Here is a 57,671-nt window from a genome sequence, read left to right as displayed (position 1 = left end):
GGCACCTACCGCTATCCGGCGGGCGGACCCACCCTCTCCGGCGTCCTGGACTTCCTCGCCGACCGCAAGGAGGCCGACGAGCTGTACATGGTCGTCGACGAGGAACTCAAGATGATGAGCCGGGTCTGCCCGGACCAGGTGCGCGTCGTCGGCCCCTACCTCAAGGAGATGTCCCGGCTCGCGCACACCGAGTACTTCATCGAGGGGCGTACGACCCGCGCCCCCCAGGAGATCCTGCGCGAGACGCTGTTCGCCCCCACCGTCACCGGCAGCCCGCTGGAGAGCGCCTGCCGGGTGATCGCCCGGTACGAGCCCGGCGGCCGCGGCTACTACAGCGGCGTCGCCGCGCTGATCGGCCGGGACGCGCGGGGCGCCCGCACCCTGGACTCCGCGATCCTCATCCGCACCGCCGACATCGACCGCACCGGGCGGCTCGCGATCGGCGTCGGCGCCACCCTCGTACGCCACTCCGATCCGGCCTCCGAGGTGGCCGAGACCCGGGCCAAGGCGGCCGGTCTGGTCGCCGCGCTGCGGGACGCCGCACCGACGGGCTTCCGGGACCACCCGCAGGTCCGCTCGGCGCTGCTCCGGCGCAACGACCCGCTCGGCGGGTTCTGGCTGGCCGGCCGCGCGGAGCCGGCCGCCGAGGGCGCCCTGCTCGGCGGCCGGCGGGTGCTGGTGGTCGACGCCGAGGACACGTTCACCTCGATGATCGAGAAGCAGCTGCGGTCGCTGGGCCTGGAGGTGACCGTACGGCGCTTCGACCAGCCGTACGCCTTCGACGAGCACGACCTCGTCGTCATGGGACCCGGCCCCGGCGATCCACGCGCCACGGCCGATCCGAAGATCGCCCACCTGGACGGCGCCGTCCGTGAACTCCTCGGCACCGGCCGGCCGTTCCTCGCCGTCTGCCTCAGCCACCAGGTGCTCGGCCGGGCGCTCGGCCTCGACCTGATCCGCAGGGCGGTGCCCAACCAGGGCGTGCAGCGGGAGATCGACCTCTTCGGCCGCCGTGAACACGTCGGCTTCTACAACACCTTCGCGGCCCGCAGCACCCGCGATGTCATCGACGGGCCGTACGGCGCCCGGGTGGAGGTCAGCCGGGACCCGCGCACCGGCGAGGTGCACGCGCTGCGCGCGGAACGCTTCGCCTCGATGCAGTTCCACGCGGAGTCGGTGCTCACCCGGCACGGCCCGCGCATCATCGGCAGCTTCCTGGCAGGCCTCGTGCGGGACACCGCGCCCGCGTCCCGCCGGACCCCCGTATCCCTGGCCGTCGCAGCCGCCGACGGCGTACCGAGCAAGGACCGTTAAGGACATGAGCGGAATACTCCACGGCAAGAACATCCTGGTCACGGGGGTGCTCAGCGAGAAGTCGATCGCCTTCCACGCGGCACGGCTCGCCCAGCGGGAGGGCGCGCGGGTGGTCCTGACCGCCTTCGGGCGGCGCAGCCTCGTCGAGCTGACCGCCAAGCGGCTGCCCGAGCCCGCGCCCGTCGTCGACCTGGACGTGCAGAACCAGGAGCACCTGGACACCCTCGCCGACCGGGTCGCCGAGCACCTCGGCGAGGAACCGGCGCTGGACGGCGTGGTGCACTCCATCGCCTTCGCCCCGCAGGACGCCCTGGGCGGCAACTTCCTGAACACCGGCTGGAGTTCGGTCGCCACCTCGCTGGAGGTGTCGGCGTACTCGCTCAAGGCCCTGACCGTCGCGGTGCTGCCGCTGCTGGAGCGCCGCGGAGGAGCGGTCGTCGGCATGGACTTCGACGCCCGGCAGGCCTGGCCGCACTACGACTGGATGGGCGTCAGCAAGGCGGCGCTGGAGGCCGTCAACCGCTATCTGGCCCGCTATCTGGGCGGCCGGGGCATCCGCTGCAACCTCGTCTCGGCGGGCCCGATCCGCTCCATGGCCGCCAAGTCCATCCCCGGCTTCACGGAACTGGCCGAGGCGAGCACCTCGCGCGCGACGCTCGGCTGGGACCTGGAGGACCCCGAGCCGGCCGCCCGCGGGGTGGTCGCCCTGCTGTCGGACTGGTTCCCGCGGACCACCGGCGAGATCGTCCACGTCGACGGCGGCACCCACATGGCGGGGGCGTGAGCAGGGACTCCCCGCGCGCTCCGCGGCGGACCTTCCCCAGGCGCCCGACGACGAGCGATCTGATCGACCCGGCGGACCGGTCCACGGCCTTCCTCTTCGGGGACGGGGCGGGCGCGGTCGTGGTCGGCCCGGCCGCCGAGCCCGGTATCGGACCGACGGTGTGGGCGACGGCGCTGCTGGTGGGCTCCGGAGCCGGACTCTCCTTGGCCGCGCACGTGGTGGTCCTCCCCTGAGGAGGCGGCTCGATGTCCGTTATGCGGAAAACTACTTCCGAAGCAGCTTGCGCCGGGTGCAGGGGAACCCCTAGCGTCAACCGCCATGGCGTCTCCGAGTGGCAGTCCGTTCCCCTTCTTCGCCTTGGTGGTGACGGGCGTCGCGATCGCGGCACGGGCGCTCTCCCGCAGCCGGGGCCACGAGGAGCTGCCCGACCCGGCCGGCTGGGCCCTGGCCCGGCGCGGCCTGGGCCTCGTCGCCACGGCGGTACTCCTCGGCGGCACGGTCTACACGGCGTACACGGTCGTCGCGGTGCCCGGACTGACGTACGCCACCGGCGGGTTCGGGCTCTACGCCCTCACCTACACCCTGCTGCTCACCCCCGCCGCCCTCTTCGTGCTGCCGCGCCTGCACGCCATGGCGCGCCGGTACGACCTGCTCACCACCGCGGACTTCGCCCTCGCCCGGTACGGCTCGCACGCCCTGTCCCTCGCGGTGGTGCTGTCCGGGCTGCTGGCCACCATGCCGTATCTGGCGCTCCAAGTCGTGGGCCTGGCAGCCGCGTTGCGGGCGATGGGCGTCGACCTCGCCGACCCCCGGGTGGTGCTGGGGATCGTGCTCCTGTTCGCCCTGGTGACCGCCGCCCTGCTGCCGCGCGGCCTGCGGGTGTGCGTGCGCGTCGCCGGGTTCAAGGCGGTCCTCATGACGGTGCTGCTGGTCGTCTCGCTGGCGCTGGTGGTGCACGGCGGCGCGGGCGCCGGACGGGTCTTCGAGGAGGCCGGACGGCGCCTGGCCGGCCAGGGGATGAGCCTGGTGCCGCCCGTGGGAACCCGTGCCGCCTATGTCACGCTCGCCGTCGGCAGCGTGCTCGCCCAGCTGATGTACCCCCAGGTGCTCACCGTCGCCCTGGCCGCCCGCGGAGCGGACACCGTCCGGCGGGCGGTCCTCGCCCTGCCCCTGTGGACGTTCGCCCTCGGCCTCTTCGCCTACCTGGGCTTCGCCGCGCTCGCCTTCGGCGTGACCACCCCGCCCGGCCACGCCGAACTCGCCGCGCCGGAGCTGCTGCGCCGGCTGGCCGAACCCTGGCTGGCCGGACTCCTCCTCGGCGGCCTCGCCGTCGCCGCCCTGCTGCCCGGCGCCGTGATGGCCGTCTCCCTGGCCATGCTGGTCACCCGCAACGTCTACACCGAGTACTTCAACCCGACGGCGACCCCCAAGCACGAGGTGCGCATCGCCCGCTTCGCCGCCACCGCCGTCGTCCTGGGCGCCCTCGTCTTCGCGCTGCTGCTGCCACCGCAGGACGCGGTCAACCTGCACCTGCTGGGCGGCGTCTGGATCATCCAGACGGTGCCCGCCGTCGGATGCGCGCCCTACACCCGATGGTTCCACCACCGGGCCCTGCTGGCCGGCTGGGCGGCCGGCATGGCGAGCGGAACCCTGCTGACCGTCGTGCACGGCTTCGACTCCGTGGTGACCCTCGGCTCCGGAACCGGACGGATCTCGCTCTACACCGCCCTGGTCGCACTCGCCCTCAACCTGGCCGTGGCCGTGCTCCTCACCCCGGTCCTGGACCGCCTGGGCGTGGTCCGCGGCCCCGACGCGCTCGCCCCCGGCGACCCCGTGGCGCGGCGCGGCTCCCGCTTCGCCTTTCGCATCGACTGACCCATCGAGCCGCAGTGAACAGGAGGAGTACCGGATGACCCCCACCCCACCACTCACCCGTGCCGGTCACCGCGGGGAAGCGGAGGAGACGACAGCGGTGGCCGAGCACACCGCCGCGGTCGCGCCGGACACCGACCCGGAGAACAACCCGGACCCTGACCCGGACACCGACCGGGACACCGCCGTCGCCGCCCTGTTCGAGACCCACCACGCCGGTCTGCTCCGCCTGGCCGTCCTGCTCGGCGCCGGGCCCGACGCGGAGGACGTGGTGGCCGAGGCCTTCTACCAACTCCAGCGCCGCTGGGGACGGATACGGGACAAGGACGCCGCCGTCGGCTATCTGCGCGGGGTGATCCTCAACCTGACCCGGATGCGTTTCCGCCATCTGCGCGTGGTGCGCCGGCACGCCCAGCAGAACGTGGAGTTCACCGAGGACTCGGCCGAACAGCACGCCTTACTCCGCGACGAACACCGGCACGTGGTCAGCGCGTTGCGCGCCCTGCCGGCCCGGCAGCACCAGGTGCTCGTGCTGCGATACTGGCTGGATCTGAGCGAAGCGGAGATCGCCCGGACCATGGGCATCTCCCAGGGCGCCGTGAAATCCCACGCATCCAGAGGCATGGCGAAGCTCAGCAGCATCCTGAAGGGAGCCGAGGCGTGAACGGAGGGACGGAGGAACGGTTGCGGTCGGCTCTCGCCGGGCTCGCGGACACCGTCCGGGAGTCACCCGACGCCTACCACCGGGCGCGCCGGCAGTGGCGCCGCCGGGACCTGCGGCGCCGCGCCCTCACCGTGGCGATCGTGCTGGTCATGGTCGTCATCGCGTGCGGAGTCGGCATCTGGGCCCTGTCCGGTGCCTCCCCGGCCCGGCACGTCATCTTCAACGGCGGCCGGCAGGACACCACACGGGACCGCAGCATCTTCCCGCCCGGGTCCCCCTGACGCACCCGCGCCCACCCGCGACGGCCGTCACCGGCCTGTTCACCCTCAGGGGCGCCCCTGAGCGATCGTCAGGGGCGCCCTCAGCCATCCGCCGTCGAACGCGCGGCCGAAAGTCGCTATGATCACCGCGGCAAGGCTGTAGCGCAGAGGTCGTCGCGCCCACGCATCGAGCTGGAGGACGTCGGTTCGAATCCGACCAGCCTTGCCGCCCTTGTCGTGGAGGAAAGTCGATTGGCGTCGGTTCGTCCTGGGCGGGCGGAGGGCGATGCCGCCCTCGGCGAGCCGGGCACCGGCGATGGACCGGTGGAGTGGTGATGACGCAGCCGACACCCGTACGCTGCCCCGCGATCGAGCACCCGGACATCCCGGTCAGCGACCCCGCCGCCCTGGAGCCGCTGCTCGACCGACTGCGGGCCGCGCCGGCGGTCGACACCGACGAGGCCTTCCCGCTCGGCACGGTCCGCGCGGACGGCCGGGTCGACCTGTGCAAGCAGGGCCTCGGACCCGGCGGCGCCGCCCGGCTGATGCCCGTCGCCGCCGCCTCCCCGCACGCCGTGCACCTCCTGCTCGGCACCAACGCCATCGGGGACGAGGGCGCCCGCACGGTCGCCGGCGCGCTGACCGACGGCCACGGTCTGCACACCCTCTACCTCGGCTGCAACCGCATCGGCCGCGCGGGCGTCGGCGCGCTCGCCGACGCGCTGACGACGGACGGCACCGTCCGCGCCCTGTGGCTCAAGCGCAACCCGCTGGGCGAGGACGGCGCCCGCACGCTCGCCGCGATGCTCCGCCGCAACACCGCCCTGCGCACCCTCGACCTGGTCAACACCGGCCTGACCCTCGACGGTCTGCGGGCCCTGTGCGACGCCCTCACCGGCCGGCCGAGCCCGGTGGAGCGCCTCTTCCTCGGCGGCAACGGCCTGACCGCGGCCGCCGCCCCGCTGCTGGCGGCACTCATCCGGGAGGCGGGGGTGCGCGAGTTGTACCTGCCCGCCAACCACCTCGGCGACGAGGGCGCCGCGATCCTCGCCGCCGCGGCCGACCCCGCCCGTCCGGTCCGCCTCGGCCTGGGCGGCAACGGGATCGGCCCCGCCGGCGCCCGCGCCCTCGCCGGCTCGCTGGACGGCATCGAGGCACTCGACCTCGGCCGGCCGCTGTCGGAGCGCAGCCTCGGCGCCCCCGCCAACACCACCGGCGACGACGGTGCCCACGCCCTGGCCGCCGCCCTGCCGGGCAGCCCGCTGCGCCGGCTGGAGCTGCGCCACACCGGCCTGACCGGCCGGGGCGCGAAGACCCTGCTGGCGGCGGTGGACGACAACTCGCCCCTGGAGTACGTCGGTCTGGGGCCCGGCCTGCCCCGCAAGGTCAAGCGGTCCTTCACCGAGCGGCTGCGGCCGGCCGGCGGGGCGCATCCCGACCTGCGCGCGATAGGAAGTGTCTACCGGTGAGCGCCCCGGGCGAGTTCCCCTCGCTCCCCGCGGGGGAGGCGGCGAGCCGGAGCCGGGTCCGCCGGTACGCGGTGCCCCGCTGGATGATCGAACACGCGACCGCCGCCCGGCTGGCCGGTGACTGGCGGGCCGCCTGCGCGGCGGCCCGGGTCGACGTGGCCGTCGACCTCCGCGCCGTCGCCGCCCGCTGCGGCGCCGAGGTCGCCGCGGCGCTCGAGGACGACCTTTGCCACCTCGCCCCCGACCTGCTGCGCTGGCACCTGCCCCGGCTGCTCGGCGGACGGAGCACACTCGACACCGGCGTCACGGTCGTCCTCGCGCGCTACCTCCCGAAGGCGCCGGACGAGGGCGCCCGGAGCACGCCGTACCTCTACGTCACCACGCCGCCGATGACCGAGGGGCCGCAGCGGATCGCCCTGCGGTTCGGCAGGGTCGCGACCGAGCAGACCGCCGGCGTCTTCGGGCGGCGCACCGAGGACTGGCGCCATGCACGGCACCTGTGGGACGCACGGCACGCCGCCGAACTGAGGGAACGGTGCGGCGGCAGCCCGCACCGGCCGCCGTTCTTCCACGCCGACGCCACCCCGCTCGGCCCCGGTGAACTGCCGGCGGCCGACCCCGGCGACACCGACCCGGCGGCCCGGACCGAATGGGCCGCTCTGCTCCAGCACCGGGGTGAGACGGCGGCCGCCTTCGCCGCCGCCGGCATCGAGCTGGACCTGACACCGCCGCCCAGCCGGCGCCGGTTCCAGGCGGACACGCAGCGCATCCTCGCCGGGCTCGCGATCAACCACACCCGACTGGCGCCCGAGGTGCACCGGCAGGCGGCCGCGGGGGTCGCCGACGCCTTCCTGATCGCCGTCAACTGGCGGGAGTACGCCCTGCTGGAGCCCGCGGACGCCGGCGGGCTGCGCGTGCGCATCGTCGACCGGGACCAGGTCAAGGACCTGCCTTTCCTCGCCGAGGCCCTGTGGCGCAGACTCCCCGACCTCGACCTGCTGTGTCTCGGCGGCGTCGCGCCGGAGCACCTGCATCCCCTCGTCCGCGAGGCGCTGTTCCCGGCCCTGAAGGTGGCGCCGGGCGAGGCCGGCCCGCCCGGGCCGACGGCCCCCGCACCCGTGCGGGTCCGCTGCCGCGGCGAGTGGCACGAGGTGGCGTTCCGGCCCGGTGGCCTGCTCCGGATGCCGCACACCGACGAGGAACAGCAGCGCGAACGAGCCCTGCGCGCCTTCGGCGGTGCCGTCGCCGGATGCTTCGCGGTCGAGCAGACCTGGACCTCCGGAGCGGGCCGCCTGCCGAAGGCGCTGCGGACGCAACGCCAGGAGCTGTTCCAGCGGGCCCAGCACGGTGACACCCCCGGCGTGCTGGAACTGCTGGACGCGGGTGTCGATCCCCGGGTCCGGGACGCCAACGGGCGCACCCTGCTGCACGTCCTGAACCTCCTCGACCACGAGGAGCTGCTGCCACGGCTGCTGGCGGCCGGAGTCGACCTGGAGGCCCGCGACCAGCGCGAGCGCACACCGCTGTTCACGGCGGTCAACGACCTCGGCTCGAAGGCGCTGGTGGAGGCGCTCGTCGCCGCCGGGGCGCGGCTCGACGTGATCGACCAGGACGAGCTGTCCCTCGCCCATCTCGTCCGCCGCTACAAGCGCCGAGACCTGGCCTTCCTGCGGGAACGCGTGGAGTCGGAACACCCCGGCCTCGGCGGCGACTGGTGGGACGAGTGGTGGGAGGACCAGGAGGAGTACGACGGGGACGACCCCGACGACGAGGAAGGGCTGTCCCTGTGACCACCGACCGCACCGCCACCGCCGCCGCGTCCCCGGGCCCGCTGGCGGCCGCGGACGACCTCAACCGCAGACTTCGGGTACGACGGACCGAGCCCGCCGCCAACCCCCAGCTGGAGGCGCTCGCCCTCGCCGTGACCGCCAATCAGCCCGTGCTGCTGTGGGGAGAGCCGGGCATCGGCAAGTCGGCCGCCCTGGAACAGCTCGCGGCCGGACTCGGCCTGCCGCTGGAGACGGTCATCGCCAGCGTGCACGAGCCGTCCGACTTCGCCGGACTGCCCGTCGTGGGCGACGACCCGGCCGTGACCGGCGTGCCGATGGCCCCGCCGGACTGGGCGGTCCGCCTCGCCCGGGCCGGACAGGGCCTGCTCTTCTTCGACGAACTGTCGTCCGCCCCGCCGGCCGTGCAGGCGGCACTGCTGCGGGTGGTGCTCGAACGCCGGGTCGGCAGCCTGGTGCTCCCGGAGGCGATACGGATCGTCGCCGCCGCCAACCCGCCGTCCAGCGCCGCGGACGGCTGGCATCTCAGCCCGCCGCTCGCCAACCGGTTCGTCCACCTCCAGTGGACCCACGACCCCCGGACGGTCGCCCGGGGCCTGGCCGGCACCTGGCCCGAGGTGGCCGTGCCCGTCGTCGACGCCGCCCGGGTGCCCGGTGCGGTCGCCCGGGCCCGCGGCGCCATCTCCGGCTTTCTCACGGCCCGGCCCGGCCTGGTCCACCACATCCCCGGGGACGCCGAGAGCCGTGGCCGCTCCTGGCCGTCCCCGCGCACGTGGGAGATGGCGCTCAAGCTGCTCGCCACCGGGTACGCGGCCGGCGCCGGCCGGGAGGCACTGGCCGCCGCGCTCACCGGCGCCGTCGGGGACGGGGCCGGCATCGAGCTGCTGTCCTACCTCGAACACCTCGATCTGCCCGACCCCGACCGGGTCCTCGCCGATCCGGACGCCTTCGCCCTGCCCGACCGCGGCGACCGGCAACTGGCCTTCCTCATCGCGGTGGTCGCCGCCATCCAGGGCGACCTCACCCGGCCCCGCTGGGAGGCCGGCTGGGCGGTGCTGGCGAAGGCCGTGGACGCGGGCGTACCCGACGTGGCCGCCCGCGCCGCCACCGACCTCGCGGCCATGCGCCACCTCGACTGGCCCGTACCGCCCGGCATCGACGCCTTCCTGAACCTCCTCCAGCTGTCCGGCGCGCTGCCCGGCACCGGCCGGTGAGGCGAAGAGGGATGACGGAGGATTGCGAGGGCGCTGGCGATACGCGGGGTGTGGCGGGGGATGGGGGTCGCGCCTCGGGTGTGGCGGGGGACGGGGGCTGTGCCCCGGGTGCGGCGGAGGACGCAGGTGGTACCCCGGGCATGGCGGAGGCTGCGCGCACTGCCCCGGCTGCCGCGAAGGAGGCCCGCCGCGCGCTGGACATGACCAAGCTTCTCGCCGCGCGGTACCGGGCGGCGAGCGACCGGCCGTATCTGGCCTCGGCGCTGTACGCCCTCACCGTCGTACCGAGCACCGAGGTCCCGACGATGGGGGTGGACCGGCACTGGCGCTGCTATGTGTCGCCCGCCTTCGTCGACGCGACACCGGTGCCCGAGCTGGCGGGCGTCTGGGTGCACGAGGCGGCGCACCTGCTGCGCGACCACCACGGCCGGGCTGACCGGCTCCCCGCCGCCGCCCAGCGCGACCGGCACCGGGTCAATGTCGCGCAGGACTGCGAGATCAACGACGACCTGCTCGCCGACGGGCTGCGGCTGCCCGACGGACGCATGGAACCCCGCCTCTTCGGCCTGCCCGAGGGCGAGCTGTTCGAGGCCTACCTGGACCGGCTGCCGCCGCAGGTGCGGACGCCGGACTGCGGTTCGGGCGCGCACGGCCGCCCCGCCCCCTGGGAACTGCCCGGTTCCGCCGCCCCCGCCCGGCTCGGCGAGGTCGAGGCGCAGGCCCTGCGCCGGCAGACCGCCGAGGCGATGCGCGCCCATCAGCGCACCCGCGGCACCCTGCCCGCGGGCTGGCAGCGCTGGGCCGAGGAGATCCTGGAACCCACGGTGGACTGGCGGCAGGCGCTGTCCGGCGCGGTCCGGGAGGCCGTCGCATGGGCGGGCGGGGCCGTCGACTACACCTACCGCCGCCCCTCGCGCCGTACCCCTGCGCTGCGCGGCGTGGTCCTGCCGAGCCTGCGCCGCCCGCTGCCGCGGGTGGCCGTCGTCATCGACACCTCCGGCTCCATGGGTGAGGCCGAACTGGCCGCCGCCCTCGCGGAGGTGACGGGTGTGCTGCGCGAGGTGGGGATACGGGGCAACCGGGTGACCGTGCTCGCGTGCGACGCCGATGTGCACGCCGTGTCCCGGGTGGTGGCCACCGAGCAGATCACCCTGGGCGGCGGTGGCGGCACGGACCTGCGGGTCGGCATCGAAGCGGCGGTCGGGATGCCGGACCGCCCCGGCATCGTCGTCGTCCTCACCGACGGATACACCCCCTGGCCCGACGAGCACCCGCCCTGCCGTGTCATCGCGGCCCTGCTCGGCCAGGCCCCACCCCAGCCGCCGAGCTGGGTGGAGACCGTACGCATCCCCACCTGACCCCGCTTCCCTCAGCCGGCCGTGGCGAGGTCGTCGAGGAGCCGGCCGAGCAGGGCCGGCGCCTGGATGTGGCCCAGGTGGCCCTGGCCGGCAAGCTCGTGCACCCCGGCGTGCGCGATGCGCTGCCGCACGTCGTCGAAGGAGGTGCCGTAGGGCTCCTTTCCGCGACTGTGCCCGCCGATGATCAGGTCGACGCGCTCCGCCCGTCGCGCCAGTGCGTCCGGGGGCGGAACCGTGTTGATGGCGGCGAGCTCGGCGTACAGCGGTTCGCTCAGGCGGCGCAGGGCGGCCCAACCGCGGGGATCGGCCCGGAGCTGCTCGACATGCGCGGCGGACAAGCCGGAGATCTGCCGATTGACGATCTCGACGCAGCGGTCCCAGTCCGCTGCCTCCTGTGCGGCCCGCAGGTCCGGCAGCGCATCGCGGCCGAACGGCCGCATCACCGGCTCGTAGGCGATCACATGGCGCATCGGACGCTCGTCGGCGCAGAGCAGGGCGATCAGACCGCCGTAACTCCAGCCGAAGAGCGCGCTCGTGCGGTCGAACTCGTCCAGGACCACGCCGAGGTCCTCGACCTCCGTGCGCAGCGTGTACGCGTCGGTCAACGGCCCCGAGGGAGCGCGGCCCCTGCGGTTCACCACCACCACCGAGGGCCAGGCGCCGACGGCGCCGGCGACATGGCGCCAGGTGTGCGCATCGCTCATCGCGCCCGGGACGAGGACGAGGCCCGGGGCATCCGGCTCGCCGTACACGTCGACGGTGACCCAACTGCCCCCGCCGACCGGTATCTTCTTCTGGATCGTTCGCTCCATAAAGTCATTATGGAGCGAACGCTCTAAGATGCAAGGGTGACCGAACGCACCCGTGGACGACCTCGCGCCTTCGACCGCGACCGCGTGATCCTCGAGGCCGCCCGCCTGTTCTGGCGCCGGGGCTACTCCGGCACCTCGACGCGCGCGCTGACCGCGGCCCTCGGGCTCTCCACCTCCAGCCTCTACGCCGCCTTCGGCAGCAAGGCCGGCCTGTTCGAGGAATCGGTGCGGACCTATGCCGGGCGGTACAGCGAGATCTACCGGCAGGCCGTGGCCGAGCCGGACATCAGGACCGTCGTCGACCGCGTCCTGACCGGCTCGGTCGACGAGTTCACGCAGCCCGGCGACACGCACCCCGGATGCCTCGTCACCAGTGCCGTGATGACCGACAGCACGAGCACGCTCGACATCAGCGCCTACGTCACCGAACTCCACCGCGCGAACGAGCAGGCGCTCCTGCGGCGCTTCGAACGAGCGCTCCAGGAAGGCGAACTGGCCGCCGGAACCGACCCGGCCGTACTGACCGACCTCGTCCAGACCCTCTGGCACGGCCTGTCCGTACGAGCCAACCTCGGCGCGTCCCGGGCGGATCTGATGGACACGGCACGGCTCGCACACACCCTGATCAGCCGGCACCTCACGGACAGGGCGTCCCGCTCCACGCCGTGACCGCGGTCGGCATGATCACCACCGCGTGGGCCTCGCCGATCTCCGCGCGCATACGGTCGAGCAGTGTGTCCACGTCACCGATGGTCTCCGCCGGTCCACCGGCCCGGGTGTTGCCGGGCAGCGCCGCCTGCGACAGTGCCCGGTAGGTCTGTACGACGAGCGGGAGGACCGTGTCGTCCTCGGCGCCGCCCATCGGTGTCGTCGCGGAGAGGCCGGGCGCGGCCAGGCCCGCCTGCCGGAACAGGGAGTACAGCCGCGCGCCCGCGCCCAGACTGTTTCCGTCCACCGTGAGCGCCGCGGCGACGGCGTCGAGGACCGCGCCGGTCAGCGGCGTCGGCGGTGCTCCGCGGAGCGGGAAGGTGTCGAAGCCCTGGAAGACGACGAGTCCTCCCGGGCGGACCAGCCCGGACAGCCGGCGCAGCGCCGTGACCGGGTCCGGCAGATGGCCCAGCACCAGCCGGCCGATCACGGCGTCCACCGGCCCGTCGGGATCGAGGTCGACCTCGGGCAGGCTCATCCGCCGGAACGAGATCGCGGCCTCCCCGTCCGGTGCCGGGCGCCGGGCCTCCGCCCGGGCCCGCGCCACGGTCAGGGCGCGGGAGGCCGCGTCGACTCCCGTGACCGAGCCGGTGGGTCCGACGATCCGCGCCGCCAGGAACGTCACGTCCCCGGCGCCGCAGCCGATATCGAGGACCCGCATGCCGGGGCGGAGTCCCGCGGTCCGCAGCGCCCGCTCGGTGATCGGGTCGTACAGCCGGGCCTGGAGCACCAGCCGGTCGGTCTCCACGGGCGCATGGCCCAGCAGGTACGCGGCGTCCGGCTGCCCGACCCGGGTCATCGCTCGCCTCGCGCCGAGAACACCGGGTCGGTGGTGTCGGACTGGCTGAAGAAGGTGTTCCATCCCCTGATGAGGGAGACCACGTCGCCGCAGTAGCTCCGCTCGGCCTTGACGTAAGTCCCGTTCCGCGGTCCGAAGGACCAGGCGACGGCGTTCATCTCCTCGGGGTCGTAGGAGGGAGCCGTCCCGAAGAAGGTGGTGAGGCGGGCGCCGATGGCCGGGCGCTGTCCGTCCGGGAGTTTCAGCGCGTAGAAGGCGACCCTCTCGATCGACCCGTCGGCGGGAGAGAGGGTCACCGAGAACGTGTAGGCACCCTGGGAGAGGAACCGGGCCATTGCGCCGCGGAGGCCGGTGCCCGGTGCGGCGGCGCCCGCCAGCCCCGTGAAAGTGCGGCACTGTGCCTCGGTGAGCGGCCCGCGGGCCCGGAAGTAGAGGTTGACGGTCCTGTGGCCGTAGTCCACGCAGACATGCCGTACGTGGTCGAGTCCCAGCCTGTGGAACAGTGGGCCGCGGTCCCGGACGGGCGACGGTACGGCAGTGATGGCGAGGACGTCGTCCAGGGGCCGGGTGCCGCCCAGATAGAGCCATGTCTTGGTGAGTCCGTGCTCGGCGTCGAAGTCGCACGACTGCTGTCGATGCGACGGCGTGCGTAGAAGCGGTAGTTGAGCCCGTCGCCGGGGCGGTCGGTGGCTCGCCACAGGACGGCGCCCTCGGCGAACGCCGGTCCGTAGGCGTCCATCACCGCGCGGGTGGCGGCTTCCGAGTAGGGTGCTGCAATGCTCTGCGCCGTGGCGCGGACGTCTTCCAGGAACCGCGAGGCGGAGAACTGCTGGGGCTGCACGGCGTGGTCTCCTTCCTGTCTGGCGCGGGTGTCCGGTGTGACAACTCGCCCGCTGAGGCGAGGACTTCCGTGATCGATGGGTGCCGGAGGCAGGGTACGTGCGGGGTCCGCGGGGCGCCCGGGCGGACCGGACGGCGGGGGAGGGAAGGCATGGTCGGCCGGCACGCCGACGGGGGCCGCCCCGCCGCGGGACACCGGCGCGTCAGACGAAGTGCCCGGCCGCCGGGCCGTGTCCGCACCGTGCCGCGGTCTCCGACCAGACCCAGAGCTGTGTGCCGGTCGGGCAGTCACGGCCGGCTGGGACGGGTGCCGGCCCGCCGGTCACGTGACCGGCGGACGGGTGGCCGCTGTGCCGGGCCGGGGCGGCGGGGAGATCGCGGGGCTGGGCCGTCGGCGGCATGTCCTCGTCCGTTCTGGTTCCGGGTGGGTGGGGGCCCGTGCCGAAGGGGGAGCGGCACGGAACCCGCACTCAGGAGGGTGCGGTCAGGCCGCGATGCCGGAGGCGCTGATGGTGATGGGGATGTTGTCCCGCGTGGCCTTGGAGTACGGACAGATCCGGTGGGCGGCGTCGGCGAGTTCCTCTGCGGTCGCCTGGTCCACGCCGCCGAGGACCGGGCTGAGGACCGCCGAGAGGGAGAACTCGCCGTCGTCGCCGTGGGTGAGGGTGATCTCGGCGGTGATCGCGGTGCTGGTGAGCCGGATCCTGCGGGTGGCGGCGGCGCGGCGCAGGGCGCCGAGGAAGCAGGCGGCCCAGCCGGCGGCCAGCAACTGCTCCGGGTTGGTCGCGTCGCCCGTGCCGCCGAACTCCTGGGGAACGGCGAGCCGGGTCTCCAGATGGCCGTCGCGGGAGCGGACGTGACCGCCGTTGCGGCCCTCTCCGTCGACGTCCACATGGGCGGTGTAGGTGGCTGCCATGGTTCCTGCTCCTTGTCGGGGGCGAAGTCTTCGACCGGCCTCGGATCCGGAACACCCTTTTAGGCGTCACCGGTTGAACCGGTGACGTCATTGTGGCGAGCGGCTGCGTCACCGGTCAAGGGGGTGGCGCCGTCCGGGCGTGCAAGCAGGCAGCACAAACGGCGAACACGGCACACGTGGCGCCGTGTTCGCCTGCGGGATCACCGGTTCGGGGAAGCGGTCACCCCGCCCGGTCGGAAGGTGGCGCCTCGGGGCAGGGGCCCGGGTAGACCGGGAAGCGCAGATACGTCGTCACATCGCCGCGCCGCCGCCCGGTCCGGTAGCTGACGAGTTCCTGAAGCCCGATGAACGAATCGAGTGCGCTCGGAGCGAGGGAATAGACAAGGGCCCGATAGGGCCCGACGGGCACGCCCTCCTCGGCCAGCACCGCCTGGACCCGGCTGACCACGTCCCGTTCGTCTCCGCACAGGTCCGGCATCCGCAGATAGGTGCTCGCCTCGTCCGCCCGGTCCACGCCGCCCCGGAAGGCCAGGCACGTCAACGCCGCCTCCCCGGCGTCCTTCCGGTCCGGGCCGGAGAGTATGCGGAACACCTTGGAGGCGTGCAGCGGATCGTGGGTCCGCGCCGTCGCGGCCAGGGCGTTGACCGTGTCCAGATCCACGATGTGATTGCGGTAGTAGATCTTGGCCCGTGCCGAGGGCCTGTCGGCCAGGTCCAGGGCGAAGAACTCCAGCTCCCTGTCGCCGGGGGCCGATCCGTGCGACCGCGTGGTGTTCTTCCACGCGGAGTCCATGTGCAGCCGTTCCATGGCCCGTCCGGTCACGGCCTCGCGCCTCGGATGGTCCCATCGGTAGAGGCCGAAGTACGCCTTGAAGGTCAGCCCCTCGCCGGGGCGCCAGGCGATCGCGTGCCAGAGGGGTGCCGGCTCGTGGCCGGCGTCACCGAGGAAGAGGTCCTCGACGCTCAGGTAGCGGTCGAGACTGCCCCCCGGCCGGCTCGCCAGTTTCCGCGAGACCTCCATGGCCGCTTCGCTGGGCCGGGACGAGCAGAAACCGGCGTCGAAGAGGATGCGGAGTTCCGGCTGGGCACCCGACCAGTTGACCGAGATCTCTGCCGGGAATCCGTCCGCTGCGACATAGGAGGGAATCGCACATTCGCGTCCGACGGGTGTCCGGAACCAGTCGCCCAGGACCTCGCGGAGAATTGACTCCGTCTCCCCGGCGCCGCCGAGGGGAAGGGAAAGCGCACGTGCCGCGGTTCTCCAGCGGTGACAGACGAATTCCCCGAAGGACTGATCGGCCGCATCGAATATCGCATACCGAGTTGCCATGAGTTGCCCAGCTTTCTGTGTGCTCACAGGTCGGTGGCCGCGGCGGTGATCACACGGAGTACGTCGTCCACATGTTCTTTGTGCGTGCGATGTGCGAGCACGCAGAGGCGGATCAGCTGCCGTTCCGCGACGGTCGTGCCGTGCACCACCGCACCGCCCTCGGAGTTGATCCTCTCCAGAAGCCGCCGGGTCGCGGCGTCGGCGGTGCGCTGTGCCGTCGCCCCCGGACCCTCGGGCCGTACCGCGAAGGCGACGGTGGTCAACTCGGGCCGCCAGGGGACGTCGAGACGGGGGAGGGTGCTCAGCGTGCCGTGGATGTGGTCCGCGAGGTCGAGCTTCTCGTCGAGTGCGTCACGGAAGGCGGAGAGTCCGTGGAGGTGCAGCGGGAGCCACACCCTCACCCCCCGGTTCTCCCGGCTCAGTTCGATGCCCCGCTGGGCGTAGTCGGGCAGGACGTCGGACTCGCCGACGTCCTGGAGGGCGGTGGCCGAGCCTTCGTGCGCGGCGTGCAGAAGGGCCGGCTCCCGCACGACGAGCGCGCCGGTGCCGAACGGCAGGAACAGGGCCTTGTGGGGATCCAGGGTCACGGAGTCCGCCGATTCGAGGCCCGCCGTGCGCTCGCGGCCGCGTGCGGTGAGCCGGAAGAAGCCCCCGTAGGCCGCGTCCACGTGGAACCAGAGACCCTCGCGCTCGGCCAGGGCGCCGGCGTCCGCCAGTGGATCGATGGCCCCGGTGTCCGTGGTTCCCGCTGTCGCGACCAGCAGGAAGGGCCGCAGTCCTGCCTCGCGATCGGTGCGTATGCGTTCCGCGGCCGCACGGAGGTCCATCGTCAGGTTCCCGGTGACCGGTATCACGCGAACGTTCTGCTGCCGGATGCCGGCGATCCGCGCGGCCTTCGCCACGGAGTAGTGCGCCTGCTCGCTGACGTAGAGGGTGCCCCGCCCGATGTCCTCTCCCAGCCGGTCATGGCGAGCGGTCACGAGGGCGGAGAGGTTGGCCATGGAGCCGCCGGTGGTGAGGACGCCGGAGCTGCCCTGCGGAAGCCCGCACACGTCCTGCGCCATCCAGCGCAGGACACTCTCCTCGAGGGCGGTCAGGGCGGGTGCCGCCGCGGCCAGGGTGCCGTAGCGGTTCAGCGCCCTGGTGAAGAACTCGGCAAGAGCGGACGAATATATTCCGCCGCCGGGCAACGCCGCCATCAATCGCGGTCCGGCGGTTTCGATGGCGCTTTCTGCGGCCGTGCCGAGCCGGTCCAAGAGCGCTTCCAGGGGCGTGCTGTTCTCCGGGGGACGTGCCAGGAAGGAGTCCGTCAGTTTTTCCCCGGCATCGGGAACGGTCCTGTCGTGCGCCGGCCGGAGGTGCGCCGTCGAGAGGAACGTGGCGACCTGTTGCGTCACCATGTTCGCCATATCGACCATCGTCGCCCGGTCGGGCTCCAATGGAGAGGGTCGATGGATATTCATGCCGACCAGGATGACGTGGCCATCAAGAATCTGATCATGACTCGGATCACGTTTTATGAAGCGTTCGGCGGTGCGGGCTGTGCGGGCGCGTGGTGCCGTCGGCGAGGCAGTGCCTTCGTCGCTCCTTGGGCAACTCCCTTGCGCCTCAGTACAGATGAGGTCGTCACCGGTTTGACAGGTGACGCACTCGGGTGCGAAGGTCGTGGTGTGCCAGGCCGGGTGTCCCCGCCTTCACGCAGGGCCGGGCCACCCGGCCGCGGGCCGGTCATCGGAATCACGTGACGGAGGGGCTTGTCATGATCAACAGGCGTACGTTCACCAAGACCGTCGGCTGGGGCACCGGTGCGGCCGCGGTCTCGCTGACCGGCCTGCAATCCAGTGCGTCCGCAGCGGCTTCACACGCACCGGCCGGAGCAGCCGCCCGCACCGTGCCTGCCGTCACCTCCGGCACCCACACCGCGTTCCAGACGCTGAAGCACGTCAAGGCGGGTGTCCTCGACATCGGTTACGCCGAGGCGGGGCCCGCCCACGGTCCGGTCGTCCTGTGCCTGCACGGCTGGCCCTACGACATCCACAGCTACGTCGACGTCGCCCCGCTCCTCGCCGGCCTCGGGTACCGCGTCATCGTTCCCTACCTGCGCGGCCACGGCAGCACGCGTTTCCTGTCCCGCCACACCCCCCGCACCGCCGAGCAGTCCGCCATCGCGCTCGACATCGTCGCGCTGATGGACGCCCTCGAGATCGACAAGGCGGTGCTCGCCGGGTTCGACTGGGGCTCGCGTACCGCCGACATCATCGCGGCGCTGTGGCCGGAACGTGTCAAGGCCCTTGTCTCGACCGGCGGTTACCTCATCACCGACCGCCGGGCGCAGCAGGTGCCCGCCGCCGCGGCCGTCGAGCACAACTGGTGGTACCAGTGGTACTTCGCCACCGAACGCGGCAAGAAGGCGCTGGAGAACGTCGACGAACGCATCGCCCTGTGCCGCTATGTGTGGACCCTCGTCTCGCCCGGCTGGGGCTTCGACGACGCCACCTTCCGGCGCACCGCCCAGGCCTTCGAGAATCCCGACTACGCGGCCATCGTCCTGTTCAACTACCGCTGGCGCATCGGCCTGGTCGAAGGGGACCGCCGCTACAGCCGCTACGAGGCGCAGCTCGCCACCCGGCCGCCCGTCCACGTCCCCACCATCACCCTCGACGCGGCCCTCGACCCCTTCACCCCCGCCGGTGCCGGCTCCTCGTACCGCGACCACTTCACGGGCCCCTACGAGCACCGCACCCTCGCGGACATCGGCCACAACCTGCCGCAGGAGGCACCGACCGCCTTCGCCCAGGCCGTCGTCGACGCCGACCGCCTGTGACGGTGCGCCGACCGACCGAAGGAGACCAACGCGTGATGGTGTACGACCGGCTGTTCATCGGGGGCTCCTGGACGGAGCCGAGCGACCCGGCGCTCCTCGCCCTCACCTCACCCCACGACCAGTCGCTGATCGGCCGGGCCGCCCAGGCGCAGCCGGCCGACGTGGACCTGGCGGTGGCGGCGGCACGGGCCTCGTTCGACACGGGCCTGTGGCGCACCACCCCGCCGGCACAGCGGATCGGCATCCTGCGCCGGTTCAACGCGCTGCGCGAGGAGAACGCGGAGAAGGCCGCGCGTCTGGTCTCGCGGGAGAACGGCTCGGCGCTCTGGTTCACCCGTGCCGGGCAGCCCGGCCTGACCCGGCAGGCGAACGCCTACCTCAAGGCGGCGGAGGACTTCGCCTGGGAGGAGACCCTGGAGCCCTCGGATCCGGCGTCACCGGTTCGCAGTGTGGTGCGCCGGGAGGCGATCGGCGTCGTGGCGGCCGTGATCCCGTGGAACTCGCCGTTCTCCTCCGCCACTTCGAAGATCATCCCGGCTCTGGCCGCCGGCAACTCGGTGGTGCTGAAGGTGTCCCCGGAGAACTCGCTGAGCATGGGCTTCCTGGCCGAGCTGCTGGAGCGCACGGGCCTGCCGGAGGGGGTCGTCAGCGTCCTGCCCGCGGACCGGTCGACCAGCGAGTACCTGGTGTCGCACCCGGATGTCGACAAGATCGCCTTCACCGGCTCGACGCGGGCCGGCCGCCGTATCGCCTCCATCGCGGGCGAGCAGCTCAAGCGGGTCAGCCTGGAGCTGGGCGGCAAGTCCGCCGCCGTCATCCTGCCGGACGCCGACATCGGCGAGGCCGTCGCGGGCCTGAAGTACGGCTCCCTGCTCAACAACGGCGAGTCGTGCATCGCGCAGACCAGGATCCTCGCGCCACGCGGCCGGTACCAGGAGGTCGTCACGGCCCTGAAGGAGCTGGTCGAGTCCTTGAAGGTGGGTGATCCGAGCGACCCCGGCACCTTCATCGGCCCGATGGTCCGCCCCGACCAGCAGCAGCGGGTGCTCGCCTACATCCAGCTCGGCATCGAGGAGGGCGCCCGACTGGTCACGGGCGGCCCCCGGATCCCCGAGGGCCTGGAAAGGGGCAACTACGTCACCCCCACCGTCTTCGCCGACGTCGACAACTCGATGCGTATCGCACAGGAGGAGATCTTCGGCCCGGTCCTGGTCGTCATCGCCTACGACGACGAGGACGAGGCCGTACGCATCGCCAACGACTCCCCGTACGGCCTGTCCGGCGGGGTCTGGTCCTCCGACGAACAGCACGCCCTGGAGGTCGCCCGGCGCATCCGCACCGGCACCGTCACGGTCAACGGCGCTACCGTCGCCTTCGACGGCCCGTTCGGCGGCTTCAAGGCCAGTGGGATCGGCCGTGAGTACGGCGCGGTGGGCCTCGGCACCTACACCGAGTACAAGACCGTCACCGTCTGACGACCGTCGAACGAGGAACGGAGTACGGGACATGAACAAGGAACTCGCGACGGACGCCGCCGCGGCGGCAACCCGGCGCGCACGGTACGGCGCGCTCCCCGACCGCGTCCGCTTCGAGGACATGGTCGAAGAGGTGAAGACCGCTCAGACCGGCGCCGACGCCTCGTACGCCCCCGAGGGCTCATGGACGTACTACTCCTGCCTCGCCCTCGACCTGGGGCTGTAGACGCTCCCCGAGGTGTCCGGACACCACGCCCGTCGGACGGGCGCGCCCCACGCCGCCGGATCAGCTTCCGGCGGCGACGGACGTCGTCCGCTTCCGCGCCCGGTAGGCCGCCGCCTTGATCTTGTTGCCGCAGGACTCCATGCCGCACCACTGCCGGCGCATGCCCCGGGAGCGATCGATGTAGACCCGCGTGCACTCGGGGTTGCCGCACTCCTTGAGCAGCGGGACGTCCGGCCCGCTGAGCAGTTCGACGGCCTGCCGGGCCACGGTGGCCAGTGCCTGCCCGGGGGTCGCGTCGGTGTGCCGGCCCGCCATGGTGAGCTGCGGCGTCGCCGGGGCCTGGCGCGCGGCGGCGTTGAGCACCGCGAGCGCCTGCCGGTCGAAGTCCTCGCCGAGGCGGCGGTCGGTGACGAGCCGGTAGACCGCCTCGCGCACCGCGACCGCCTCCCGGACGTCGTCCTCCCCGGCGGGCGTGATCGCGTCCACGAGCCCGGACTCCAGGTACCAGGCGGCGAGCCGGTCCGGCGTCGCGAACATCTCGAACCGGGCCGACCGCCGGGCGCGCAGCGTCGCCGCGAAGTCGAGCGCCGGGTGCCCGCACACGAAGACATGGTCAAGATTCACATCACCATTTTGACAGGTGACTGCGGCGAGGAGCAAGGCGCGGCATGGCGTCCACGGGCGATCCACATGGGCAGGATGTCCTTGGCGTCCGGCGGCAATGCCCTTGCTGTGCAGGCGAGTTGGGAGCCCTTGGGTCCCGAGACCGCGAGGGGGGAGCGGGGCACCACCGGCAACCTGGCGGCGGAGGGGGTCCTATGCTGATCGACTTCGTTCCGGACCGCAGTCTGTACCCTTTCGAGTCGCGTTGGTTCGACTCGTCCGCCGGCCGGGTGCACTACGTCGACGAGGGGACCGGGCCAACGATCCTGTTCTGCCACGGTGCTCCGGCGTGGAGCTTCGTCCACCGCCACATCGTGCAGAAGCTGCGCGACCGGTACCGGTGTGTCGCCGTCGACCACCTGGGTTTCGGACTGTCCGAACGCCCCGCCGGCTTCGGCTACACCGTCGCCGAGTACACCCCGGTCCTCGGCGAGCTGATCGACCACCTGCGACTCGACGGCTTCGTCCTGATGGGACACGACTGGGGCGGTCCCGTCGGTCTGGGCGCGGCCACCGCCCGCGCGGACCGAGTGAGAGGGCGCGTCCTGGGCAACACCGTGTTCTGGCCCATCGACGCGATGGCGAACCGGGCCTTCAGTGCGCGCATGGGAAGCCGCCGGATGCAGCGGCGCATCCTCGACGTAAGGCCGTGGTCTGCGTGTATTGGCCTGCGGTGTGATCGCGGGAGGCCCGAGCGGCGTGCCCTGTGCTAGCGTTGCCCGTTTGCGGCGTCGCTGTGCCGGTGCTCCGTTCGGAGTCACTCTGGCTGGTGGCCGCGTCCCTGCCGCGCCTTCCCCGGTACGGTCCCTTCGGAGGAAGGCTCTCTGTGAGCGAATCAGCACGCGCCGATGCCCGGCACCAGAACGATGTGTCCGAGGTGACGAGCGCCACTCCGGCAGCGCGTACGGCGGTGTCCTTCGCGGAGCTGGGATTGCCGGCCGAGATTCTGCGGGCGCTCGACGAACACGGTGTGACCGTGCCCTTCCCCATCCAGGCGGCGGCGCTGCCGAACGCGCTCGCGGGACGCGACGTCCTGGGCCGGGGCCGCACAGGATCCGGCAAGACGCTCGCCTTCGGCCTGGGGATGCTCGCCCGGACGGCCGGGCGGCGGGCGCAGCCGAAAGAGCCGCTGGCGCTCGTTCTGGTGCCCACCAGGGAACTGGCGCAGCAGGTCGGTGCGGCGCTCACCCCGTACGCCGAGGCGCTGCGGCTGCGGCTTGCGACCGTGGTGGGCGGTGTGTCCATCGGACGGCAGGCCGCCGCGCTGCGGGACGGCGCCGAGATCGTCGTCGCCACGCCCGGTCGGCTGCACGACCTCGTCGGGAGCAAGGGCTGCCGGCTGGGACGGGTGCGCATCACGGTCCTGGACGAGGCCGACCAGATGTGTGACATGGGGTTCCTGCCGCAGGTCACCGAGATCCTGGACCAGGTGCGTCCCGACGGGCAGCGGATGCTGTTCTCCGCCACCCTCGACCGCGACGTCGACCAGCTGGTGCAGCGCTACCTGCACGACCCCGCCGTCCACTCCGTGGACCCTTCGTCCAGCGCGGTCGCCGCGATCGAGCACCACGTCTTCGTCGTGCACGGCCCGGACCGGTACGCCGTGGCCACGGAGATCGCCGCTCGGGACGGCCGCGTCCTGCTGTTCCTGGACACCAAGCACGGCGTCGACCAGCTCACGCGGCACCTGCGGGCCAGCGGCGTGGCCGCCGCAGCCCTGCACAGCGGGAAGGCCCAGCCGCAGCGCACCCGGACCCTGGCGCAGTTCAAGGACGGGCAGGTCACCGCGCTGGTGGCGACGAACGTCGCCGCACGCGGCCTGCACGTCGACGACCTCGACCTCGTGGTCAACGTCGACCCGGCCACCGACCCGAAGGAATATCTGCACCGCGCCGGCCGCACGGCCCGTGCAGGCCGCTCCGGCACCGTCGTGACACTCGTCCTGTCGGGACAGCGCCGAGAGACGAGCCAGGTCATGGCGGACGCCGCCGTCGATCCCAAGGTCACGAAAGTGCGGTCCGGCGAGGCGGAACTGAGCCGGATCACCGGCGCCAGGGCCCCCTCCGGAATTCCTCTCGACGGCGGCCCGGCCGCACCGCGCCCCAAGAACCACAACGCCCCCTTCCGCGGACTGGGCAGCACCAAGGACACGAAGGGCGGCTCCGGCAGCAGGTCGTCCCGGAAGAGCGCCGAGGCCCGCAAGCTCGCGGAGGCCCGCAAGTCGGCCCGGGTGCGTCGCGGCGCCTGAGATTCAGCGGCACGACTACCCGCAGTCCTGGAAGCCATCCGGGCGCCCCGCCTCGGCCTGGGCCGGCCGCGCACCCGGCCGGAGAAGGCCTGCGCTACCGCAACCGTAAGAAGCGTGGCTCGCGCGGCGGTTGGAAGGTGACGTTCCCATCAAGCTGACGTGACATCACCGGTTGCGCTGGGCGTAATCCCTGGCCAGAGCTATGTAAAATTCAAGTAATCGGCGGAGCCGATCCGACGCGTCCGTCGTCGGGGTTGCCATGGCCTACCTCACCCTGAACTGGTATGGACCACGAGTGGTGGCGGGTTCTGATGTCACCTTGGGAATTGGAACCCGACCTGCGACAACGTGACGCGTGCCGACAGGCGGGGTGTGTTCGTTCCGGTTGCGCCCGTGGGGCGTTCGACGGGGGCGGGTGCCTGCGGCACGACGTAACCGGCCACCGGGCACCGTATTCACATCTTGGTCACACATCTTCCCTTCCCTCTGCACATTGATATGGTCACCTTCCGTTTCGGCGATGAGGGGATGCCGGAGCGCCGAGAGGGGGGCATCAAGTCGCTGGCATCCGGCCCGCGTTCAGCGCGGCTCGGCTGAGACGGCGTCCGCATCGATTCAGGCGATGTGGTCGGCTTCACTGAATTCTTTCTGACATTCCGGGTGCTGGGGAGCACCCATATCCGCGCGGCAGAGTCCGCACGCTCGACGACGCCATTTTCGGGTTGCCCGGAAACGGCATTCCGTCCTGCGGCGACGGGCTTATTCAGGCTGCCCGCAGACTCCGTTCTTCTATGCCTAGGGGGGCTTTCATGAAGGCGTTGTCCATTGTCATACCCGCACTCAACGAGGCGGCCAATCTGCCTGCGGTGATGGAGACCGTCCCGGTCGCCGAACTCGCCGCAGCCGGCTGGAGCACAGAGGTCGTCGTGGTCGACAACGCGTCGACCGACGGCACCGGCGACGTGGCACGCGAGCTGGGCGCCCGAGTGGTGCATCAGCCGGCCCGGGGCTATGGGAACGCGTACCACGCGGGGTTCCACGCGGCGGCCGGCGACGTCATCGCCACCGGAGACGCGGACCGCACGTACCCGTTCGACGCACTGCCGGAGCTGCTGGCGACGCTGGAGGAGCACGACATCGAGTTCATGACCACCAACCGGCTGGGCCGGGAGAACGCCGCGGCGATGAAGCGCTCGCACACCATCGCCAACCGCGCCCTCAGCGGGGTGAGCCGCATGCTGTTCCGCAACGGGCTGCGCGATTCGCAGTCGGGCATGTGGGTCTTCCGGCGTCACGTGTGGCAGGGCATCGACGTGCGGTCCACCGGTATGGCCTTCTCGCAGGAGATAAAGAACGCCGCCACGCTGGCCGGTTACCGCACCCTGGAGGTGCCGATCGAATACCGGAAGCGGGGCGGCGAGGTGAAGCTCAACGCACTGCCGGACGGCATGGCCAACCTGCGCCAGTTGTTCCACCACCGCTTCCGCAGATCCCTTGTCGTGCCGACCGTCTCCCTGCCCCCGCAGCCATCCGGCGTGGAGGGACTCGGGACCATCGCATGAGCCGACTGGTCGACGCGCCCGTCCGGCGGTCGGCGGTGCCCCCCGCGGGGCACCGCCGCCGTCGGCGGACGCGTGCCGCGCGAGGGCGCCGGAACCGCGCCGTCGCTGCCATAGCTGCCCTGCTCGTGCTGGTGACGGTCGCGTGCACCGTGCCGTGGGTGCGACATGAGCTGCGCGCCTCGTTCACCCGCCTGCCCAGCACCTACACGGAGTTGTACTTCGACGGCACCCCGGACGTCGTGCACGGCACGGCCGTGGTGCCGGTCACCGTGGTCGCGCACGGAGCCGCCCCGCGGACGTACCGGCTGCGCGTCTGGCTGGCCACGGCGTCCGGCCGTACCGAGACCTCCCGCACAGTCGGCCTCACCTCGCGCCCCGAGGTGCCGCTGCGGACGACAGTCCGGCTGCCGTACCCCCGCGCGGGGCACGGCGCGGCGGCGCGCACCGTGGTGCACGTCGCCCTCCTGGGGCAGCCTCAGACGCTTCACTACACCCTGGACGACACACCGGAGGGCACCTCGTGACGCAGCGCCAGATGGTGGTCACCACGAGCTGGGACGACGGACACCGGCTCGACCCGCGCCTGGCGGATCTGCTGGCCCGGTACGGAATACCGGGAACGTTCTACATCGCGCCCCGCAATATCGAATTCGCTCCCGCCGACCGGCTCCCCGCCGAAGGCATACGGGAGTTGGCCGCGCGCAACGGCGTCGAGATCGGCGGGCACACCCTCAGCCACCTGAGGCTGCCGCTGATCGAAGAGGCAGCGGCTCGCGAGGAGATCAGCGCAGGGAAGGCCGAGTTGGAGGGCATACTCGGGAGCCCCGTCGTCAGCTTCTGCTACCCGCGCGGCGAGTACCGTCCGGTGCACATACGGCACGTCGCCGATGCCGGCTTCCACCTCGCCCGCACCGTGCGGCGCAGTTCCCTGGCCACGGGTCCGCTGCTGGAGATGACCACGACGGTCAATGCCTACGCCCACCGGGTCGACGTCCCGCTCGCCCTGCGTCTCGCCGGCGGCAGACCCGGCCGCGCGGCCCAGTTGTACCTGCACTGGGACGAGTTGGCGATCCACTGGTTCGACCTGTGCCTGGAGCGAGGCGGTGTCTACCATCTGTGGGGGCACAGCTGGGAGGTCGAGGCGCGAGGCGACTGGGCCCGGCTCGAGCGGGTGCTGGACCACATCGGCGGCCGGTCGGACGTTCGCTATGTCACCAACGGAGCGCTGACCGGGGCAGGTGTCGCATGAGCACGGTGCTACAGATCACCCCCTACTACCCGCCTCACCTGGGTGGACTCGAACGGGTCGTGGAGAGCCTCGCCGCGGGCCTCGCCGAGCGGCACGACGTGCGCGTGATCACGACCACCATCGGCTCCGAGGGCGCCCCGCGCCTGAGCCGGGAGGGTGGGGTCGGCGTCGTACGCCATCGGTCGCTCGAGGTCGCCCACACGCCGATCGCTCCCGGCATGGCCCGGACTCTGCTGCGCAGCCCGCGCCGTTCGGTGCTGCACCTGCACTCCGCGCACGCACTGCTGCCGGAGATGGTCGCCCTGCTGGCCCGGCTGCGCGGACAGCGGTTCGTGCTCCACTTCCACCTGGACGTCGACGCCTCCGGTCGGCTGGGCTGGTTGCTGCCCGCCTACAAGCGGCACGTCTTCGGGCGGGTGCTGCGCGCCGCCGCCGCCGTGCTGGTGCTCACCCCGGCCCAGGCCGACTTCGTCACTGCCACCTACCGGGTGCCCGCCGAGCGCATATTCGTCGTTCCCAACGGGGTCGGCGCCCAGTACTTCATGCCCGTACGCGAGCCCGCCGAAGGCACCCTCGAATTGCTCTACGTCGGCCGGCTCAGCTCCCAGAAGCGCGTCGACCGGCTGCTGGAGTCCATGGCCCTGGTGACGCGGCCGGTGCGGCTGCGCATCGTGGGCGACGGTGAGGACCGTGCCGAACTCACGGCCCAAGCCGACCGGTTGGGTCTGAAGAACGTCCGCTTCGACGGGCCGGCCCTGGGCGCGGACCTGGTGCGTGCCTATGCCGATGCCGAGGCGTTCGTGCTGCCGTCCGACAAGGAGGGGATGCCGCTCGTCGCCCTGGAGGCCATGGCCGCCGCCCTGCCGGTGATCGCCACGCGCGTTCCCGGCACCATCGAACTCCTCGACGGCGTCGGCCTGTTGGCAGAGCCCGACCCGGCCCGGCTCGCCGAGGCCATCGACGCGATCGCCGCCGACCTCGGGCTCCGGGCGGACCTCGGGCGGCGCAGCGCAGAGGCCGCCCGGCGCCACCGGTGGGACGCGGTCGTCCGCCAGGTCGAGGACATCTACACCGAGGTGCTGTCGTGAACATACGCTCCTGGTCCGTCACCACGGCCTTGGTGGCGGCCCTGCTGGAATGCGTGCCGGGCACCCCGGTCGTGTTGCTGGTCCCTGCGGGGCTGTGGCTGCTGCTGGGAGCACCCACCCTGCTGTTCACCGCGCTCACCGAGCGGGCGCTGTCGACCCGGGACGGACGCGTGCTCGTCGGACTGGGTCTGAGCGTCGTCGGAGCCCTTGCGCTCCTGCTGGCGCTCAACACGCTGCTGCCCGTTCTCGGCGAGGACCGGCCCTTGGAACGGGTGCCGCTGGCCCTGGCGGCGGCGCTGTACGTGGTGACGCTCGCAGGGGTGTCGGCGTGGCGCGCCTCCGTCGGATGGCGCTCACTGCTGCCCGGGGCACCCCTGCGCGGCGCCCGCCCGCCGGTCTCCCGACCGGTGGGGCTGGCCCCTGTCGGCGGCCTGGGCGCGCTCGTCCTGGCGCTGTGCGTCGCCGGCCCCGTCCGCCTCAACAACGGCCTGGGTGGCGGCGTCGCCGTCACCGCGCTGGTCGTGGTCACCGCGCTGCTGGCGCTGCTCATCGCGCGGCGAGGCCGGTACACGGTCGGCGTTCTGGAGCTGGGCCTGTGGTGCGCGGCCGCCGGAATCCTGCTGCTGACCAGTCTGCGCGGCTGGTACATCACCGGGCACGACATCCAGCGCGAGTACGAGGTCTTCCGGCTGGCCGCCGACGCCGGGCGCTGGAACATCGGCACCTTCCGCGACCCGTACAACGCCTGCCTGAGCATCACCCTGCTGCCGGCCGCGCTCACCAGGCTGACCGGCGTAGAGGGCACCTACGTCTTCAAGGTGCTGCTGCCGCTGCTGTTCGCGCTGACACCCGTACTGGTGTACCGGTCCGTGCGGAACACGGCGCCGCAGATCGTCGCGCTGCTGTCCGCGGTGTACCTGATGATGTTCCCGACCTTCTTCACGGACATGACCTTCCTGGGCCGGCAGGAGGTCGCGTTCTTCCTCATGGGCTGCGCGACGGTCGTGGTCACCGACACCGCCCGGCCGTTCGCGCGACGTCGTGCCCTCTTCACGGTGCTGGTGGTCGGCATCGTGCTGTCGCACTACTCCACCACCTACGTCCTGGTCGCCGTCCTGGCCCTGGCGCTCGCCGCCGATCTGGCCTGGCGGCTCCTCGCCCGACTGCGCCGTCGGCGGCCGGCCGGGCGCGGATTCCTGACGTGGTGGATGGTGGCCGCCACCGCCGCGGCGGCGTTGGTGTGGTCAGGACCCGTCACGCATACGACCGGGCAGCTGCACAGCACCCTGTCGCTGACCGCGCGGGAGCTGACCGGACAGCGTACCGACACCGCGTCCTCGGACGTGTCCTACAGCCTGTTCAGCGGCGCGTCGGTCAGTGCCGAGCAGCGGCTCGTCGACTACCGGGCCGACGTCGTGCGGCAGACCGAGAGCGGTCGGGAGCAGGGCGTCTACCTGCCTCTGAAGACCATCGACCGGTATGCCGTCCCCGTCGTCTCCGAGCAGGCGAGGCTTCCCCTGACCGCTGTCGGACGTGCCCTGCGGGCCGCCGGCGTCGACGTGGCGGCGGCCAACGGTCTGCTGCGCGCCTGCGCCGCCGCCCTGCTCCAGGTACTGCTGCTGGTCGGTCTCGCCCTGGTCCTGTGGCCCCGGCGCACCGGACGCCTGCGTGCCCGGCCCGGCTTCCGGCCGAGCCGCGACCAGATCACGCTGTCCCTGGGCATGCTCGGCGTCATCGCCCTGCTGACGGCGCTGCCCCAGCTCTCCGTCGACTACGGGGTGCTGCGCGCCTTCCAGCAGGGTCTGTTCTTCTTCGCGCCGTTCGTCGCCGGCGCCTCGCTGTGGCTGTTCCGCTGGGCGCGTCGATGGGCGGTTCCGGCTGCCTGCGTACTGGCTCTCGGCCTGCTGCTGGACCTGACCGGGGTCGTACCCGAGGTGCTGGGCGGCTACCCGGCGCAACTGCACCTGGCCGACTCCGGGCAGTACTACGACATCTACTACGTCCACCCCGAGGAGCGCACCGCCATCCGCTGGGTGCAGTCCCGCGCCACCGAGGCACAGCGGGCCGACGTCCAGTCCGAGGTGCAGACCGACCGCTACACCTTCAGCCGTCTCCAGTCGCTGATCCGGGGCCGCGCGCAGAACGACATCTTCCCGGTGCTGGTGGGCTCGCGCACCTATGTCTTCCTCGGCACGACCACGGTGACCAAGGACCAGGCCACCACGTTCTACCGCGGGGACCTGGTGACGTACCGCTACCCGATCGGGCTGCTGGACGTCACCAAGAACAAGCTGTACAGCAACGGGGGAGCGGAGATCTACCGATGAAGCGCGTGCTGCTCGTCAGCCACTACTATCCGCCGCACATCGGCGGCATCGAGAACGTCGTCCGCAACGAGGCCGGTCACCTGCGCCGGGCCGGCGTCGAGGTGACGGTGCTGACCAGCGGTGCCAGGACCGTCACCGAGGACGACGACGGGGTGCGGGTGGTGCGCATCGCCGCCTGGAACCTCCTGGAGACGCGGGCCGGCGTGCCGTTCCCTCTGCTGTCGCCGCGGGTGTGGCCGACCGCCGTGCGCTGGGCCGGCTGGGCCGACGTCGTCCACGTGCACGACTGCCTGTACGTGACCTCGTGGGCGGCGGGCCTGGCGGCGGGGCTGACCCGCACTCCTCATGTGCTCACCCAGCATGTCGCGGTGGTCGAACACCCTTCCCGCGTCGTGCGCGCCGTGCAGCGCGGCGTGTACCGGCTGGCCGGACGGGGCCTGCTGCGGCGGGCGCGGCGGGTGCTGGTCGTCAACGACCGAGTCGCCGAATTCGTCACCGACCACGGCGCACGCCCCTCGACCGTTCGTCTCCTCGCCAACGGAGTCGACACCGACACGTTCCGGCCGCCCGCCTCGGACCAGGAACGCCGGGCCGCCCGCTTGCGCTTCGGCCTGCCCCAGGACCGTGTCCTGGTGCTGTTCGTCGGCCGGCTGGTGCCCAAGAAGGGCTACGACCTGCTGTTGGCCGCCGCCGACCCCGCCTACGACCTGGTCTTCGCCGGCGACGGCAGCGTCTCCACCAGCGACCGGCCCGGCGTACACCACCTCGGCGCCCTGCCGCCGGAACAGCTGGCCGAGCTGTATCGCGCGGCGGATGTCTTCGCGCTGCCGTCCGCCGCCGAGGGATTCCCGCTCACCGTCCAGGAGGCGATGGCCTCCGGCCTGCCCGTCGTCACCACCGACGACCCCGGATACGCTCCTTACGGCCTGGACCGCACCCGGGTCCGGCTGCTGCCCCGGGAGGTGCCCGCGCTGCGTTCCGCCCTGTCGGAGCTGACCGGGGACGAGGAGCTGCGCGCTGCCATGGGCCGCTACTCCCGTACCTGTGCCACGGAGGGCTTCGCCTGGCCGGAGCACACCGTCCGGCTCCGCGCCCACTACATGGGCGCCGACGGATCGCCGACCCGGGAGGCGGCGGCGTGCGGCGGGTGAGCCGGGCGGCGCTGGAGACCGCGCTCGTCCACGGGCTGCTGGGCTGGCTGTACGTCGCCGCCGTCGCCGCCGTACGGCCGTCCGATCTGACCGTGCCGATCAGCTCGCTGGTGCCGGTGCGGCGCGACACGTTCGGCGCCGCCTGCTTCGCGCTGTCCGCGCTGTCGGCGACGCTGCTGCACACGACCACCGGACGCTGGTGGCTGCGGACCGGCCCCCGGCGTGGCCTTCGGGCGGCACTGCTGCGCACCGGCACGGTCTACGGCCTGCTCATGTGGGCGTACCTGTGCGTCAACTCCCTCACCCACCCCGAGACTCTCGCCCGCCCGCTCACCCACTTCGCCGACGTGCCCCGGGAGGGGCAGACTGCGTCGTGGACGTTCGCCGTGACGGCGGTGACCCTGCTGCTCGCCCGGGCGCAGGCCCGGCTCGACCGCCCGGCAGGAGAGCCCGTATGAGTCTGACCGCCCGCCCTGCCCCGCCCCAGCAGGTCGTGGCCCGCCTCGCCCGCGCCCGGGCCATGGTGCGCGACCCACTGATCGCCAACTCCCTCTTCCTCATGGCCACGACCGCGCTGGGCGCGGGTGCCGGATTCGTCTTCTGGATCCTGGTCGCCCGTCTCTACCCGGCCGCCGACGTGGGCCGCGCCTCGTCGCTGCTGTCGAGCCTGTCCCTGTTGTCGTACTTCAGCCTGTTCGGGCTCAGCTCGACCCTGGTCCGGCACCTGCCGACCAGCGACCGGCGGGTGGAAGAGGTCAGCACCGCGCTCAGCACCGTCGTCGTATGCTCCTGCGCCATCTCCGGCGGTTTCGTGCTGCTGGTGCCGTGGGTGGCGCCCGAACTCGGCTTCCTGCACGCCTCGTTCTGGTACGCGGCAGGCTTCGTCGTGCTCGCCGCCGGCGCGGCCGTCAACCTGCTCACCGACTCCGTCTTCGTCGCCTTTCGCGCGTCCCGCGTCAACCTGGCCGTCAACGGCGTGCTGATGAGTCTGGTCAAGCTCGCCCTGCCGGTGCTGTTCGTCTCCGCGGGCCCCTTCGGGATCTTCGCCGCCAGCTCCGTTGCCTCCACGGTCGCCGCCGCGGCCAGTGTGCTCGCCATCCGCCGCAGCCTGCGCCTGAAGGTCCGGCCGAGGTTCTCCTGGCGCACCTTCCGCGCCACCCTCGGCTACTCGCTCGGCAACTACCTGTCCGGCAGCCTCAACCTGATCCCGCAGATCGTGCTGCCGATCGTCGTCCTCCAGACCCTCGGGCCGGTCCCCGCCGCCACCTACTTCGTCGCCTTCCAGATCGCCAACCTGGTCAACTCGGCCTCCTACGCCATCGGCGAGGCTCTGTTCGCCGAGGGCTCCCAGCACGGCGTCGCCCTGGGCCCGGTCGCCGTCCGCTCGGGCAAGGCCATCGCCCTGGTCACCGTCCCCGCCGTGGCACTGGTGACCGTCCTGGCCCGGCCCGTCCTGCACGTCTTCGGATCCGCGTACGAGGCCCACGGCACCACCGCGCTGACGGTCTTCACGCTCGGCTCCCTCGCCGTCGCCTTCAACACCTGGGTCAGCTTCCTGCTGAAACTGACCCGGCAACTCGTCGCCATGGTCGTGTCCAACGTGGTCCTCGTCGCCGTCGTCCTCGCGGTCGCCCTGACCCGGCTGCACGAGGGCCTGCCGTGGGCCGGAGTCGCCTGGGGCGTCGGCAACCTCGCCTCCGGAGCCGCGGCGGGTGTCGCTCTGCTGACCCGCAGGCGCGCACTGCACACCGGACGGCACCGGCGCACCGGGAAGGAACAGAGCACCGCATGAAGATCCTTCAGATCGTCAACATCGGCCACGAGGCGGGGGGCGCCGAGAAGAGCGTCCGCCTCATCGCCGACGGCCTCGGCGCGCGCGGCCACCGCGTCCACGTCGTCGCCACCGACCTGCTCGCCGAGGACCGTGAGGTGTTCGCGGACCACCTCGTGCCGGCCATTACCGGCACCGCGCCACGCCGTTTCGCCCGCAAGCTGTTCTACCAGCGCGCCCACCGCCAGGTGAGCGCCGTCGTACGCGACTTCGCGCCCGACTGTGTCCATCTGCACACCATCGGCGAGTTCAGCCCCGCCGTCCTGGACGCCACCGCCCGCACCCGGCGCGTGCTCACCGTCCACGGCCCGGAGGACTGGACCCGCGACCTGCTGCGGTGGAACCTGCCCAGCGCCCCCGACGGCCGGCTCTCGCCCGCCGACACCGCCCGCTACGCCTACCTGCGGTACGTGCAGCGTCCGGCGTACCTGCCACGACTGCGCCGCCTGGACCGGGTCCTGGCCCCCAGCGCGTACTTCGCCGCAGCCGTTCGCCCCGACGTCGGCCCCCGCGTCCCTGTGCACGTGCTGCCCAACGGGGTCCCCGGCACGGTCGTCGCACAGCCGCTGCGCGAGCGTGACCATGTGCTGTATGTCGGGCGGCTGGACCGCGTCAAGGGCGTCGACGTGCTGCTGGAGGCGTTCGCGCGGCTCGGCCGCGGTCGGCTGACCGTCGTCGGCGACGGCCCCGACCGAGCCCGACTGGAGGCACTCGCCGGTCCCCGCGTCACCTTCACGGGCTGGCAGGCGGCCGACGCCGTGGCCCGGCATCTGGTGGGGGCGTCCGTTGTGGCGGTGCCGTCGGTGTGGCCGGAGAACTTCCCCACCGTCGCCCTGGAGGCCCTGCGCACCGGACGCCCCCTGGTCGCCTCTCGAGTCGGCGGCCTTCCCGAACTGGTCGGGGACGACAACGGGGCACTGTTCCCCGCCGGGGACGCGGCCGCGCTCGCCGCCGTACTGGACCGCCTGCTCGGCGACGGCGAGACGCTCGCCCGCATGGGCGCGGCGTCGGCGGCACGGGCGCATCGCTATACCGTCGAGGTGTTCCTCGACGGGCTGGAACGGCATTACGAAGAGGTGGTCGGGGAATGAAGGTCGTCATAGTGGACGCTTTCGACCGGGGGAATCGTGGCGACGCGGCTCTGCTGAGCGTGGCCGTCCAGCAGGTGCAGGAGGCTTTTCCCGGTGCCCATGTGCTCGTGGCGGCGTTCGAGGACCCCGCCACATGGCCGGAGTTCGAGGGCGTGCGCAACATCGGCTCGGTGCGCCGCTACGTCGGTGAGGAGACCGCGGGACGTGCGGCGAGGGTCGCACGCAAGGTAGCGGTCCTGGGCCTGGGTGCGGTCGCCGCGCTACCGGGTGGCGGGCGGCTGGCCTCCGGTCTTGCCGTGCTGCTGCCACAGGAGATGCGAACCGAGATCCGGGCGGTCATGAGCGCCGATCTCGTGCTGTCCGTGGGCGGAGGTCACCTCAACGCCCGCCCCGACCTCCCCTCCGACCTCAACATCGCCTTCCTCCTGCTGCCGCTGTGGCTCGCCCAGCGAGCGGGGGTCCCCACGGTGCTCGGGCCGCAGTCGTTCGGGCCGTTCCCGCGCCGACGGCAGCGGTGGATGGTCCGGCGGGTGGTGGGCCGGGCCGTGGCGGCCGTGGCCCGAGAGGACATCAGCGTGGCCCGGCTGGCCGAGGCCGGGGTCACCGAGCCGACCGTCCGACGCGGCGTGGACAGCGCCTTCGCCTTCCACAGCCGGTCCCGGCGGCCTTGGCGGGCCGAGCTGGGCGTGCCCGGGGATGCGCGGCTCGTCCTGGTCACGGCGCGCCGGCACCTGCCGGGCCGTCAGCAGGAGCGTTACGAGGCGGCCATGGCGGGCGCCGTGCGGCGGGTTCTCGACGACGGCGGTCACGTCGTACTCGTCCCGCAGGTCACCTGCGCCTTCCAGGGCGACGACGACAGGCCGGTCAACGCTCGTATCGCCGCGCACGTGGGCCCGCACCCGGCCCTGCACGTCCTGGACGACGCCGGAATCGACCACCACGACGTGCACGCCCTGTACGGCACCGCCGACTTCATCCTGGGCACCCGCTTCCACTCCGTCATCTTCGGATTGACGTCGGGCGTGCCGTGCGCCGCTGTCGAGTACGACCACAAGACGCGCGGCATCATGGCGGACCTCGGACTGGAGGAGTGGGTGGTGCGCATGTCCGACGCACAGGGCGCGGTCGTCGCCGACCTGCTCGACCGGCTCCTGCTGTCCGGCGACGACTACAGCAAGCGACTGCGGGCGGTTCTGCCCGCCTACACCGCGCAGGCCGGGGACTTCGTCGGCGTACTGCGCACGGCGGTGGCCCGGTGACCGCGCACGCGCCCACCACACCGACGGTGCTGCTGGCGACGCCGTACCTGCCGCCGTCCCTCGGCGGGGTGGAGCAGTACGTCTGGCACCTCGCCCGCGAACTGGGCGCCCATCACGGGTACCGGGTCGTCATCGCGACGACGACGGGCGGGCCGATGGGCGGTCGGCCGGGCCGCTCCGAGGACGGGCCCGGCGGTTGCGTCGTGTACCGACTGGAGGCCCCTGTGATTCTGTCGCGCACGCCCGTCGGCGCGGGCTGGCGGCGGCAGCTGCGGCGGATCATCGAACGGGAGGGCGTGGACCTGGTCAACGGGCACGCACCGGTGCCGCTGTTCGCGGACGCCGCGGCCCGGGCCGCCGGGGACACCGGCCGGCCGTTCGTCCTGACCTACCACACCGGGCGCATGCGCAAGGGCAGGCCCACGACCGACGCCGTGCTGGTCGCGTACGAACGGACCGTGCTGGCCGGGACCGCGCGACGGGCCCGCGAGGTCATCTGCTCGTCCGATTACGTGGTGGCCGACCTCGCCCGCCTCTTCGCGGGCCGCGCGACAACGATCCAGCCCGGCGCGGATCTGGACCTGTTCACACCAGGTCCAGTGCCGGCCGAGCCCGGGGTGCTTTTCGTCGGCTCACTGGAGCAGCACACCGCCTACAAGGGCCTCTCCGAACTTCTCGCCGTCGTCGCGGAGTTGAGGAAGCAGGGGAGTCCCGTACGGCTGGAGGTCGTCGGCGATGGCACGGCGGCGGGCAGCTACCGGAGCACCGTCGACCGGCTCGGACTCGGCGGCACGGTCACCTTCAGCGGGCGGTTGCACGGGGCGGACCTGGCCGCGGCCTATCGGCGCGCCCGGGTCCTGGCCCTGCCCACGTCCTACGACAGCTTCCCCAGCGTCCTGGTGGAAGCGATGGCCGCCCGGCGCCCCGTCGTCACCACCCGCGTCGGCGGCATCCCGAGCCTCGTCCGGCATGAGGACAACGGTCTGCTCGTCGCGCCGGGGGACCGCACCGGACTGCGCTCCGCACTGACTCGGGTGCTCGCCGATGACGCCCTCGCCGACCGGCTCGCCGCGGCGGGGCTGGCCCACGTCCGCAACACGCTGGGCTGGGGGAGGCAGGCGACCCGCACCGCCGAGGTTTTCGCCCGAGTGCTCGAGGGCCGCAGGCCCCGCACGGTCGCGGTCGTCGCCCCCTACTACCCGCCCGAGATCGGCGGTGTGCAGAACTACGCCGAGCGGGTCGCCACCGCGATCGCCGGGGACCCTGCGCTGCGGTCCGTGGTGATCACCACCAACCCGGCGGACCGGCGCACCGGCGTCACCGTGGAGGACGGCGTGCCTGTCGTCCGGCTCGGCACCTGGGCTCGCCTGTCCAACACCCCGCTCAACCCCCTGTGGCCGTTCCAACTGCGTGGCTGGCTGCGGCGGATGCAGGTCGACGTGATCAACACCCATGCGCCGGTTCCCGGCCTGCCCGACCTCGCGGTCGCTCTGCGCGGTCGAAGGCCCGCCGTGGTCACCTATCACGCCGGCTCGATGCTGAAGGGCGAGGCCGCAGCCGATCGGGTCATCCGCTGCTACGAACGTCATGTGCTGCCGCGGGTGTTCGCCCGGGCTCGGGCGCTGGTCGCCGTCTCCCCGGTCTCCTTGGCCGCCCGCCGCCCCGGCGCCTTGCAGATCACCCCCGGTGTGGACACCGACCGTTTCACCCCCGGCCCCCTGCCGCCGTCCCGGCGCCCCCGCACAGTGGTGTACCTGGGCCGCATGGACCGCACCTCGTCCTGGAAGGGCGTCGACGTCCTCCTCGACGCCGCCGCACAACTCCCCGACGACGTCACCCTCACCCTGGTGGGCAGCGGCGACGCCGTCCCCGACCACCGCGCTCACGCTGAACGGCTCGGTATCGCCGACCGCGTGCACACCCCCGGCCAGTTCACAGGGGACGACCTGGTGGGGGCCCTGCAACAGGCCGCCGTCGTCGTCCTTCCGTCCAGGAGCGAGGCCGAGTCCTTCGGCATGGTCCTGATCGAGGCCATGGCCTGCGGCACTCCGGTGGTCGGCTCGGATGTCGGTGGCATCCCCCATGTGATCGACCCCGGCACCAACGGTCTCCTGGTCCCGCCGGGCGACCCAGCCGCCCTCGCCGACGCCCTGGTGTCCCTCTTGGGCGACGGCCGCCTGGCAGACCGCCTCGGTGCGACGGGCCGTCAGACCGCCGTCCAACGGTACGCGTGGCCGGCGCTTACGGCCCGCTATGTGCGGCTGTTCAGGGAAGTGAACGCGGGGGAGCGTGAGCTGTCCCGAGTTCGGTGAGCACGCTCAGTGCGGAGTGACTCCGGGCTCTAGGGTCCGTCTTCAAACGGATCTTGCCCACAGCAGGAACGACGCGAGGGTGACCGCCGCTTCGTAGGAAGCGGCGGTCTTCTCGTATCTGGTCGCGATGCCACGGAAGCCTTTGAGCCGGTTGAAGCAGCGTTCAATGACGTTGCGTCGACGGTAGATCTTCCGGTCGAAGCCGGGCGGCCGCCCACTGCGGTGACCGCGATTGTGCCGGTGCCGCTGTTGGTCGGTCTTCTCCGGGATGGTGTGCGCGATGCCGCGTTTTCGCAGGTAGGCGCGGAAGCCGCGGGAGCTGTAGGCCTTGTCCGCGATGACGTGGTCGGGCAGGCAGCGCGGTCGGCCCAGGCCGGTGCGTGGGACCCGGATCCGTTCCAAAAGAGGGCGCGCGCAGACGCTGTCGTGCCGCTGGCCCGGGGTGACCAGCACGGCGAGAGGGCGGCCTTTGCCGTCGCAGGCAAGGTGGATTTTGGTGGTCAGTCCTCCGCGGGATCGGCCGAGGGCGTGATCGTCCGGTTCGTCCGGCCGGTGAAGCCCCCTTTTCGGCCGGTGGCGGCGGCGTGCTGGTGGGCGCGCACGATGGTGGAGTCGATCTGCACCAGCCAGTCGATGTCACCGGCCGCGTCGGCGTGGGCCTGGATCTGCTGCAGGGCACGGGTGAACACGCCGTCCAGGGCGTAGCGGCGGAAGCGGGTGTACACCGTCTTCCACGGCCCGTAGCGTTCCGGCAGGTCACGCCAGGAGATACCGGTCTGGATCTTGTAGACCATCCCGTTGATGACCTGCCGGTCTTCCACCCGCGGCCGCCCTGTGGCAGCCCGCGGTATCAGCGGAGCGAGTAACTCCCACTCTTGATCGGTGAGTTCGTGACGGCGTACCACTCAACCATGATCCACCATCTGAGGATCTTTGAAGACGGACCCTAGCACAGGCCCCGCCCGCTCGGGGCGAGGTCGTCTCCCGCGCTTTCCGGTGGCCCGATCTCTAGACGGCACTCTCTGTCCAGTCCTGACCGGGCACGATCAAGATTCGGTAGCGCGGCCCTGCGTCCGGCAGGCGGCATGGCCCAAGACTTGATGACGCAGGATGCTTGCAGAATCGGCGGGCGGGCAAGAAGTCTTCAGGAAGGGATTCGAAATTTCGTTCGCATGATGCTGTGGGGATGAGCATCGGGAACGATCCGGAATCCAGATCTGTACGCTCTCTGGCCTGCTGCCTTCCTTCCTCGAGACTGCCTGTGAACCATCCGGTCGCCTCTCCTGCGAATCCCCGTTGTCAGTGGTGGGCTCTACGGTTCTTTGTGGCCGGCACGGAATGCCTGTGCGCGGCCGCGCGGGCATGAGTGCGTGCCGGGTGGGGCTTGCGTTCTCGCTGTTGGTGGGGAAATGCGGTCGTACCTCCTGGGGTAGTGAGAGGTGAGGATGTATGGAGTTGGACTACGACCGCCTGGTCGTCTTGCGGAAGCAGAGCGCAGCGTGGCGGCTGCTGACGGCCAACAATGCGGCGTTGATGCTGAGCTTCCTCAACAGGGTGTTCGTCGAGCAGGGGGCGCGCTCGGTTGCTGGTGCGGAACTTGTCGAGCGGCTGGATGACGAGTTGTTCGCGCTCAATGAGCGGCTGGGGCACCGGACGTTTCCCCAGTCCGCCAAGGCGTATCTGGACGACTGGTCGGCGCCAGGGAACGGCTGGCTGCGCAAGTATTACCCGCCGGATTCGGACGAGCCACACTATGACGCCACGGCCGCGGTCGAGAAGGCCATCTCGTGGATCAGGTCACTTGAGGAGCGTTCGTTCGTCGGTACGGAGTCGCGCCTGAATACGATCTTCGATCTCTTGCGGCAGATGACGTTCGGGACGGAAACCGATCCGGAGGCGCGGCTGGCTGAACTCAGGCGGCGCCGTCACGAAATCGACCTGGAGATCGAGCGGGTTGAGGCCGGCGAGGTGGATGTTCTGGACAGCGCGGCGCTGCGGGACCGTTATCAGCAGGTGACCGATACGGCGCATGGGCTTCTGGCTGACTTCCGTGAGGTCGAGGCGAATTTCCGGGATCTGGACCGCGATCTGCGGAGCAAGATCGCGGCTTGGGACGGGGCCAAGGGTGAACTGCTGGATGAGGTGCTGGGCAGCCGCGAGAGCATCGCGGAGTCGGACCAGGGCCGGACTTTCCAGGCGTTCTACGACTTCCTGCTCGCGCCGAGCCGTCAGGACGAGCTCAAGGCGCTGCTGGCCGAGGTCGAGGCGATGGAGGCCATCGACGAACCCGATCCGCGCATGCGACGTATGCCCCGGGACTGGCTGGAGGCCGCCGAGCGTACCCAGGCCACCGTGCGGCAGCTGTCGGATCAGCTACGCCGATTCCTCGATGACCAGGTGCGCTCGGAAGACCGCCGTGTCCTGGAGCTGGTACGCGCGATCGAGACCCACGCACTGGCGCTGCGAGACGTGCCGGGTGTGGATCTGGTCGCCGAGATCGACACAGCGGCCCCGGCCATCGCGCTTCCGATGGAACGGCCGTTGTATACGCCGCTGGTCAAGACACCGATCGACAGCACTGGCATCGAAGCGGGGGACGAGGAGTTCGCCGCCGACGCGCTGTTCGAGGCGGTCTACGTCGATCCCGCTCGGCTCACGGCAGCCGTCCACGACGCCCTCGGCGCGCGCACGCAGGTGTCCTTGGCCGAGACGCTGCGTGAGCACCCCCTGGAGCAGGGGCTTGCCGAGTTGGTCGCCTACTTCGCGCTGCCCGACGACGGGTTCGCCACGGTCTTCGACGACCACCGCCAAGAAGAGATCACGTGGATCGGCGAGGACGACGTCCAGCAGGTCGCCACCGTGCCCGTCGTTACCTTCGCCCGCATCAACCCCGGCATCGCCTGGGCCACCGACCAGAAGAAGGAGGGGCGATGACGACGCCTTCCACTCCCGCCCCACAGCCGTACACCCTCTCCTTGCCGGTCAACCAGTTGCTGAAGGGTCCGCTCTTCCGGGACCAGCACGAGCGGGCCTGGGACGCGCTGGTGCACCTGAGTGCTCGGGTGAAGGACTACGTCGAGGTCATGGGGCTGCGCGTGGTGATCGACGAGATGGAGGGCTACGCCTTCCTGCAGTCGATGCCCGACGACGAGGACGCTGTCCGGGACCCTCGCATGGCGCCGCCGCGGTTGATTCCGCGCCGTTCACTGTCCTACCCCGTCAGTCTGCTGATCGTGCTGCTGCGCAAGCGGCTCGCGGAGTTCGACGCCAGCGCCGACGGCACCCGCCTCATGATCACCCGGGACGAGATCGTCGAGATGATCCGTACGTTCCTCCCGGCCAGCAGTAACGAGGCGCGCCTGGTCGACCAGATCGATGGCCACATCAACAAGGTGGTGGATCTGCAGTTCCTGCGCCGCGCCCGCGGACAGGAGCAGCTGTTCGAGGTGCAGCGGATCATCAAAGCTTTCGTCGACGGGCAGTGGCTCGCCGACTTCGAGACCAACCTGGCCCAGTACGCGGCCTCCCACATCGTTCAGGAGAATACGCAGTGATCCCCGTTCAGTCTGGCCCTGCCGACCCGCCCATCCCCGCCACCTTCGCCGCGGCCGGGTTTCGGCTGGAGCGCCTGGAGGTCTACAACTGGGGCACGTTCGACAAGCACGTGTGGTCGTTCGGCCTCGCCGGCGCCAACGCGCTGCTGACCGGGGACATCGGTTCCGGCAAGTCCACCTTGGTGGACGCGATCACCACCTTGTTCATGCCCGCCCGCAGGATCGCCTACAACCGGGCTGCCGGAGCGGAGAGCGGCGAGCGCAGCCTGCGCTCCTATGTGCTGGGCCACTACAAGTCCGAACGCAACGAAGAGACCGGTGCCACCAAGCCGGTGGCGCTGCGCAAGCCCGGCAGCTACTCGGTCATCCTGGGCGTGTTCCACAACGCCGCGCTGGAATTGACCGTCACGGTGGGCCAGGTGTTCTGGCTGCCTGACGCCAACGCCACCAGCCCCGAACGGCTGTTCCTGGTCGCGGATCGGGCCCTGTCCGTGGCCGGTGACTTCGCGGACTTCGGCACCGAAGTGCGGGCCCTGAAGAAGCGCCTCGAAGCCAGCGATGTCCGTGTCCACAAGTCGTTCCCGCCCTACAGCAAGGACCTACGGCGCCGGATGGGCATCGAGTCCGAGCAAGCCCTGGAGCTCTTCCACCAGACGGTGTCGATGAAGTCGGTGGGCAGCCTGGACGACTTCGTGCGCAGCCACATGCTCGAGCCGTTCGACGCGGCCGCGATGACCGACAACATCGTCAGCCACTTCGACGCCCTGACCACCACCTACAACTCCGTGCAGCGCGCCCGAGCCCAGATCGAAGCCCTCACCCCGCTGCTCGCGGACTGTGACACCTACGAGGACCTGGCCGCCCGGATCGAGGAAGCCGAGGCCGAGCAGGCTGCGCTACGGTACTTCATGGCCGCGCGTACGGCGGTTCTCCACGAGGCCGAACGCGCCGAGATGGAACGGTCGCTGATGCGTCTGGAGGGTGAGAAGAAGGCTGCCCAGGAGGAGCTGGAGCGCCTGCGCGGCCAGGAACGCCGGTGGGAACTTGAGCGTGAGGGCCTGGGTGGCGGGCGCCTTGGCGAACTGAAACGCCAGATCGAGGAGGCGGAGCGGCTGCGCATCGCGCGCGAAAGGCTCGCCCGCGACCACGCCCACCTGCTGAAACAGGCCGGACTGGCCCCGGTCAGTGATCAGGCCCAGTTCACCGACCGCCTTGAGGAGATCTCCCGGGCCCAACACGACGTCGCCGCGGACAAGAAGGAGACGCGAGCGGCCCTGGAGAAGCTCGCCGTTCAGGCCGATCGCCTTCACCAGCAGGCCCAGGACATCAACGAGGACCTGGTCAGCCTGCGTTCCCGCCGCAGCAACATCCCCCGCAAACAGCTTCAGGTTCGCACCCTCCTGTGCCAGGAACTCGGTATCGAAGAAAGCACGCTGCCCTTCGTCGGCGAACTCATCCAGGTCCGCGACGAAGAACAGACCTGGGCCGGCGCCGCCGAGCGGCTACTGCGCAGCTTCGCACTGTCCCTCGTCGTCCCCCAAGGCCAGTACGCCCGCGTCTCCGAGTGGATCAACGACCACCACCTGGGCACGAAGCTGGTCTACTTCCGCGTCCCCGACCACACCCCGGCCCGGCGCACGCCGCCGGCCCCTTCGACCGCGCTGTTCACCAAGCTTGAAATCCGCGGCGACTCGCCCTTCGCCGAGTGGCTGGCCGGCGAACTCGAACGACGTGCCTCGCACACCTGCGTGGCCACCATGGACGACTTCCGGAACGCCGAACTCGCCCTGACCGCACAGGGTTTGATCAAGGGGGCGCGGGGCCGCCACGAGAAGAACGACACCACCCGCATCGACGACCGCAGCACCTACGCGCTCGGCTGGACGAACCAGGCAAAGATCGATGCCCTCCTGGACCAGGCAGGCAAAGTCCATGCAGCCCAGCGCGAGACGGCCGACATGAAACGCGGCCTGGAAGGTGCTCACGAGGGTGCCATCACCCGCGACAAGGTCCTCGATCGGCTGGCGGCCATGGGGGAGTTCAGCGAGATCGACTGGCCTTCCGTCGTGCGGCACATTGCCGAGCTGACCGAGGAGAAGCAGCGCCTGCAGGCCGACTCCAAGGACCTGAACGAACTCACCCGCCAACTGGACAAGATCGCCGGTAAAATCAAGCAGCAGGAAGCGGCCTACGCGAGCGCGACACAGAGCTGGGGCCGCATCGACGGCGAACGCGACGCCGCCGAATGCGCCCGCGACGAAGCACGCGCCATCCTCGCCGAGCCGGCCGCCACCGACGCCCAAGCCCACTTCCCCGCCCTCGAACACCGCCTGACCGAAGCCCGACTCACCTGCGCCACCGCCCAGGAGTGCATCCGCGCCGAGACCCGGCTGCGCGAGGAGGGGACGGCGCGAAAGAACCGGTGGAGCAAGGAGCAGACCCGCCTCGCCCAGGCGATCGCCTCCCAGATGCGCACCTTCCGCACCGACTACCCGGCCGAGACCAACGAGCTCGACGACTCCGTCGCCTCCGCCGCCGGCTACCGCGCCCTGCACCGCCAGCTCGTCGCCGACGACCTGCCGCGCTTCGAAGAGCAGTTCCGCACCTACCTGAAGACCAACGTGATCCGCGAAATCGCAGGATTCCACGCGCAGTTGAACAACTGGGCCGATGAGATCGGCGAACGGATCACCACCATCAACGAGTCGCTGGCCGACATCGACTACAACCCGGGCCGCTACATCATGCTCCAGCCCGAGAAGACCCCCAACACCGAGATCCGCGACTTTACCGCCGAACTGCGCGCCTGCACCGACGACGTCCTCTCGGGCGACGACTCCGACCTGTACTCGGAAGAGAAGTTCCACCAGGTCCAGCGCCTGATCGAACGCTTCAAGGGCCGCGAAGGCCACACGGATGCCGACCGAGCCTGGACCAGGCGCGTCACCGACGTGCGCTACTGGTTCGTCTTCAGCGCCAGCGAACGCCGCCGCGAGGACGACAGTGAGTACGAGGTGTACTCCGACTCCGGCGGCAAGTCCGGCGGGCAGAAGGAGAAACTCGCCTACACCATCCTGGCAGCCTCCCTCGCCTACCAGTTCAAGCTCGACACCACCGCCAGCAGGAGCCGCACCTTCCGTTTCGTGGTCATCGACGAAGCCTTCGGCCGCGGCTCCGAGGAATCCGCCCGCTTCGCCCTGGACCTCTTCAAGCGCCTGGGCCTGCAACTCCTCATCGTCACCCCACTGCAGAAGATCCACGTCATCGAGCCGTATGTGTCCGCCGTCGGCTTCGTCGACAACCCCACTGGACACCACTCCCGCCTGCGCACCCTGACTATCGCCCAGTACCGCCGAGAACGCCTCGCCCACGCCCTGACCGCCGGACAGCCCGCCACCGGACAGGACCACTGACATGGCGGCCACCTCCACCTCCACCTGGACCACACCCCGCGACGTCATCGCCCGCCTGCGCAAACGCTGGGAGCGCGGCGAGTTCCTCAGTCGGGTCGCCGCCGGTACGGACTTCGACCCACTCGCCATTCCCCTGCGCGGCCCGAAGGCCGGCGACATCACCCAGCACTACGACGACGTCCTCGCCTGGGCCACCTCATGGGCCCCTGACAAACACCGGCACCTGCGCATCGAGTACCGGAAGCTCGGCGGACGCCTCGCCGGCGTGAACAACGCCCCCGCCCGGGCCTGGATCGACCACCGCGACGACCTGTTCCAACTCCTCGGCGTCACCAACACGGTCACCCGCTACACGTCCCTCCTGGCCGCCGCCCGCGAGAACCTGCCCCTGCTGGCCGCGTGGATGGCCGAGCACCCGATGAAGGTCGTCCAGCGGGAAGTCGACTGGCCCCGCCTCCAGGCCACGGTCCGGTGGATCACCGACTACCGCGGCCCGGCCGTCTACCTGCGCCAGCTGGATGTGCCCGGCGTGGACACCAAGTTCATCGAACACCACCGTGCCATCCTGACCACCCTGCTGGAGCACTGCCTGCCTGAGGACTGCATCAACACCGAGGTCGCGCGCACCGACTTCGCCGCCCGCTTCCGCTTCCTGCGCAAGCCCGCCTACCTACGGTTCCGGATACTGGGTGGCGCCTCGCCGAGTGGCTTCAGCGAACTCACCGTGCGCGCAGACGAGTTCACCGTGCCGCCCCACGGCATCACGACCGTGTACGTCGTCGAAAACGAAACCACCTACCTCGCCTTCCCCGACCAGCCGCACAGCATCGTCATCCACGGCGGCGGCTATGCCGTCACTCAACTGTCTGCCCTGGCCTGGCTGCACGACGTACGCCTGGTCTACTGGGGCGACCTGGACACCCACGGCTTCACCATCCTCGACCGGCTCCGCCGGGCCTTCCCGCACACCCAGTCCATCCTGATGAACAGGCGCATTCTCCTGGAGCACCGAGGGCAGTGGGTGAAGGAAGATGTCCCCGCCCACGAGCACCTCGGGACGCTCACACCGGACGAAGCCGACGTCTACGACAGCCTTGTGGACGGGGAGTTCGGCCACCACGTGCGACTTGAACAGGAACGCGTCCGGTTCCACCTGCTCGAGGACGTCCTGGATGGTCTTCGCTAGGCGCCAGGCTTCAGCCGGGGCGCTGCCGAAGGGGAGCATTGCCGACCACATGTCAACACTGGCGCATCAGCGAACACGGAGGCGGCCTCAGCATCGGGGCGGACCTTGGGCTGTGCGGGCGCACGGCAACGCGCTGATGTGAGGAACCAGTTCGCACGAGTGGCGGTGTGCTTCACCTGGCCGCTGCTCGAGGCGCGGGCCGTTGTCAGAGGGGGTCGCTACTGTCCGGCGCATGCCGAAGAAGAGGAAGAAGAAGCCGCCGTCGCGGGCCCGGCGCACCGGTGGGGTTGCCCCGCACGAGCAACTGCCCTCCGTGATCGAACTCGGTGGCCCGCGGGTGCCGTCGCGAGGGTGGACCTTTCAGGCGTTGGTCGACGCGGGTCGGGAGTCCGGCCAGCCACTCTTGGAGTTCACGGCGCAGCCTCCCGCCGGATACTCATCCGATTTCGTCCCGCAGGTCGATTCCCCTCGGGCGCCGCTCCAAGCGGGGTGGTACCTGCGGTCCGACCTGGCCGTTCCGGTCTACCTGTGGGTGTTTTCCGAGGGTCAACTCGCTGGCGATCCAGGTGCGTTGGATCTGCGGCGACGGGGGTTCACCTTCTACGTGGCGCACTCGGTGTGTACGCACGGAGGAAGTGACGGCGCCTATGCCAGCGCGGAGGACTTGGAGGCGTGGACTCCGATTGTGGCGCCGGACCCGAGCATCGTGGACGCCGACAGGTATGGCCACGCGCCCGTCTATCGCACGCCTGCGGTACGGCGGCTGCCCCCGGGTTCTCCCCGCACGGTGGGAGTGCTGGATGTGGACTATGCACGGGTAGCGGGCCGGAGCCTGCCCGAGCGCTGGGATATCGACGTCGTCGGCTTCTTGGTGATGGAACGACAGGACGCCGCCGACATGCCGGGACAGGAATTCTGGCGGCAAGCAGCCTTTCACACGTTCCGAGATCAGAATCTGTCGGACCTCCGTGCCGCAGCCGGAGACGTCGACCTGATCATCGGCCACAATCTCTTCGACGGCGACTACCGATGCCTGCGGACCTACGGCGACGTGGTGGACGTCGGCGTGCTGGCCGCGAAGACGGTGGACACGCTGTATGCCGCCCGTCATGTGGTCGGCGGCGGTGCATCTCGTGCGGCGCGTCTGGACCTCACCACCTTGGCGGGCGCCCAGGGACTGCGGGAACGGGCGAAGACAGCGTCCCGGACCGAGGCCCACCGCGGCATCCGCACCATCTCTGACGCGGAGGAGCGCTGGTTCTTCCAGCCCATTTCTGATGACTGCGAACTGATGCTGGAGCTGTGGCTCGAACTGGTCACCAGCCGACGCCTGCGCAGCGTCCTCCCGTCGGGTGAAGCGGTGGAGTACCCGGTCCGCGAGGACGATCTGCGGCTGCTGCTGGAGCCGCAACTCGCCCCGGACACGTTCACGAACCTGCTGACGACGAAAGGCACCGTCTACCCCCTGCAGGGCGCGGCGCGCAATGAGAGCGTGGCCCGGATCCACCGCGAGATCGAACAGCAGCGGGCCGACGGCACGCTGGCCAATCGCCACCCTGCCGCCGCGCACCGCCAGCGCTGTATGGCACCCAGCGACACGGGGGGACGGCAGTGCGACCAGCTCATCGAGGCGACGCAGACGTATTGCCGTACCCATCGCACCAAGCGGCGCTGCCGAGGGAATCCGGCCCTCAACGACGCCTGCACCGCCATCGCCCACGGCGATCTGGCGCATTGCCTCTGGCACCGTATGACCGCGCTCTACGTGCCACAAGGGCAGCGAATCGTCGAGGACTTCACCCTCGCTCTGCCGCTTCGCGGCTGGGAGCGGGGCAGCGACTGGGGATACGACACGGGGACGCGTTCGTTCTTCGCGAGGCTGTACCGCAACGAGGCCGACTCGTCCGGCTCACCGACCGTATGGCTTTCGGGCACTGATCCCGACCTCGGCAACGTGGTCGCGCTCACGGACGCCGTGCAGAAAGCGACCGGGGCGTCCCGGCAGGACGTCGTGGCAGCCCTGACAGCGGATCGGACGTCACCCCGAGAACGCGCCGTGATCACACAGGACTGGGAACCGGTCGGGTGCAACCGTCCCTGCCCGTGCGGCACCGCGGACTGTGGCCACGGCGCACCGTGCCCGAACGACGAGTGCAGCGGTCACGACGTCCATACGATGCGCAACCCTCGCACCGAAACGGACGTGACAGCGTGGCAGGACCATTTCGACTGCTGCGAGGGCTGCTCCGGCAGCTTCCTGGACATCTCACTCCCGGAGCGCCCCTGGGGCGAGACGCACGACGACGGCACCGTGACCGTGTACGCCGGGGTGTCCCACTACGAGCTCGGTGTCTACCTGTAACCGCGTGCAGTCGTGGCGGACCAGTGCAGCGACCCGGGGCCGGCGGATGTCCGCGACCGAGCTGAACGGCGGGCCGGCTTGGCCCGGACGCCGTTCGCTGAGTGCCGCAGGTCAGCGGTGGCGCCAGGTTTGGCGCAGGCGCAGGACTTCGGCGGCCCAGTGGGCGGGAAGGTCTGGTTCGGGTATGCGTTCGCGGCCGAGGCTGAAGCGGACGTGGCGGTAGAGCCAGTGCAGCGAGGCGTCCGAGCTCGCGACGAGTGTGGACAGCAGCGGTTCACCGACCGGTGTATCCCGGTCGACAGCGACCAGGAGTTCACCTTGGTCGTCCGGGTGCAGGTGCGGCAGCCCGCCCGCCATCCGCAGCCGCAGGTCACCCCACGTCAGAAGTGACCCGCCGCTGCGCGCCGCGTCCTTGAGGACGTCCCGGGCGATGGTGGCCAGCTTGTCGATGGTCTCGATCGGCAGACGGTCCGGGGGAGACGGTGCCGTGGCCTTGGGACCGGGGACGGCCCTTGCCGGGTCCGCCGCGCGCGGTGCGGCACGACGCGGCGCGCTCGAGGCGCGGGCCTTGAGCTGGCGCTTCCACCGCTTGACCTGAACCTCTTCGAGCACCGGTAGGCGCCGGTCCAACTGACAACGCAGCGAGCTGATCTCGTCAAGGAATGCGGCGAGTTGCTCGGTGGCCAGGCCGTTGTCGGCACGGCCGAGTTCGGCGAGGACTTGACGGATACGGTGCAGGATCGGGTCCGAGTTCGGATCCTGTTTCTGGCACCACGCCTTCACCTCGCGCATCAACGGCGTGTAGGTGGCACGGTCTTCGGGCGACAGACGCCGGCCGTAGATGGGTCCGGCCAAGTGGCGCGCGGCCTGGACCGCAGCTAGGTCGCCGGTCTCCTGCGCGGCACGGATCTCCGTCACGAGCCACGCGAACTCCGCTCGGGCTTCTGCGAAAGCGGCAGACTCGGAAGGCGGCGCGCCGCTGGGTGACGGGTGGGTCGCCGACAGGGGGGCTCCCTCGTCTGGAGTCACCGATTCGCCGTTGACCTGGGCTTCCAGGCGGGTGAGCGCCGTGTGGAGGTCCTGCGGCAGGGGTCCGGGGCAGCGTCGCTTGAGAATCTTCGAGTGGGCCAGGGCACTGCGCAGGGCGAGAGGCGTGGGGGCGGGGCCGGCCGTCGCGAGATCGGCGAACAAGGTGCGCAGCGCCGCGTGGGCGGCTGCTGCTTCACGGGTGTTGATCCAGGTCTGCAGGTCGGTGCGGAGTAGTAGGAGGTTCTGCCGTGGCTCACCGGACAGGCGATCCGTGGCGATCCGTGAGACCTCCTTGCGGATCCGTCTGGCCTCGTTCAGGTCGTCGGCATCATGGGCCTGCTTGAACAGCTGCGTCAGACGGGCGATGTCTGCTGTCGCCTGTGCCTGGAACGTGCGCTGGTCCTTCCCCGGCGAGACGGGGCTCTTCGCGGCGGCGGGCGGGACGGCGGGCGTGCTTTTCTTCGGGGGAGCAGACGTCGGCAGAGGGTGGCCAATGAGGCGGTCGAGGTCGCTCAGGAGCCGCTCGCTCTCGCGTTGCCACGCGCGCAGCTCCTGCCTGCGTTGCCGGACAGTCTCATAGAGCCGTTGGTGCTGTTCGCCGTCCTTGACCGTGGTGGCCAGGCGGGCGGCGCGGCGGCCGGTGGCGCGGGGCAACGTGGCACGGCCCACGGCCAACTGGGCCTTGAGGAGGGTCAGTTGTTCCTGGGCAGCCCGCGCTTCCGCGGGGCGGGGCGCCTCCGCAATGGCAGCCGATGCCGGTGGGGGAGGAGTGCGGTGGCCGTACGCCGTATGCGCAGCGCGGATCTGCTCGTCGCTCCACCGGTACAGCGCGGACTCCGAGGCCGGGGCGGTGACTTGGAGCAGGCGCAGCACGGTGGCGAGATAGGACAGGGGACGACCGGAGGGCGCGCGGACCAGGACGCACAACAGCGACCGGTTCTGATCTCGCGGCTTGTCGACCTCCACGAGGAGGTCCCGGCGCTTGGGATCGGGCAGGTGCGCGAGATCCAGGCCGACCCGCTCGGCCAGCTGATTCCACGTGGTGGTGGCCCCCTCCCGCGCCACGTCTTCGAGAGCCCGCCGCAACAGTGTGGCGGTGCGGCTGCCCTGGGACTGCACCGGAACGGTGGGGGTCGGAGCGGGCCGCGTGGCGGGCTTCGGCGCGGGCAGGGGCTCGTCCAGGGCGACGGGGGGACGCCACAGGCCGGTACGTTCCGCGTCCAGGCCCTTGAGCTGGATGAGGCTGTCCGCGCGCACCGCCCAGCGGGTGTTCTCACCCGGCCGGTCGGCTTCGGTGACCAGCAGGCGCACCGCGCCCGCCAGCCGGTACACGTACTGCTCGGTGGGGCGGGGTGTGTCGTGGGGCAAGGACAGCTGGGCCCTGAGGATCCGGTGTCCGGTCGGTTTGATGAAGCCGGATATCAGGTACCGGCCGCCCTCCACGAGGGGCGAGTCGGTGTCCGGCCGGGCCTCGCCGTCGATCGCGAAGACGATCTCGGCGCCGCGCAGCGGCAGGCTGCCGGCCACAGCGTCGTAGCGCGCGGCGCCCTCGCGGATCAGCCCGCGGTTACGCAGTTTGTCGAGGTCGGGGGTGATCAGGCCGTCGCCGGTCATCCGGCACCGCTCGAGCGGGGACCAGGCGACGGGGCGGTTCTCGGTGACGGTGCCGATCAGAACCCGGCGGCTGTTGCCGTCGGTTTCGCACCGCACCCGCAGGGCATAGCCGTAGCGGGCCGTCATATCCCGGGTGATGGCGCTCTCCAGCCCGAAGACCCACTCGACGTGCCCTTCCTTGGCGGCCAGGCTGTCCGCCGTTCCACGCCAGCTGCGGTAGTCGTTGGGCCGCAGCTCGAAGCGCAGGCGTTGATTCGTGGCACGCAGCACGAAGTCCACGGCATCCCCGGGGCCGTGCCCGAGGCTGCACAACTCGGCCTGCGCCGCGTGCCCCTGGCCCGCCAGCCACTGCGTCACGTGCACCTTGACGAACAGGTGATCGGCGCTGTCGACGCCGTTGGCCTTGCGATGACAAGCCGCCCGGCTTCCGTCGCGGTCCGGGAAATGGGAGAAGTGACAGACCTTCGTTTCGTAACGCTTGGTCATCAGCCGCTCGCCGCAGCCACCGAGCAGCGTCCCGCACCAGAAGTCGTCCTTGCCGAACTGGCGGCGGAACTCATCCAGATTGTGCGGCTCCTCGGGCAGGATGACCGGCTGGTCCGAATCCCGGCCTCCCATGACCGCCGTCTGGACGAGACGGAAGTCGATCTGCGCCACCAGCAGTTCCTCCGAAAGCAGTCAGCACCCATCCACCCAAGGAGGCACACACCCGGCGCGAACACCGCGCCCCGGAGCACCCCTGGCGCCTGCGCAGTCACACACGTCCCGACGGTGCAGCGACGTCTTGGGCCACCCGATGAGATTATCTGCCGCGTCGGACGATGCGTCAGGTGTGGTGTGCATTGCCTCCCGGAAATTCCTTGGCGGGCTCCGGTGAGTTGTCTTGCGCGGCGCGTCGGCCTACCGGCTTCGATTCCGTATCGAGCACCCAACCTCGTGGAGGAGCTGGAGGAAGCCGACGAGGGAACCCGCGTAGTAGTTCTGGGACTTGCGGCTGGCAGGTTACCCAGGATGAGGGTTTGAGGCCGCCCGTGCGATGGCCGGTGAGGGGCCGCTGGTAGGGCGGGCCACTGGGCTGTCCGTCCATGCCGGTCACGGGTGGGCGAGGAGCCAACTCATCGTGGTCCCGTCCAGAGCAGGTTCACTGCCGGTTCGGACGAAGTCTCCAGGGAGCGGTCGGGTCATGCGGTCGCACTGGGGGCAGTGGGACGGTTGCGTAGCACCGTTCGGGGCGGGGGTCTGACTCATGACGCCTTTAACCGAAGTGTCTTGTCACGGACATGCCGACTGCCGTTGCGGGTGGTGCCTGCTGTCACCGAGCCACAGGGCGTGTCCCAATAGGGGCCTTGCCGTCTTTCAGGCGCCATCACGGTTCAGACCGCCCGACAGGCAGGTGGTGCCGGCCCCTCAGCACATCACCACGCCGGTGGCACACCATCATGACGACCAGACAGCGCAGCACCTCTTCTGGCTAGCACAGGCCCGCCTGCTCCGGGCGAGGGCGTCTTGGGCGTGGACACGCACGGCGAGGTTCATGTCGCCACTGTGGTCTGCCCACTCGGCCAGATCCTGGGCGCCAAGTCCTTTCCGGCCACGGCGGTCGGCTATCGCCGGCTGCTCGCCTGGGCCCGCAAGTCAGGCACGGCGCGGCGGGCCGAGGTGGAGGGCACCGGTACCTTCGGAGCGGGTCTGTCGCGCTACCTGCTGGCGCAGCATGTCGTGGTGTTCGAGGTGAACCGGCCCGACCGCTCGGCCCGCCGTCCGTGGCCCTTCCCGTCGCCCTCGCCGACGAGAACATCGACGCCCTCTACGCCTCCACACACCAACGCACCCAGCTCACAGCCGCCCCACCCGCAGAAACCCGCGGGTTGCAAGTACCTGTCCGCGACGGAATTCATGAAGTCTCATGGGCGCCATGGTCGCGTCTCCCTGGAGATTCGGGCAGAGGGCCACGTCTTCAAGAGCAAGCCAGCACGGGGCTCCGGCGCTGTCCGAGAGCGCTTCATGTGAGGGCCAGCGTGTTGAGGCGCGCTCGCGTGAGTGCCACGTAGAGGGCGCGATGGTCTGCCTCCGTAGGGTCGAGGCCGAGCGCAAGAGCCGAGATGTCTGCGGTGCTCAGTTTTATGGCCACCGTGTTCCACTCTCGACCCTTGGACTGGTGGCATGTAAGGCCAGGGACCAGCTGGTCATCTCCGAGCCGAAGCTGTAGACGGGTCAGTGCCAGGAGGGGGTTTCGTGCGTAGCGCTGTGGAGCTAGCGCGGGAATGAGATCGGTCAACCCATCCGAGAGACTCTGCCATACCTGCCGAGACGGGGCGCCGTCTTTCAGGTGAGAGACGGCATCTTGCAGGCAGGGGTGCAGAGTTGTTGCTAGATCCTCCTTCTCCAGACCCAGCGTGGCCAAAGCGTCGTGCAGAAATACTGCCTGCAAGCCGAGCACATGCTGGGTGATCTCGTTAAGAAGCAGTGTGCATATCGCTTCCTGGACTTGGCCGACGCCAGGCTTGATGGCAAGGGGGAGTACGTGCGGATCGGCGCCCCAAAGCGCCTGCCATCTATGTGCAATGACCACATCAGCGTCCTGAGCGAGGCCCGGGGCCAGTTGCACGGGCATTTGCCGGCGCAGCTGCCTCGCGAGTGATGCCTGCCTGTCGCTTCCCCACCGGAATGATTCGTCCAGGCGGTGTGTGGTGAAGCCGTTCTCGCTGATGTATGTCGTCATCGCCGCGGGACGTGCGCCTCTGAACTGGTAGAGGGCTTGCCACGGGTCCCCGACCAGAGTGAGTGACCTGCACCCTGACGCGGCCAGCGAGAAGATGTTTCTGTCCAGGTCATTAGCGTCGAATACCTCGTCCACTATCAATGATCGTATGGTGGTCTCGAAGTAGGAGGTCAGTGCTTTCCTTGCCTCGCCGGTTGAGAGGGCTCCTTGCAGGGCCTCCCGTACGTTGTCGTGCGTGCATCTGCCCTCAGAGATCGCTTGCCTGAAGTCCGTGAGGGAGGGGTGGCTTGCGGACTGAGATTCGTCAACGGTCCTGATGACGACCTGTCCGCTGTCGACGCTCAGAACGGGCCTTATGCGCCCGGGTTTCGCGGGGAGGGCCGTTCGCCATGTGTCCAGGACCTCGAGGTCGGTGTGACCGCCTGGCCACTGGAGGACGCCCTCTTGGAGGAGGTGGAAGAGAAGGTCGCACAGCAGGGTGTCCAGGGTCACGATGCGGTGCGGCCAGGTCACTGATGACGGGCCCCAGTACCGGATGACGCGGTTTCGCAGTTCCTCGGTGGCTGACCGTGTGAAGCTGACGGCTACGACTGCCCGCCGGTCGGTGGTGGCGGCATAGCGGTGCAGTCCGAACCGCAATGCTGACACTGTGGTCTTTCCCGAACCAGGCGCTGCTTCCACGTACACACGGGCGTGTGGACTGCCGCTAGCCATGAGCTGTCGCTGCGTGAGGCTGTTGATCCCCGCGTTGGGCCTAGGCATTGCTCTGTGCTCCCGGCCATTGCCCGGGTTTCGCTACTCGTGCGGTGGGCCAGCCTCCAGGACCACGGTCCACCGCGTGGTCCTGCCGCGCCGGACGTGCGAGGAGTAGATCGTCCCAGCGCGTTGCCTCCTCCCCAACGACGATTGCCGGCTCGGACTCTGCCTCCTCCGGGTCGGGTTCGTGCTCCTGCCAGAACGCCGGCTCGTCGAGGTCGTCCCAGTCGATAGGGTCCGGAATCTCATCCCAGATGATGTCCGGCGCAAGCCAGGCGGGCGGTTCCGTGACATCTTCGTCGGCCGCGGGATCGGTGGCGACGGATTCCGGGGCAGCGGGATAGAGGAAGTCGAAGAGATTCCTGAGGTGGTCGGGTACGCGGACGGGCGCGAGGTCGTCAGCCTGCGCACGGTCGGTGTCGGTGGCGTCACGCAGCAGGGCGGCGAGCGTCAGGGCGAACTCAGCCTTTCTCCGTGCGCCTCGCCCTTCCTTGGCTCCTTCATCTCCGTCCTTGCCCGTTCGTCGGCTCCCGAAGTAGGCGCGGACACTCTCGACGGTGACTTCGGCTAGCGGGTGCTCCGGGTCGACGGATTGCTGGGCTGCTGCGATGAGATGCTCGTTGCCCGGAGTGATCGCCGGTTCAAGTGTGGGGTGGCTGATAAAGGCTTGGACGATAGAGGGATCGTGCTCGGCGAGCCACTTGGGCGAGTCTCGTGCGATGTCGAAGGGCAGGTCGCTGTCGCTGTCGCGGAGGATGGCCAGCTTCGTGCACAGCTCTGCGCCGTGTGTCGCCAGGAGGCGGACAGCCCATTGACCGACCTTGGTGCCCATGGGGACGATGCTTAGGGCATCAATGAAGGCTTGCTTCGCATCATCGTCTGCGGCCCAGGCCCGGCCGAACTCTCGTACCACGGCACCTTCTGTCACCCCTTCGACCAGAAGCAGGCGTTCAGCGAAGAGTGCTGATGAACGGCTCGTGTCGAGGTGCAGTCGGGTCATTCGCAGCGTGGCCTCGCGATGCTGGTGCGGGACGACGTCTCTCACGCAGCGACTGATGCTTCCCTGCTCCGTGCGGCGTACGACGACGAGTTCTTCCGGGTCGCAGGCGGTGATGATGTCGGTCGCATGACTGGAGAGGATCACCTGCAGCTCAGGTCGCGCCTTGACGGTCCTGCGCAGGTAGCGGACCAGCGAGTGCTGCAGCTGGGGGTGGAGGTGCGCTTCGGGCTCCTCGATGACGACCGTTGCGTGGAAGGGGGCCGTGGAGAAGAAGGAGTCTTCCTCCGATGCTGCCTCGGCTTGGGCTTGGACCAGGTTCTCGAAGGCTTGCCGAGCCTGCTCCTCCTCGGAGAGGGGCTCCCCGTCTCCGAGCCTTTCCAGTGGGTCCTTCGTTTCGATGGGCGTTTCGGTGGAATCGGGTATCGCCGCTAATGTCACCGCGATGTGCAGCAGGTTCACATACCCCAGTCCGGAGACCTCCAGGGGACGGGCCTCGGAGCGGCCTTCGACGACGGCGAGCATGACTTCCAGCACGCGCGCAAGGTAGGTGTCGTCGATGACTTGGCCACGGATGTAGGGCCACTGCGGACTCACTCCGGCGGACAGCTTGCCCAAGTGTTCGCCGATTCGTGCTTCTACGGCGTCGATCAGGCTGTCTTTGGCAAGGTCCTCCAGCAGCCGGGAGGCACGGGCCCGTAGAGCCACCAGGTTGCGACTGCCGTGGAGTTCCTGCTGTCGGGCTCGCAGCAGCTCGACCAGGATGCGTGCCTCGCGTCGGGCCAGTTCGTCCAGCGGATGGCGCCAGGCGGGCAGGTATATGAGTTTGAACTTATCCAGCTTTGGGGCAATTCCGTGCTTGTTGGCCAGCCGGGAGGTGACCGTTCCCAGCTGTCGGTGCAGGGAGACACTCCAGGATTCAGCGTCTCCACCGAGGCGTCGGTGGCCCGTGGTGTGAAGCTCGCGCCCAAGCCGCCCTTCCGCTTCGAGGGTCTCTCCCAGCGCATAGGTGATGTCGATGCTGCGCTCCACGCCTGCGTCAGGTGGTGCCAGTACAGCTGAAGTCGGCCGCGGCAGAACGGGGAACCGGCTTCCGGGGTGCGCGAGGTAGAGCGCGTCTGTGAGGGTGGTCTTGCCGGCGCCGTTCGCACCGATCAGCACACTGAATCTGCCGGGAAAGGTGCAGCTCAATGGAGTTTCTGCGCTCGCGCGCAGGCCGCTCACCGCAACTCGGCTCAGATGCATGGCAGATCCCCCGATCAGCTCGGTCGCTCTGTGAACATCATCGCTCAGCGTTACGCACGTGCAGGGCCTTTCTGATCGTTGGGGACATCGCATTTCGCTGGGGCGTGCGGGGTGACCGTGTCGGAGGTCTGCAGCTGCGAGGTGACGTTGGGGTGTCAGGTCTCCCGGTGCTCGCTCAGAACAGTTCTAGGTCCGTCTTCAAACGGATCTTGCCCACAGCAGGAACGACGCGAGGGTGACCGCCGCTTCGTAGGAAGCGGCGGTCTTCTCGTATCTGGTCGCGATGCCACGGAAGCCTTTGAGCCGGTTGAAGCAGCGTTCAATGACGTTGCGTCGACGGTAGATCTTCCGGTCGAAGCCGGGCGGCCGCCCACCGCGGTGACCGCGATTGTGCCGGTGCCGCCGTTGGTCGGTCTGCTCCGGGATGGTGTGCGCGATGCCGCGTTTTCGCAGGTAGGCGCGGAAGCCGCGGGAGCTGTAGGCCTTGTCCGCGATGACATGGTCGGGCCGGCAGCGCGGTCGGCCCAGGCCGGTGCGTGGGACCCGGATCCGTTCCAAAAGAGGGCGCGCGCAGACGCTGTCGTGCCGCTGGCCCGGGGTGACCAGCACGGCGAGAGGGCGGCCTTTGCCGTCGCAGGCAAGGTGGATTTTGGTGGTCAGTCCTCCGCGGGATCGGCCGAGGGCGTGATCATCCGGTTCGTCCGGCCGGTGAAGCCCCCTTTTCGGCCGGTGGCGGCGGCGTGCTGGTGGGCGCGCACGATGGTGGAGTCGATCTGCACCAGCCAGTCGATGTCACCGGCCGCGTCGGCCCGAGCCTGGATCTGCTGCAGGGCACGGGTGAACACGCCGTCCAGGGCGTAGCGGCGGAAGCGGGTGTACACCGTCTTCCACGGCCCGTAGCGTTCCGGCAGGTCACGCCAGGAGATACCGGTCCGGATCTTGTAGACCATCCCGTTGATGACCTGCCGGTCTTCCACCCGCGGCCGCCCTGTGGCAGCCCGCGGTATCAGCGGAGCGAGTAACTCCCACTCTTGATCGGTGAGTTCGTGACGGCGTACCACTCAACCATGATCCACCATCTGAGGATCTTTGAAGACGGACCCTAGGGCTGCTCGCCACCTGCTGCTACATCAATGACCGCGCCTTCATGCCCACGGCTATCGCTGCTCGTTATGCCAGATCTTCCGGGTGGCTTCACCTTATGCCGTAAGGGAATGCCTCACTGTATCTCCCGATGTTACTTAGACGTCATTTCACTTGGCTAGTCGGCGGTGGCATATGAGGGTCGCGGCGATGGCTGTGAAGGCGAGGAAGTGTTCCGGCTTGCGCTCGTAGCGGCGGTGCAGGCGGCGGCAGCCGG

43 protein-coding genes and 5 pseudogenes (1 of these 48 running past the window's edge) are annotated in these 57,671 nt (G+C 70.5%); 35 read left to right on the top strand and 13 right to left on the bottom strand.

Going from position 1 to position 57,671, the window contains the following annotated elements; all coding sequences use genetic code 11:
- The 11 genes and pseudogenes from ACZ5CZ_RS19430 to ACZ5CZ_RS19380 all read left to right on the top strand — a co-directional run.
- On the top strand, positions 1-1,314 hold the 3' portion of the coding sequence (locus ACZ5CZ_RS19430; protein WP_468944313.1) for an anthranilate synthase family protein. 645 nt of this gene lie to the left of the window's left edge; the window shows 1,314 of its 1,959 coding nt (coding positions 646-1,959); its start codon lies off the left edge, out of view; the stop codon is at positions 1,312-1,314.
- A 4-nt stretch (positions 1,315-1,318) separates the two neighbouring features.
- Positions 1,319-2,098, top strand: a complete 780-nt coding sequence (gene fabI / locus ACZ5CZ_RS19425; protein WP_385842243.1) for an enoyl-ACP reductase FabI — start codon at positions 1,319-1,321, stop codon at positions 2,096-2,098.
- Between the two features lie 53 nt (positions 2,099-2,151).
- Positions 2,152-2,268 (top strand): annotated as a pseudogene (locus ACZ5CZ_RS19420) (3-oxoacyl-ACP synthase); the annotation flags it as partial.
- A gap of 148 nt (positions 2,269-2,416) precedes the next feature.
- Complete coding sequence (locus tag ACZ5CZ_RS19415; protein WP_385842244.1) at positions 2,417-3,973, top strand: sodium:solute symporter family protein; 1,557 nt, start codon at positions 2,417-2,419, stop codon at positions 3,971-3,973.
- 34 nt (positions 3,974-4,007) lie between these two features.
- Positions 4,008-4,634 (top strand): SigE family RNA polymerase sigma factor, encoded by a 627-nt coding sequence (locus tag ACZ5CZ_RS19410; protein ID WP_468944309.1) that lies wholly within the window; start codon positions 4,008-4,010, stop codon positions 4,632-4,634.
- Positions 4,631-4,915: a hypothetical protein gene (locus ACZ5CZ_RS19405; protein ID WP_467540764.1), complete on the top strand. Its 285-nt coding sequence runs from the start codon at positions 4,631-4,633 to the stop codon at positions 4,913-4,915. The genes ACZ5CZ_RS19410 and ACZ5CZ_RS19405 overlap by 4 nt, the downstream gene beginning before the upstream one ends.
- Positions 4,916-5,047: 132 nt before the next feature.
- Positions 5,048-5,120 (top strand): annotated as a pseudogene (locus ACZ5CZ_RS19400).
- 109 nt (positions 5,121-5,229) lie between these two features.
- Positions 5,230-6,363: a leucine-rich repeat domain-containing protein gene (locus tag ACZ5CZ_RS19395; RefSeq protein ID WP_385842248.1), complete on the top strand. Its 1,134-nt coding sequence runs from the start codon at positions 5,230-5,232 to the stop codon at positions 6,361-6,363.
- On the top strand, positions 6,360-8,153 hold the full coding sequence (locus tag ACZ5CZ_RS19390; RefSeq protein ID WP_468944304.1) for an ankyrin repeat domain-containing protein: 1,794 nt from the start codon (positions 6,360-6,362) through the stop codon (positions 8,151-8,153). Before ACZ5CZ_RS19395 ends, ACZ5CZ_RS19390 begins: the two co-directional genes overlap by 4 nt.
- The gene (locus tag ACZ5CZ_RS19385; RefSeq protein WP_468944302.1) at positions 8,150-9,364 is read left to right on the top strand and encodes an AAA family ATPase; all 1,215 of its coding nucleotides are present in this window, start codon (positions 8,150-8,152) and stop codon (positions 9,362-9,364) included. Before ACZ5CZ_RS19390 ends, ACZ5CZ_RS19385 begins: the two co-directional genes overlap by 4 nt.
- A gap of 140 nt (positions 9,365-9,504) precedes the next feature.
- Complete coding sequence (locus tag ACZ5CZ_RS19380; protein ID WP_468944300.1) at positions 9,505-10,722, top strand: vWA domain-containing protein; 1,218 nt, start codon at positions 9,505-9,507, stop codon at positions 10,720-10,722.
- Positions 10,723-10,733: 11 nt separating this feature from the next.
- Here the strand turns inward: ACZ5CZ_RS19380 and ACZ5CZ_RS19375 are convergent, their stop codons facing one another.
- Positions 10,734-11,534 carry an alpha/beta fold hydrolase gene (locus ACZ5CZ_RS19375; protein WP_468944297.1) on the bottom strand — a complete coding sequence of 267 codons (801 nt, stop codon included), beginning with the start codon at positions 11,532-11,534 and terminating at the stop codon, positions 10,734-10,736.
- Between the two features lie 36 nt (positions 11,535-11,570).
- On the opposite strand from ACZ5CZ_RS19375, the gene ACZ5CZ_RS19370 reads away from it, so the two are divergent.
- A complete protein-coding gene (locus tag ACZ5CZ_RS19370) occupies positions 11,571-12,203 on the top strand; it encodes a TetR/AcrR family transcriptional regulator (protein WP_468944294.1) in 633 nt (210 codons plus the stop codon).
- Here the strand turns inward: ACZ5CZ_RS19370 and ACZ5CZ_RS19365 are convergent.
- The 5 genes and pseudogenes from ACZ5CZ_RS19365 to ACZ5CZ_RS19345 form a co-directional block, all read right to left on the bottom strand.
- On the bottom strand, positions 12,172-13,041 hold the full coding sequence (locus ACZ5CZ_RS19365) for a class I SAM-dependent methyltransferase (protein ID WP_468944291.1): 870 nt from the start codon (positions 13,039-13,041) through the stop codon (positions 12,172-12,174). The two genes, ACZ5CZ_RS19370 and ACZ5CZ_RS19365, sit on opposite strands and share 32 nt — an antisense overlap.
- Positions 13,038-13,882 (bottom strand): annotated as a pseudogene (locus tag ACZ5CZ_RS19360) (aromatic prenyltransferase). Before ACZ5CZ_RS19360 ends, ACZ5CZ_RS19365 begins: the two are co-directional and overlap by 4 nt.
- Positions 13,883-14,365: 483 nt before the next feature.
- Positions 14,366-14,797 (bottom strand): Ohr family peroxiredoxin, encoded by a 432-nt coding sequence (locus tag ACZ5CZ_RS19355; RefSeq protein WP_468944288.1) that lies wholly within the window; start codon positions 14,795-14,797, stop codon positions 14,366-14,368.
- A gap of 220 nt (positions 14,798-15,017) precedes the next feature.
- On the bottom strand, positions 15,018-15,818 hold the full coding sequence (locus tag ACZ5CZ_RS19350) for a hypothetical protein (RefSeq protein WP_468944285.1): 801 nt from the start codon (positions 15,816-15,818) through the stop codon (positions 15,018-15,020).
- A 332-nt stretch (positions 15,819-16,150) separates the two neighbouring features.
- Entirely contained in the window at positions 16,151-17,527 is a 1,377-nt protein-coding gene (locus ACZ5CZ_RS19345) for a pyridoxal phosphate-dependent decarboxylase family protein (protein WP_468944646.1), read from the bottom strand.
- Between the two features lie 359 nt (positions 17,528-17,886).
- Between ACZ5CZ_RS19345 and ACZ5CZ_RS19340 the strand changes: the two genes are divergently transcribed.
- From ACZ5CZ_RS19340 to ACZ5CZ_RS19330, 3 genes are read left to right on the top strand one after another with little or no spacing between them, the layout of a single operon-like run.
- Positions 17,887-18,951, top strand: a complete 1,065-nt coding sequence (locus ACZ5CZ_RS19340; protein WP_450786856.1) for an alpha/beta fold hydrolase — start codon at positions 17,887-17,889, stop codon at positions 18,949-18,951.
- A gap of 32 nt (positions 18,952-18,983) precedes the next feature.
- The gene (locus ACZ5CZ_RS19335) at positions 18,984-20,426 is read left to right on the top strand and encodes an aldehyde dehydrogenase (RefSeq protein ID WP_450786854.1); all 1,443 of its coding nucleotides are present in this window, start codon (positions 18,984-18,986) and stop codon (positions 20,424-20,426) included.
- Positions 20,427-20,457: 31 nt separating this feature from the next.
- On the top strand, positions 20,458-20,652 hold the full coding sequence (locus ACZ5CZ_RS19330) for a hypothetical protein (RefSeq protein ID WP_468944281.1): 195 nt from the start codon (positions 20,458-20,460) through the stop codon (positions 20,650-20,652).
- Between the two features lie 60 nt (positions 20,653-20,712).
- Here the strand turns inward: ACZ5CZ_RS19330 and ACZ5CZ_RS19325 are convergent, their stop codons facing one another.
- Positions 20,713-21,276, bottom strand: a complete 564-nt coding sequence (locus ACZ5CZ_RS19325) for a CGNR zinc finger domain-containing protein (protein ID WP_450786850.1) — start codon at positions 21,274-21,276, stop codon at positions 20,713-20,715.
- Between the two features lie 194 nt (positions 21,277-21,470).
- On the opposite strand from ACZ5CZ_RS19325, the gene ACZ5CZ_RS19320 reads away from it, so the two are divergent.
- The 13 genes from ACZ5CZ_RS19320 (at position 21,471) to ACZ5CZ_RS19260 (ending at position 37,433) form a co-directional block, all read left to right on the top strand.
- The gene (locus tag ACZ5CZ_RS19320) at positions 21,471-22,028 is read left to right on the top strand and encodes an alpha/beta fold hydrolase (RefSeq protein ID WP_468944277.1); all 558 of its coding nucleotides are present in this window, start codon (positions 21,471-21,473) and stop codon (positions 22,026-22,028) included.
- A 113-nt stretch (positions 22,029-22,141) separates the two neighbouring features.
- Entirely contained in the window at positions 22,142-23,563 is a 1,422-nt protein-coding gene (locus tag ACZ5CZ_RS19315; protein ID WP_468944274.1) for a DEAD/DEAH box helicase, read from the top strand.
- A gap of 818 nt (positions 23,564-24,381) precedes the next feature.
- Positions 24,382-25,125, top strand: a complete 744-nt coding sequence (locus ACZ5CZ_RS19310) for a glycosyltransferase family 2 protein (protein WP_468944271.1) — start codon at positions 24,382-24,384, stop codon at positions 25,123-25,125.
- 158 nt (positions 25,126-25,283) lie between these two features.
- Positions 25,284-25,649, top strand: a complete 366-nt coding sequence (locus tag ACZ5CZ_RS19305) for a hypothetical protein (protein WP_468944269.1) — start codon at positions 25,284-25,286, stop codon at positions 25,647-25,649.
- Positions 25,646-26,374: a polysaccharide deacetylase family protein gene (locus ACZ5CZ_RS19300; RefSeq protein WP_468944267.1), complete on the top strand. Its 729-nt coding sequence runs from the start codon at positions 25,646-25,648 to the stop codon at positions 26,372-26,374. Before ACZ5CZ_RS19305 ends, ACZ5CZ_RS19300 begins: the two co-directional genes overlap by 4 nt.
- Positions 26,371-27,462: a glycosyltransferase family 4 protein gene (locus tag ACZ5CZ_RS19295; protein WP_468944264.1), complete on the top strand. Its 1,092-nt coding sequence runs from the start codon at positions 26,371-26,373 to the stop codon at positions 27,460-27,462. Before ACZ5CZ_RS19300 ends, ACZ5CZ_RS19295 begins: the two co-directional genes overlap by 4 nt.
- The gene (locus tag ACZ5CZ_RS19290; RefSeq protein ID WP_468944262.1) at positions 27,459-29,789 is read left to right on the top strand and encodes a hypothetical protein; all 2,331 of its coding nucleotides are present in this window, start codon (positions 27,459-27,461) and stop codon (positions 29,787-29,789) included. The genes ACZ5CZ_RS19295 and ACZ5CZ_RS19290 overlap by 4 nt, the downstream gene beginning before the upstream one ends.
- Positions 29,786-30,940 carry a glycosyltransferase family 4 protein gene (locus tag ACZ5CZ_RS19285; RefSeq protein ID WP_468944259.1) on the top strand — a complete coding sequence of 385 codons (1,155 nt, stop codon included), beginning with the start codon at positions 29,786-29,788 and terminating at the stop codon, positions 30,938-30,940. Before ACZ5CZ_RS19290 ends, ACZ5CZ_RS19285 begins: the two co-directional genes overlap by 4 nt.
- A complete protein-coding gene (locus tag ACZ5CZ_RS19280) occupies positions 30,928-31,398 on the top strand; it encodes a hypothetical protein (RefSeq protein WP_385842265.1) in 471 nt (156 codons plus the stop codon). Before ACZ5CZ_RS19285 ends, ACZ5CZ_RS19280 begins: the two co-directional genes overlap by 13 nt.
- Positions 31,395-32,732: a lipopolysaccharide biosynthesis protein gene (locus ACZ5CZ_RS19275; protein WP_468944257.1), complete on the top strand. Its 1,338-nt coding sequence runs from the start codon at positions 31,395-31,397 to the stop codon at positions 32,730-32,732. Before ACZ5CZ_RS19280 ends, ACZ5CZ_RS19275 begins: the two co-directional genes overlap by 4 nt.
- Positions 32,729-33,862 carry a glycosyltransferase family 4 protein gene (locus ACZ5CZ_RS19270; RefSeq protein WP_468944255.1) on the top strand — a complete coding sequence of 378 codons (1,134 nt, stop codon included), beginning with the start codon at positions 32,729-32,731 and terminating at the stop codon, positions 33,860-33,862. Before ACZ5CZ_RS19275 ends, ACZ5CZ_RS19270 begins: the two co-directional genes overlap by 4 nt.
- Positions 33,859-35,121, top strand: coding sequence for a polysaccharide pyruvyl transferase family protein (locus ACZ5CZ_RS19265; protein WP_468944253.1), 1,263 nt, complete (start codon positions 33,859-33,861; stop codon positions 35,119-35,121). Before ACZ5CZ_RS19270 ends, ACZ5CZ_RS19265 begins: the two co-directional genes overlap by 4 nt.
- Complete coding sequence (locus tag ACZ5CZ_RS19260) at positions 35,118-37,433, top strand: glycosyltransferase family 4 protein (RefSeq protein WP_468944251.1); 2,316 nt, start codon at positions 35,118-35,120, stop codon at positions 37,431-37,433. Before ACZ5CZ_RS19265 ends, ACZ5CZ_RS19260 begins: the two co-directional genes overlap by 4 nt.
- 42 nt (positions 37,434-37,475) lie before the next feature.
- On the opposite strand, the gene ACZ5CZ_RS19255 is transcribed toward ACZ5CZ_RS19260, so the two are convergent.
- A protein-coding gene (locus tag ACZ5CZ_RS19255) for an IS5 family transposase (RefSeq protein WP_468944249.1) occupies positions 37,476-38,338 on the bottom strand; the annotation gives its coding sequence in 2 pieces (ribosomal slippage) (positions 37,476-37,969 and positions 37,969-38,338; 864 coding nt in all).
- A gap of 544 nt (positions 38,339-38,882) precedes the next feature.
- On the opposite strand from ACZ5CZ_RS19255, the gene ACZ5CZ_RS19250 reads away from it, so the two are divergent.
- From ACZ5CZ_RS19250 to ACZ5CZ_RS19230, 5 genes are all read left to right on the top strand, one after another.
- On the top strand, positions 38,883-40,367 hold the full coding sequence (locus tag ACZ5CZ_RS19250; RefSeq protein ID WP_468944247.1) for a DUF3375 domain-containing protein: 1,485 nt from the start codon (positions 38,883-38,885) through the stop codon (positions 40,365-40,367).
- On the top strand, positions 40,364-40,987 hold the full coding sequence (locus tag ACZ5CZ_RS19245; protein WP_468944244.1) for a DUF4194 domain-containing protein: 624 nt from the start codon (positions 40,364-40,366) through the stop codon (positions 40,985-40,987). Before ACZ5CZ_RS19250 ends, ACZ5CZ_RS19245 begins: the two co-directional genes overlap by 4 nt.
- Positions 40,915-44,400 carry an ATP-binding protein gene (locus tag ACZ5CZ_RS19240; protein ID WP_468944242.1) on the top strand — a complete coding sequence of 1,162 codons (3,486 nt, stop codon included), beginning with the start codon at positions 40,915-40,917 and terminating at the stop codon, positions 44,398-44,400. Before ACZ5CZ_RS19245 ends, ACZ5CZ_RS19240 begins: the two co-directional genes overlap by 73 nt.
- 1 nt (position 44,401) lies before the next feature.
- Positions 44,402-45,586, top strand: coding sequence for a Wadjet anti-phage system protein JetD domain-containing protein (locus ACZ5CZ_RS19235; protein ID WP_468944240.1), 1,185 nt, complete (start codon positions 44,402-44,404; stop codon positions 45,584-45,586).
- Between the two features lie 232 nt (positions 45,587-45,818).
- On the top strand, positions 45,819-47,948 hold the full coding sequence (locus tag ACZ5CZ_RS19230) for a hypothetical protein (RefSeq protein ID WP_468944237.1): 2,130 nt from the start codon (positions 45,819-45,821) through the stop codon (positions 47,946-47,948).
- A 111-nt stretch (positions 47,949-48,059) separates the two neighbouring features.
- Here the strand turns inward: ACZ5CZ_RS19230 and ACZ5CZ_RS19225 are convergent, their stop codons facing one another.
- Entirely contained in the window at positions 48,060-51,248 is a 3,189-nt protein-coding gene (locus ACZ5CZ_RS19225) for a hypothetical protein (RefSeq protein WP_468944234.1), read from the bottom strand.
- A gap of 855 nt (positions 51,249-52,103) precedes the next feature.
- Between ACZ5CZ_RS19225 and ACZ5CZ_RS19220 the strand changes: the two are divergent.
- Both ACZ5CZ_RS19220 and ACZ5CZ_RS19215 read left to right on the top strand, forming a co-directional pair.
- A pseudogene (locus ACZ5CZ_RS19220) lies at positions 52,104-52,274 on the top strand (IS110 family transposase); the annotation flags it as partial.
- A gap of 80 nt (positions 52,275-52,354) precedes the next feature.
- Positions 52,355-52,642 carry a histidine phosphatase family protein gene (locus ACZ5CZ_RS19215; protein WP_468944644.1) on the top strand — a complete coding sequence of 96 codons (288 nt, stop codon included), beginning with the start codon at positions 52,355-52,357 and terminating at the stop codon, positions 52,640-52,642.
- Here the strand turns inward: ACZ5CZ_RS19215 and ACZ5CZ_RS19210 are convergent.
- The 4 genes and pseudogenes from ACZ5CZ_RS19210 to ACZ5CZ_RS19195 all read right to left on the bottom strand — a co-directional run.
- Positions 52,594-54,075: a UvrD-helicase domain-containing protein gene (locus tag ACZ5CZ_RS19210; protein ID WP_468944232.1), complete on the bottom strand. Its 1,482-nt coding sequence runs from the start codon at positions 54,073-54,075 to the stop codon at positions 52,594-52,596. The two genes, ACZ5CZ_RS19215 and ACZ5CZ_RS19210, sit on opposite strands and share 49 nt — an antisense overlap.
- Positions 54,068-56,311 (bottom strand): ATP-dependent nuclease, encoded by a 2,244-nt coding sequence (locus ACZ5CZ_RS19205; protein ID WP_468944229.1) that lies wholly within the window; start codon positions 56,309-56,311, stop codon positions 54,068-54,070. The genes ACZ5CZ_RS19210 and ACZ5CZ_RS19205 overlap by 8 nt, the downstream gene beginning before the upstream one ends.
- Before the next feature lie 198 nt (positions 56,312-56,509).
- Positions 56,510-57,372, bottom strand: a protein-coding gene (locus tag ACZ5CZ_RS19200; RefSeq protein WP_468944226.1) for an IS5 family transposase whose coding sequence is annotated in 2 segments (ribosomal slippage) — positions 56,510-57,003 and positions 57,003-57,372 — 864 coding nt in all. Because the reading frame shifts where the segments join, the coding sequence is not laid out codon by codon here.
- Between the two features lie 192 nt (positions 57,373-57,564).
- A pseudogene (locus tag ACZ5CZ_RS19195) lies at positions 57,565-57,671 on the bottom strand (IS5/IS1182 family transposase); the annotation flags it as partial.

The sequence above is a fragment of the Streptomyces sp. NPDC031418 genome (assembly GCF_055581605.1).
This window is presented reverse-complemented; position numbering and strand designations above follow the sequence as displayed.

Excerpts from the sequence above, each read along its gene's own strand:
- ACZ5CZ_RS19330 (WP_468944281.1), top strand. The coding sequence starts at position 20,458 with ATGAACAAGGAACTCGCGACGGACGCCGCCGCGGCGGCAACCCGGCGC.
- ACZ5CZ_RS19345 (WP_468944646.1), bottom strand. The coding sequence starts at position 17,527 with ATGGTGACGCAACAGGTCGCCACGTTCCTCTCGACGGCGCACCTCCGG.
- ACZ5CZ_RS19265 (WP_468944253.1), top strand. The coding sequence starts at position 33,859 with ATGAAGGTCGTCATAGTGGACGCTTTCGACCGGGGGAATCGTGGCGAC.
- ACZ5CZ_RS19375 (WP_468944297.1), bottom strand. The coding sequence starts at position 11,534 with ATGGAGCGAACGATCCAGAAGAAGATACCGGTCGGCGGGGGCAGTTGG.
- ACZ5CZ_RS19230 (WP_468944237.1), top strand. The coding sequence starts at position 45,819 with ATGCCGAAGAAGAGGAAGAAGAAGCCGCCGTCGCGGGCCCGGCGCACC.
- ACZ5CZ_RS19210 (WP_468944232.1), bottom strand. The coding sequence starts at position 54,075 with ATGCCTAGGCCCAACGCGGGGATCAACAGCCTCACGCAGCGACAGCTC.
- ACZ5CZ_RS19380 (WP_468944300.1), top strand. The coding sequence starts at position 9,505 with ATGGCGGAGGCTGCGCGCACTGCCCCGGCTGCCGCGAAGGAGGCCCGC.
- ACZ5CZ_RS19275 (WP_468944257.1), top strand. The coding sequence starts at position 31,395 with ATGAGTCTGACCGCCCGCCCTGCCCCGCCCCAGCAGGTCGTGGCCCGC.
- ACZ5CZ_RS19320 (WP_468944277.1), top strand. The coding sequence starts at position 21,471 with ATGCTGATCGACTTCGTTCCGGACCGCAGTCTGTACCCTTTCGAGTCG.
- ACZ5CZ_RS19355 (WP_468944288.1), bottom strand. The coding sequence starts at position 14,797 with ATGGCAGCCACCTACACCGCCCATGTGGACGTCGACGGAGAGGGCCGC.
- fabI (WP_385842243.1), top strand. The coding sequence starts at position 1,319 with ATGAGCGGAATACTCCACGGCAAGAACATCCTGGTCACGGGGGTGCTC.
- ACZ5CZ_RS19410 (WP_468944309.1), top strand. The coding sequence starts at position 4,008 with ATGACCCCCACCCCACCACTCACCCGTGCCGGTCACCGCGGGGAAGCG.
- ACZ5CZ_RS19235 (WP_468944240.1), top strand. The coding sequence starts at position 44,402 with ATGGCGGCCACCTCCACCTCCACCTGGACCACACCCCGCGACGTCATC.
- ACZ5CZ_RS19415 (WP_385842244.1), top strand. The coding sequence starts at position 2,417 with ATGGCGTCTCCGAGTGGCAGTCCGTTCCCCTTCTTCGCCTTGGTGGTG.
- ACZ5CZ_RS19285 (WP_468944259.1), top strand. The coding sequence starts at position 29,786 with ATGAAGCGCGTGCTGCTCGTCAGCCACTACTATCCGCCGCACATCGGC.
- ACZ5CZ_RS19350 (WP_468944285.1), bottom strand. The coding sequence starts at position 15,818 with ATGGAGGTCTCGCGGAAACTGGCGAGCCGGCCGGGGGGCAGTCTCGAC.
- ACZ5CZ_RS19205 (WP_468944229.1), bottom strand. The coding sequence starts at position 56,311 with ATGCATCTGAGCCGAGTTGCGGTGAGCGGCCTGCGCGCGAGCGCAGAA.
- ACZ5CZ_RS19245 (WP_468944244.1), top strand. The coding sequence starts at position 40,364 with ATGACGACGCCTTCCACTCCCGCCCCACAGCCGTACACCCTCTCCTTG.
- ACZ5CZ_RS19295 (WP_468944264.1), top strand. The coding sequence starts at position 26,371 with ATGAGCACGGTGCTACAGATCACCCCCTACTACCCGCCTCACCTGGGT.
- ACZ5CZ_RS19250 (WP_468944247.1), top strand. The coding sequence starts at position 38,883 with ATGGAGTTGGACTACGACCGCCTGGTCGTCTTGCGGAAGCAGAGCGCA.
- ACZ5CZ_RS19340 (WP_450786856.1), top strand. The coding sequence starts at position 17,887 with ATGATCAACAGGCGTACGTTCACCAAGACCGTCGGCTGGGGCACCGGT.
- ACZ5CZ_RS19270 (WP_468944255.1), top strand. The coding sequence starts at position 32,729 with ATGAAGATCCTTCAGATCGTCAACATCGGCCACGAGGCGGGGGGCGCC.
- ACZ5CZ_RS19365 (WP_468944291.1), bottom strand. The coding sequence starts at position 13,041 with ATGACCCGGGTCGGGCAGCCGGACGCCGCGTACCTGCTGGGCCATGCG.
- ACZ5CZ_RS19395 (WP_385842248.1), top strand. The coding sequence starts at position 5,230 with ATGACGCAGCCGACACCCGTACGCTGCCCCGCGATCGAGCACCCGGAC.